Raw genomic sequence first — 57,671 nt, forward strand, 5'->3', positions numbered from 1 at the left:
AAATCTTGATCACTTTAGGCCGTTTGTCGGCCTAATACCGCTTTTGGTAGTTTCTTTATCAAGCTTTGCCTAAAATCACGCAACCCTTGGGTAAACACCACATCTAGTGGATAAAAGAATTGCTACCATGAGAAAGTATGTTGCGCTTATGGGTGGGCTATTTATGGCCCTAACCCTAAGTTCTTGTGATTTGGATGATGACGGTACCAATGTGCGCTTTACCGCCCTTAGGGTGTTGGAAGCCGATTTACCCGAGGCTTTCGAACGGAACAAGACCTATGAACTGGATATTACCTTTTTAAGGCCCAACAGTTGTACTTATTTTGAAGGTTTCGATGTAGAGAAAGAAGCCTTAACCACCCGCAAAGTGGTCGTTATAGGTTCGGAGATCATAGACTCCGACAGCAACTGTCAAGAAATTGCCACCGAGGTAACCCGTACCATGGATTTTATTGTTCTGTACGATGAAACCTATACGTTCCGCTTTTGGAACGGTAGGGACGACAATGGAGACGATATATATTTAGAATACGAAGTCCCCGTTATCGAAACCGCCTCTAAAGAGTAGAAGAACCAAAAAACTAGTACCAACCCATTCTTTTTGCAAATAGCGCAGATCATAGCCGGTTGTAAAAAAGGCCACAGGGATGCCCAAGAGGCCCTGTATCGGGCCTATGCACGGGTGTTGTTCAGTATTTGCCTAAAGTACTCACGTAATCAGGCAGAGGCTGAAGATAGCCTACACGACAGCTTTATGATCATTTACGAAAAGATCGGACAGTATAAGTCCAAAGGTTCTTTTGAAGGTTGGTTAAAGCGGGTAACCTTGAATACGGTATTACAGAAATACCGAAAGGAGACCTACCTGAATCTGGTGAATGAAGATATTCGCCAAGACTCCCCCGAAGTAGAGGATTTGGATGATACCAACCTTAACCTTGGGGTATTATTGCAACATATACAAAGTTTGCCCAATAAATACAGGGCCACCTTTAACCTATATGTGTTAGACGGCTATTCGCATAAGGAAATCGCCGAAATGATGGGTACTTCGGTAGGCACCTCCAAGTCTAACTTGGCTCGTGCCCGCATGTTGTTGAAGGAAAAATTGATTAAGGATAAAGTAAACTTTCTCAGGGCTAGCCAATGAGGGGTTTCGTAGATATAAAGAAAAATGAAGTTGAACGGATTTGGGATCGGCCGCTATTAAATAACGATTGATTCGAATGCGTTAGTGAAACGCTACATACTTGAAACAGGGTATATAGCGAATTGCCTAAAACGAACAGCAAAAATGGCAAAGAAAGATTTGGACAGATTGTTCCAGGAAAAATTTAAAGGCTTTGGCCCCGAACCCGAAGAACGGGTGTGGGAACGGGTGTCGGCCTCCTTGGAACTGCGGAAGAAAAAACGTAGGGCCCTACCTGTGTGGTGGCCCCTAGGTGGTGTTGCGGCTGCCCTAGCGGTGGTATTATGGATAAACCAACCCCAAGGCAATGAAGCCACACCACAGCTTAGTGATACCGACAAAGCCACCCCTACTGAAAAAATTGAAGGACAAAACCCCTTGCCTGAGAACCTGCCTGCTTCCGAGGCCATGGTAAACACACCCACTACCGAAAAAGAAAATCCCCGCAATAACTCCATAGCCAACACCAATAAAACCGAAACGCTTGCAGAAACCGGGAAGCCAGCTCAAGGTGCAATAGCTAACAACACCTTAAAAACAAATAACGGCAATACTAAAACAGCAGACTACAACATAAACTTGGCCGGGGAAGCTTCGGAAGGTATTGCCCTAGAAACCACGGGTACCCCTGACACAAAGACTACGGAAACATCAAATCCGTTGGCCGGGTTTTCAACACTGGTAACCCAAAACGAAAATACCGAAGCCAAAGCTTTGGCTGAAGACAACACCTCTAAAAAAACTTCCATCTTCAATGCCATTGCCGAACAAGAAGATGATGTCTTGGCGCAAAACGATGCGGACCAGAACAAATGGACTATCGGCCCTAAGGTAGCTCCTGTATACTTCGATGCCTTTGGAGGCGGCTCTCCGGTAGCGGCCAACTTGGCCGAAAACCAAAAATCGGGTGATATTAATCTCAGCTATGGTTTGGCCGTAGGCTATCAGGTGGGTAAAAAATTAAAAATTTCTACAGGAATCAATAAGGTGGATTATGGTTATACCACCGACGACATCATCTTTAAATCTACCGTAGGTACCAGCGCGCAAGCCACCAATCTCGATCTAAACCCCAATGCCAGGGGCATAATCATAGGTAGCCAAAACCAGCTGAATAGTGAAGCTTTTTCGGCCTCACAAGACCTTACTGGTAAGGTTCCCATCAAAGAAGGCGACATGTTGCAAGAGATGGGTTATATCGAAATTCCCGTTGAATTGAACTACAGCCTCATACAAGACCGATTTGGCATGGATTTAATCGGAGGTTTTTCTTCTTTGTTTTTGCTTGATAATCAGGTGTCTATAATTTCCAATGGGCAATTCATCGATTTAGGTGTTGCAAATAACCTGAATAATGTTAACTTTAGCGCGAATTTTGGCTTGGGATTCAATTATTCCCTTAGCAAAAAGTTAAAGTTGAACATGGAACCGGTATTTAAGTATCAATTGAATACCTTTGCAAATACAAATGGTTCGTTCAACCCATTTACATTAGGCATTTACAGCGGATTGAATTTCCGCTTCTAAATAAAGATGTTGGTTAGGTTGGTTATTGCGCAAAGCAGTAACACCTTGCGCCTCCGCACTCGCGGGGGCGCTTTTTTTTGCGTTGTATTGAGACATCCCAAGGCAACGGATTACGAAATCAAATACTATTGTTGTTATTAAAGTCCGCGTGAGGGATCGTAGCTGGCTACCATGTAGCGCGGAGCGCCCGGTGCCCCATGGGCACACGCCCGAAAACCATTATACCAATCCCTCTAAAATCGTATTTCGGATCCCCTCACGAAACCCCTCCAAGCCATTTTGATTGGGTTGTGGCGGATCGACAAAGCAGTGCACCTGAGCCCGAAGTTTACCCGGACCACCATGGGTCAGTTCAAAAGGCAGTCTTTTTTTAGAGTCGTAAAAGGTCATGGGCACTACGGGAATTTGATGGTCTATGGCCATTTTAAAGGCACCATCCTTAAAGCGATCCAATACAATATGGGGTTCGGGTACCCCGCCCTCAGGAAAAATACAGATTCCCAAGCCTTGATCTAAACGGCGTTGCGCCCTTTTGTACACCGCAGTGCGGCTTCGCACGCTGGAACGATCCACCATAATACAGACCCGTTTATAGAAATAGCCAAAAACCGGAATTTTTACCAACTCCTTCTTACCCACGAAGACAAAGGGGGTTTTACTTACCCGAAGCATAAGCATAATATCGAGCATTGAGGTATGGTTGGCCACCAACATATAACTTTTGCCACATTCCAGTTTTTGGGCATAACGAATTCGGGGTGGACAGCCACAGGCGTATAAAATGGGTAGGGCCCAAAGATTACGGGCACACCAATAAAACTGGGGGTATCGCTTTTCGCTAGCGGCAAAGATCAATAGAAAAGGTGCAAAAACGAAGATAGGTATGGCCACCCATAAGTAGAACCAGACCCTAAATAACAGCTGCACCGTTTTGGTTAGCAAGTTTCGCATGGGAACCAAAAATAAGGATTTTGCCCACTTCCCTACGCCGAAGCCATATAAACTTTTACCTTTGTGCCCAATTTGAAACCAAGCACTATGGCCAGAATCTTAACAGGTATACAAAGTACGGGCACCCCACATTTGGGTAATATTCTTGGGGCGATTATGCCCGCTATTGAAATGGCGCAGAATCCGCAGAACGAATCATACCTCTTTATTGCCGATATGCATTCGCTTACCCAGATAAAAGATGGGGCCCAGTTGAGACAGAACACCTATGCCACGGCCGCAACCTGGTTGGCTTTTGGCTTGGATATCGATAAAACGGTTTTCTATCGCCAATCGGACGTGCCACAGGTCACCGAACTGGCTTGGTACTTGAATTGTTTTTACCCCTATCAACGCTTGACCTTGGCCCATTCGTTTAAAGACAAGGCAGACCGTTTGGAAGATGTGAACGCCGGACTTTTTACCTACCCCATGCTTATGGCGGCCGATATACTGTTGTACGATGCCGATATTGTGCCCGTAGGTAAAGACCAATTACAGCATTTGGAAATGACCCGCGACGTGGCCTCGCGATTCCATACCCAGCTCGGGGAAACCTTTGTACTGCCCGAAGCCAAGGTACAGGAAAGCACCATGTACGTGCCGGGTACCGATGGGGTTAAGATGAGTAAGAGTAAGGGCAATACCATAGACCTGTTCTTAACCGATAAAAAGTTGCGCAAACAACTTATGGGCATTAAAACGGACAGTACCCCCATGGAAGATCCGAAAGACCCTGAAAACGATAATGTATTTGCCCTGTACCGCTTGTTGGCCACCACGGAACAAACCGAAGCCATGCGACAAAACTACTTGGGCGGTAATTACGGTTATGGCCATGCCAAACAAGCCCTTTACGATTTAATCTTGGAAAAATTCGGCCCGCAACGCGAGCGGTTCCATTACTATATGGAAAACCTACATGAAATAGACGAGGCCTTGGCCAAAGGCGCCGAAAAAGCCAAAACCGTAGCCGATAGCGTATTGGAAAGGGTACGTGAGAAGGTGGGGTATTAATAAACTATTGTTCAATTTGAAACTGGTTCTTGAATCTCTCGGCCTGTTTTACTAAATAAATACTATAACCTAAGCTCCCGATAATTATCAATTTAAAGATTATACCCCGAAATATCGATTCAGGCGAAATCGTAAAATTGATGATATAAGTAGCAACTATTAAAATCAAAGGAACAAGGGTAAAGAAAACCGGTTGCTTTTTAATGAATACCCCGCATAATAAAATGGTTACCGTTACTATTAAAGTTAACCCGAACCCAAGGACATCCATACCCCCATTAACGGCACCGATAACCATGAAAACAGTATTAACCGCGGCAACGGCAAATATTATTTTCTGACTTCTTAAAATTGAATCTTCCGCGTCGGCCACTACACCTTTGGCATCGATGAAACGAGCAATATGCACAGACCTTTCTTTGTCAGTCCCACTGAAAGGGTAATTGCAATTATCACAAAAATGATGCGCCTCCAAACTGTAGAAGCCGCATGCCGGGCAAACTTTTTTTTCCATTTGTTGGTATTGATTGGTTTATGAACCCAATATCCAAATAATCTATCTAACCACCTTACAATTTCTCGTACATTTTCCCGGGCAAAGGCCTAACTAAGCCTTGCATCTCTAAATTCAGCAATAGGGGACTCAATTTAAAAACAGGCACCCCCAAATCCAGGGCTATGGCATCTATATGTGTTTTTCCATTTTTTTTGAGGTAATCACATACTTTTTGCTCCTCAGGGGGTAGCGTAACGAACAGTTGGGTCTGTACCGGGGCCGGTTTTTCGATTTCCCAACCCAGATGGTATACCAAATCGGCCGCAGTGGTCAGTATTCGCGCCTTCTGGGCTTTAATCAAGCTATTACAGCCTAAACTCTGGCTGTCTCCTGGTCGGCCAGGCACGGCAAACACATCCCTGTCATAACTATGGGCGATATCGGCGGTGACCAGACTGCCACCTTTTGCCCCCGATTCTATAACGATGGTGGCTTCCGAAAGCCCGGCTATTATGCGGTTGCGCTGTAGAAAATGTTCCCGGTCGGGCTCGGTGTCGCTCCAAAAGTCGGTGACCAAGCCGCCGTGTTCACATATTTGCTTTGCATATTTGGCATGGGCACGCGGATAGGTTTGGTTTAGCCCATGTGCCATACAGGCTATGGTCTGTAGACCATGGGTAAGGGCCGCTTTATGGGCCGTAATATCGACCCCATAGGCCAAGCCACTAACGATTATGGGGTCTAAAGGCGCCAATTCGGCCACCAATTCCTCGCAAAACCTGCGGCCATGGGCAGTCATATCTCGGGTACCTACTATACTGATTATTCGTTGGCCCTGCCAGTTAATATTTCCTTTATGGAACAATAATATGGGACCATCTACCGCATGGCGTAACCATTCCGGGTATTCGGGATCTTTGAAATAGGTATAACCCCAATTCATTTTCTGTAATACTTCCCATTCCACTCGGGCCGCCTCCTCGAACTTTGGGTCTTTTAAATGCGTCAATGTCCGACTGCCTATACCCATGATCTTTTCCAAGGTTTGGGGTGCCGTTTCAAAAACCGCCTGGGCACTACCGCAATGGGCAATGAGTTTTTTCGCGGTAACATCGCCCACCAGCGACATGGCCTGTAATCGTAAAACCGCTAAAAGTTCTTTTTCGACCATATCAGTCATTTCTTACAAAGTAATCAAAAAATGTGATTCGACTGATTACCAGCACCTGCGGTCGATCGTGTATGGTTCTGTTAATAAAAATTGTGTAACCTTATTTTGAAATCCCGTAAATTTTCCAATATTTGTCCACTATGAAAACCGGAACCTATATCAAGGAATTGCTTTTTACCCACGATTGTGTCGTGGTTCCGGAGTTCGGTGCCTTTTTGTCGCAAAGCCAGTCGGCACGTGAAGAAGGCCATACCCTTTACCCCCCCACAAAAACCCTAAGTTTTAACGCCCAGTTGGTTTCCAACGACGGTCTTTTGGCCAAATATGCCTCGGAGGCAGAAGGTGTTCCTTATGAAGCGGCTTTAAAGCAATTGTTGGATGTTACCCGCCAGTGGAAAAAACAGATTGCCATTGGTATTCCGGTAAGCTTGGAGGGTATTGGTAAACTAACCGCCAACAAAGAGGGTAATCTGGTGTTCACCCCATTTGAAAAGGAAAACCTATTACTGACTTCCTTTGGGATGGCCCCTGTGCTGGGCAAACCTATTTTAAGGGAAAGTCTTAAGGAAGAAGTAGTGGAAATGGAAGAAAAAATCCCGTTTATCATTACCCCGGAACGTAAAGAAAAAGGCGGACTTCGTCGCAGCCTTAAATATGCCGCCGTAATCTTGTTGGCCGTGGCTAGCGGACTAACCGTTTTTACCTCTTACCAGCAAGGAAAACAGCAAGAGCAGTGGGTAGACCAACAGGTTAAGGAACAGGTCTCCAAAAACATTCAGGAAGCTACCATCTTCGATACCCAACCCATGGAACTCGATGCCCTGGATCTTACTTTCGTTGAAAAACCAAGTCAGACCGATTACCATGTTGTCGCCGGTGCCTTTCGCGTGCGTACCAATGCCGATAAAAGAATCGCCCAATTACAATCCAAAGGCTACAAGGCTACCTATTTGGGCGTAAACAAATACGGCTTGCACCAAGTGGGTTATGCCAGTTTTGAAAGTAAACGTGACGCCATTAACTACCTCTACAAGGTTCAGCGTAACGAATCTTCGGAAGCCTGGTTGTTATACCAACCGGCCCAGTAATCTCACATAAAATTTTTGATTGAAGAGTATCGCATCGTTCGATAGGCTTTGTTATGTTTTGGTTTGATAAAACCGCGACCACCAAGAAGCTAACATTCGTTTGAATAGATGAAAATCTTACTTACGCCTGCCTATTGGATTATTGATAAGGTGCAATCATTCCGTGGTAGATTTAGTGAGAACTTTGGTTTCAAATGACCGGAACTGCGAACAGCTCCCTCTCCTTTGGGGGAGAGCGGGGGTGAGGGTAAACCGAAAGCATATTTTATTGGATGGTTTTAAAATTCCTGTTAGAAAACACGTTCACTAGTTTGTTTTCGCTACCGAAACTCCGTTGAAAGTGACACTTAGGCTAGCTGCCAAACACCTCAAGAGCCTATGCCCTACCCCATTTTCAAGGTAGTTAGCGACATATAGCTAATTGTAGGCATTGCCATTACGTTTCTCCGCTCTATCTTTGCCCAAAAATGAGCATGGAACCCAAAACCCCAGCGCAGTCGCGCACTATATTGACCGATTTGGTCTTACCCAGTGAAACCAACCCTTTGAACAACCTTTTCGGGGGCGAACTATTGGCCCGTATGGATCGTGCCGCCAGTATCGCCGCCCGTAGGCATAGCCGTAGGATCGTAGTTACCGCCTCGGTAAACCACGTAGCCTTTAACCGGGCCGTGCCGGTGGGTTCGGTGGTTACCGTAGATGCCGCCGTTTCGCGCGCCTTTAGTTCTTCTATGGAAATCTTTATAGACGTTTGGATCGAAGACCGCTACTCTGGCGAGCGTACCAAGGCCAATGAGGCCATTTATACCTTTGTTGCCGTAGATGATACCGGAAAGCCTACCAAAGTTCCGGAAATACGCCCTGAGACCGATTTGGAGAAGGAACGGTATGCCGCCGCCTTAAGACGTAAACAATTGAGTTTGGTGTTGGCGGGGAAAATGGATCCTTCCCAAGCTACCGAGCTGAAGGCTTTGTTTATGGGGTAAAAATCTGGCGCTCCCTTTCACCCTGGTTGTTCTATTTACGGTCTAAAATCTTCCTTTTATTTTAAACCTCATGCTAAAGGTCATTTAAGAAAAAGTGAAGCAGCTGCATTTAGGATCCGTTACATATATCGCAGATACCTTTAACAACTACGTTGGCATTTTTTGAAACAAAACCAATGGGTACTTTTATTTCTGGAATTTTATAATCAGTTAAACAAACGGTCTCATGGCAATGATCACAATGAAAGTGTAGGTGTAAATCGGACTCCATCGCACATGTACATCCTTGCTCGCATAAAGCGTATTTGGTGATTCCGGTACCATCATCTATTTGATGTACAATATCTTTTTTTTCAAATGTTTTGATGGTTCTATATAATGTTGTCCTATCGACTTTATCGAAAGTGTTCTCTAGGTCACTTAACGTAACCGCCACCTTTTTATTCGCAAGAAACTTATAGACAAGCAATCGCATAGCTGTAATGCGAATATTTTTTGATTTTAATCGTTGTTCTATGGTTTCCATGATTAATGATGTTCTTCGTTTCCAAACGGTTTAATAATTAGTCCTACACTAAAAATGAACCCATCCGTAGGTGCATAAATCTCAGGGAAAACCGGGTTTTCGTGGGGTGGTAATACCAATGGCGAAAACCTGCTTTGTCTTCTATCGGTAAAGTTTTCGAAGTTTACAAAAACACTACCCAACTTAAAGTTACGCATTACCAACAAACCCATGGTTACAAAATCCGTGGTTTTATTCCCATTGGATAAGAACTGTTTGCCTGTGTAATAGGTTTCATAGCCAATTCGCCACGTATCGGATTCGTACATTAAAACACTGCCCGCATTGTGTTTTGCCGTTAATGGTTTTTGTGGATTTCCCGCTAAATAATTCAGCTTGGTATCGATCAAGGCATAATTTAAGAACCACCTAAAATCTTTATAAGTAAACTTAATATTGGTCTCCGCACCTTTGCTCAAGATGTTATCCGGGGCATTTTCGAATTTAAAAAACCCATTGTCCACTGAATTTAAAAGTAATGCATCATGTATTGCCGTAACATAGAATAATTGATTCATTGAAAACCCTACTTCATCGGTTATGCGGGTTTGATAGTTCACATCAAAATTTATCCCATACGAGCGTTCGGCATCTGTAGCAGATTTATCGATGGCCAATACATTTTCAAAATTTATATATTCTGCTTCCTCTGTAAACATATCAGGTATCTTATACCCTAATCCACCACCGATTCGACTCGAAAACCCACCATTGGTTTTGTAGAGCAACGAAACCCTCGGCAAAGGAAAAAAGCCGAAATCCGTATTATAATCCGCTCTCAACCCTGTTTCTAAAATCCAATGTTCAGACAGGTCGAAGATGGTGTTTGCAAACGCACCCAAGGTTATATCCCTTTGATTGCGTTGCATAGGCGAATCTTCATTCTCCACAAAACTTGAGGTGTACAGATTGGCGCCGGTTATCCAATCTGATCTATCTAATGTTCTGGCATAGGTGAGCTCAGAAAATGAATTGATTTGTTGACCTTCAAACCTTAAGTCGGGAACGATAAGGTTTCTATCAAAGAAAGAAACACTATTCTTAAACTGTAACGAACTCACAGTATCTAACTGTGTTCGATACACCAACTGACCGCTCAGCCGTTTTGAATTGTTTTCTTCGGTATATTGATGAATGCCATTCTCGCCATTCTCTATTTTATTAATATCGCCACCAATTCTGTCGTCATAAGTACCGTTTAACCCAAACCATATCGTTGTTTTGTCTGATGGATAATAAAACACTTTTGGGTTAAACGAAATAGAGGTTGTTTTTGGCAGATTACTAAACTCATCATCATCTGGGTCGTAGGCTTTTTGGTAATGGCCAGAACCATAAAGTGAAAATCCGAATTTCTTATTGCGCTGGCTATAAAAAATATTCGCCGTACTTCCCAAGGCTTGTGTCTGGGTAAGCATAATATCAAATGTAGGTTCTTCATTTGGTGTTTTGGAAACCATATTCACCAATCCAGCAATGGCCCCACCACCATAAAGAGTCGATGAACTTCCTTTTATGATTTCAAATTGTTGTAAGTCTAATGGTGGAATTTGTAAAATACTTAAACCACTTGAAAAACCTCCGTATAAAGGAAACCCATCTCGTAAAAGTTGGGTATATCTGCCGTCAAGACCTTGTATTCTAATATTAGTATTTCCACTACTTAAAGAGGTTTGTTGCATTTGAATTCCCGTACTTTCACGAAGAACCATCGAAATATTGGTTGGGTTCATAATGGCTTTTTCACCTAATTCCTCAACACCGATAAATTCTATTCTTGTTGGAATTTTCTGCACCGTCCGCGTGCTTCGTGTAGATTGCAAAACGACCTCTTCCAGTTCATGACCACCTTCTTTAAGATAAAATGCATAGTCGGTATCACTAGGTACTTTAATGGTGGTTTCCAAGGTCTCAAATCCTATAAATGAGATGGAAACCACATATTGGCCATAGGGTATTTCAGTAAAATGGGCAATGCCATCAAAATCTGAAACTGCACCTTTTTCTAGTGCCTCAAAAAATACGGTTGCGCCCATCAAAGGCTCGTTATCTGCCTCAGAAACGATTTTAATAGGTATTTCGGTGCTTTGCGCTTTTGCCAAAAAGCACAAAAAAGCGGTGAGCAAGATGCTCAGCATGTGTTTTTTCATTGAAAACAAAAATTGATTAACTAAATTTTGACCCTAAGTCTTGTATTAGCCAATCAATTGTGGCGGTTGCCAGATGTTGTAAAGAAAATCGAACCTGTAAATAGGTTGGTAGGTCGCTATTACTTGCGTAGAAATCTTTGGGTAAACTTTAAGTTCATAAGCTTCAATTGCCTGATAGGTAATTGACATTCCACAGCAGTTACATATACAAGTACTAGGGCAAGAATCGTCGTTATCTTGGCCATGGTCGTGATTTGAACTCAATTCATCAAGATGTAAATCTTCTTTATTCGTTCCATCAGAACAAGGCGTAACAGCCAAAATCAGAAACAAAACCGCTAATATGGTCGAGAAGTTTTTCATCACCGCAAAGATAACCATTAAAAGATGCAATGCCATTGCAAAACCAACTCAAGCACTGTTTCTTAACCCCGTATCGAACACGTTTTGCCCAGTGACTTTTTATCCTAAAGAAGTTTGTATCGATTCTTTCTATACCATAAACCAGCAAAAGACAGGGGTACCACCAACGCCATTCGACCGTCTTTTTACTTGCCGGAAAAATCTACCGAGCTGAAAGCTTTGTTTATGGGTTAGAGATTTAGCTTTTCACTTAATCCCAGAATCAAATTTTCCGGTTTAAAATACCCTGAAGCAATCACCCGTGCTGTTTCGTCTTCTTGCAATACCAAGGTCGGGAATCCTTGGGCCCATTTCCGGGCCTCTTGGAATTCGGTTTGGGTTTTCCCTTTATTTTCGGCCGACAACCAATCCGTTGTAAAATCACTATAAGGTAACTCAAGGGCTTCCATTAGACTTTGATAGCTTTCAGGCACATCCAATCTTTTCCCTTTTTGGAACAATAATGTTTGTATGGCAGAAGCAATATGAACCGAATGTTCGGGCCGTTGCGATTTGGCCCATACAAAGGCCGCACAGGGCTCCTGGCTACTAAAAACATAATTGGAATCCTGTACCAAATCAAAATAGGCTTGGGAGATGGTCACCCCTGTAGTCTGCTCCAGTCTTGGGGTATGTTGGGAAATAAATCCGTAGAGATCCGTTCCTCCAGCCGGGGCCTGGGGTGGCAACCACATGCCACCTACTAATACTTCAATGGGCAGGCTGTCACCGAAATGATTTTGTACTTCTTTTATACTCGCACTGTTGCCATAACACCAGCCACAATGCGGATCCATGATATAGATCAACTTCTTTTGGGTCATAAACTGTTTAAGATTTGAGATTACAGCGGATGTATCCACTGTTGAGGATTCAATTTTTTCGAATCTTGGTAGAGATAGAATTTTAGTCGGGTCTGCTGCGTATTCCGATTGGTATAAATTTCTCCCAAAGCTTCTTTGGCCGCCACTTTATCTCCCTTTTTTACATAGAGTTTGGATAGGTTGTAGTAGGTGGTAATATAGTTTCCGTGTTTTACCTGTACCCCGAGATTACCCCCTGGCACCGATAAAATCGCGATAACCTCCCCTTTAAATATGGACCGGGCCGGGGTACCAGCATCGGTAGCAATAATAACCCCATTGTTTTGGTGTTTTATCCCCGGATAAACGGCATCTTTGTACACCCCAAAGCCCTTGGATATAATGCCGCGCTCCACGGGCCAGATATGGCGCCCTTTATTGGCCGAAAAATTATCGGCGACCAACTTGGCCTCCGGGGTCAACGCGAACTTGGTACTGCTGCCCTTTTTACCCGATTTTTTGTTGCTGGCGGCAATGGCGGCACGAATAAGCTTGTCGATCTCCCTATCGATCCTACGGGCCTCTTGCTGTTTCTTTTTTAAACTTGCGGCGTATTTGCTTTCGTTCTTTTTTATACTGGCCAAAAGGGAGTTTTGGGTCTCTTTTTCGGCCATCAGGGCCTGACGCTCCTTTCTATTCGCTGCCAATAGGGCTTCTTTGGTCTTGCGCTGCTCGGCCAACTCTTGGTTCTTTTTGGTCAACACCTCTGTCTTAACCACGATCTGCTCCCCTTGTTCTTTACGATAGCTGGCGTATTGTTTTAAATACTGCAGCCGTTTATAGGCCTGTAAAAAGTTCTCGGCAGACAATAGGAACATGACCCGGTTTTGCTGGGAACGGTTTTGGTAGGACTTTTGGATCATGGCGGCATAATCTTCCCGCAAGAGCTTTAAATCGTTTTTAAGCTTGCCTACTTGGCGCACATTGGCATGGATCTGACGGTTGAGTAGATTGCTTTCCCTATTGGTCAATCGAATAAGTTGTTGTCTCTTATTGATCCGGGTATCTAAAGCCTCCATTTGGTCGAGTACCGAACCTTTTTCTTTGCGCTCGGCCGAAAGCAAACGGTTCATTTCGGCAATCTCTTTCTGTAAGCGCTTGCGCTGGGCCTCCAGTTCCTTTTGTTCTTGGGTTTGGGCCAAGGTCAGAAAAGACGCCATTAAAGCACAAAAGAGTAAAAAAAGGTATTTTGGTTTGGCCCTCATTTATTTCAGCACGATTTCTTTGTAACCTTCCGGGACCCGGTACGGAAAACGCATATTGGCATTGAGTTCCATATTTCGGAACTCAAGGTCAATGGTACTACTGTCCTTGTCCGTCATGGCCTCAATATGCACTTTATTGGGCAGGGCCTGCCCCGCTACTTCCTGGTAATCGGTATAGGCGATATGCAGCTTCCGGTTTTTGGCCGGTTGGATCAATTGCTGGTCGTCTACCCTTAGGTTACGGGGTTCGAGGCGCAACACGGATTTGAAGAATAGATCGGCTGCCTTGGGTTTTAATTCATAGGCATCGGCCAAGGTCTGCATACGGTATTTCCGTTCACGTAAATCTTCCAAAGCCTGTCCCAGCAATAGATTTTGCACTTTGTCAAAATCGAGCTCTACCCCTAATATTTCCGATAGGTATGAAAAATCACCTTCAAAAAACTCGCCCTCCAGTTTGTTATAGAAAGAAACCTTTTCGGGCGTAATCTTGGCTTTTACGATACCGAGGGTGGCCGAAATCCAGATGACCGAATCCTTTTGCATACGAAGGCTTACATTAAAACCTTGGGAATCGTCGCCATTGGTATGATCGATCTTTACCCTTCCGCTTAGTGTATTAAAGCGTAATTGATTGTCGTAATGTCCCTTGATCACCCCTTTTACCGAAGCTTTTGGGTCTACTTCGGCCCCCGCCAATACCTTTTTTGATGAACAGGCCGTCAGCAGGGTAAAACATAACAGCAGACCGAATAGGTTTATGGACTTCAACTTCGTCATTGGATTATCTTGCTAAAATAGGTATTTGCCTTGTTTTGATCGCCAAGAGCGGTATAGGCATCCCCAAGGGTTTTGTACAATTTGTTTGCCAAAGGGCCTTCTTCCAATAAAAAATCGAGGCCATCCTTTAAATAGCTTACGGCTTCTTTGGGCTTACCTGTTTGTAAAAGCGCTTGGCCTTGGGCATAATAGAGATAAGGCTGGGCCGGGAAAAGCTCCAAGGCCTCGCCCGACACTTGGGCCGCTTCCTTGAATTTTCCTTGCGCCAATAGGTTTTCCAATTGGGTGGTATAGGCCTGCATGGGATTCTCCTTTTTGGGAGTAGCCTGCACCTCAGGGGCCGTGGCTATGCCCTGGCTTGGTTTGGGTGGTGCCATTTGATCCAACTTGGCCGTATAGTCCGATTTAAAATCGCTTTGGGGTAGTTCTTGAAGCCATTTACGGGCCAAGGCCCATTGCCCGTGGGTATAGAACACCTTCACTAGGTTTTTCCCTACCTCTGGATGGGAACGGAGTTCGGCGGGCGCCATGGTTTCAAAAGGTTTTCCCTGTACCGCGAGTACCTTAATGTATACCTCCAAAAACCAAGGGTTGGCCGGCTCAAGTAACAACACATCCAATGAGGTGGTTTCGGCATTCGGATAATCCTTGAGTTGCAGATACACTTTAGAGAGTTCGTGCATTACCGCCCGGTTTTCGGGTTTAATGGACTGGGCCACCAATAAAGCATCGCGGGCACGGTCGTAATTTTCAATGCCTTTTTGGGTGAGGGCCTCGAAAAAACTTTCTTGAAAATCATCGGAATACTCCTCTAAGAACAATTCAGCACTTCCTTCTTCTTGGGCATAGGTAAACCCAATAAAAAGCAATCCGAGCAGCAATGTCTTGAAAATTCGTTCCATACGTCCACTGGGCACGTAATGCGCCACTTCAATTCGAATTTACGGGTTTGTAGGGAACTAGGACACCTAATTGATGAAATTTTATGATTAGGCTCAGCCCAATAGACCTGTCAGGTTTCTAAAACCTGACAGGTCTAGGTCTCCGCTTATTTTGTTCCGGTACTGCCAAAGCCCCCGGCGCCCCGTTCGGTCTCCGAAAGGGTTTCGACTTCAATCCACTCGGCCCGTTCGTGTTTGGCGATAACCATTTGGGCGATACGTTCGCCATTTTCCACCGTAAAGGGTTCGTTGGATAGGTTGACCAAAATCACCCCAATCTCGCCCCTATAATCGGCATCGATGGTTCCGGGTGCATTGAGCACACTAATGCCTTTTTTGGCCGCCAGACCACTCCTAGGACGTACCTGGGCCTCATAACCGATAGGCAGTTCAATAAAGAGTCCGGTTTTGATTACGGCCCGCTCCAAAGGCGCCAAGGTTATGGGTTCGCCCAATTGAGCCCTTAGGTCCATGCCGGCCGAGGCTTCGGTCTCATAATGGGGTAAGGCATGTTCGGAACGGTTGATGATCTTTATGGTCATGTTTTCTGCAATATTTTACGAATGTTCTGATGTTCGAGTTTATAAGTAAGGGCCAAAAAGGCCAGTAAAAGCGGAATACCCAGCCATACGTTTCGGTTAAAGCCATAGAAAGCGATGACGGACAATAGTACAGAAACGGACATATAGAACACGATCTTGCGATTGTTGTATGGCACCGGATAATAACGTTTTCCGATAAAGTAGGACAACAAGGCCATACTACCATAGGCGGCCAAAGTAGCCCAGGCCGAGGCCATAAATCCATATTTGGGTATAAAAACAAAGTTGATGACCAGGGTCAATGCCGCGCCCACCAATGAAATATAGGCGCCCCAACGGGTGCGGTCGGTAACCTTGTACCAAACCGATAGGTTGTGGTAAATGCCCAAACAAAAGGCGGCCAACAATAAAATCGGTACCACGTCCATGGCCTCAAAATAATCCTCGTTCCGCATTAAAATATGTTTGAGCCAATCGGAAAAAACCACCGTGGCCAATAAAATTATCGAGCCAATGACCACAAAATAGTTGGTGACCATGGCATAGGCTTTTTGCGGGTTTTTGTTATTGGCATGGCTAAAGAAAAAGGGTTCGATACCCAGGCGGAATGCCGTAGCGAAAAGCGTCATAAACACACTCATCTTATAACAAGCGCCATAAATACCTACTTGATCTTCGGCTATATCATCCGGAAGTAATTGCATTAATAAGATTTTATCGAAAACCTCATTCACGGTAAAGGCCAGACCGGCCACAAGTACGGGAAAAGCGTACTTCATCATCCGTTCGAAAAGCTCTAGATCGAAATAGTAGTGCGAGCGCAGGTAAATACCTCCCACCAAGGCCAGGGTAACCAAACTAGCGATCAAATTTGAAATGAATACGTAGTGTATTTCAAAATCCGGTTTATAAAGTCCTCCCAAAAAGCTATCGGCCATTTTGGGCAGTAGGATCAAAAAGAAAAGGTTTAATCCCAGATTAATGAGCACATTGGTGATCTTTACCCAAGCATAGCGTCCGGGTCGTCCTTTAGCCCTAAGATAAGCAAAGGGGATTACAGCCAGGGCATCGAGCACCAAAATGAAAATAAAGTAACTCAAATACTCTAACGGAATATTTATCCAGTAGGTCAGCGACGGTTTTATGCTTAGGCCCAGCACCAAAAAGAACATGGAACTGGTGAGCATACTGAGCAAGCTGGTGGCTATGACCTTGGGCTTGTTGGGCTCTTGGTTGAAAAAACGGAAAAAAGCCGTTTCCATACCATAGGAAAGGAGTACGTTAAAAATCGCGAAATAGGAAAAATAGTAAGTGACCTTTCCATAGTCGCCCGTTTCCATAACCTCTGTATACAAAGGGGTAAGGATAAACGAGAACATACGGGGCAGTACCGTAGCCAGTCCGTATATGGCCGTTTGATGGAAAAGTTTTTTAATCGCGCTCAAATCGGGAGGGAAATGCTAGGGGTAAAAGTAAGGATATTAGAATAAAGACCGTTATGCTGGAGGAAGAAAGCTCAAGGACCGCTGCGCTAAAGGAAGAAAGACCGGCTTCCTTTGCCATTATCATTTTAGTTCATGACAAAAAAAGAGATGTCATATTGAGCACCGTATCAGCTAGACAGACAGGTAGTCGAAATGCTAAAAATCATTTTTCCATTTGTCTTCGACTGCGCTCAGACTGACATTTAGGATAGAAATTAATTTTGTTATGTATTGAACAATAGCATTCAACTTTCGAACCACACGATGTAAAACAAAAAACCCCACCGAAATCGGCAGGGTTCTTATGATATATATGTAGTAAACGGGGAAGACTACATCTGTGCCCTTAGTTAGCCAAGGCTTCGGCACCACCAACAATCTCAAGGATCTCGTTGGTAATGGCAGCCTGACGGGCTTTGTTATAGGTCAATGTCAATTCGTCCCTTAGGGCACCGGCATTATCGGTTGCCTTGTGCATGGCCGTCATACGGGCGCCATGCTCTGAGGCAAAAGAATCGCGGATTCCTTTGAACAATTGCGTTTTCAACGATTTTGGGATCAATTCCATGACGATCTCGGCCTTACCTGGCTCAAAGATATAATCGGCTGAGCTGTTCTCGGCACCTTCTACTGGCAGGATTGGCAAGAACTGTTCGGTCATTACAATCTGCGTAGCGGCATTCTTGAACTTGTTGTACACCAATTCAATCTTGTCGTACTCGCCTTCGGCAAAGCGGTCCATAAGCTCTTGGGCAATGGCGGCCACATTCTCGAAGGTTAAGTCGTCGTATACCCCTGAGTGGTTGGCGATAACATTACCACCTTTAGCCAAAATATCGTCACCTTTCTTACCAATGGCCATAATATCTACCTGCTTTCCGGCATAGACCTCATTGCTCAATTGGTTTACCTTTTTGATGATATTCGAGTTAAAGGCACCACAAAGCCCCCTATTGGAGGTTATGGCCACAACCAATACCTTGTTTACCTCACGATCTTCGGAAAAGGCGCTTCCGGCCCCTTCTTCCAATGCCCCACTAAGGTTCTGTAACAACTCGGTCAATTTATCGGCATAGGGTCGCATGGCGGTAATCGCATCTTGGGCCTTTTTCAATTTGGCCGCCGATACCATCTTCATGGCAGAGGTAATCTGCATGGTCGATTTTACCGAGCTGATCCTATTCCGTATTTCCTTTAAATTAGCCATGTATCGTTAATTATGAATTCTGAATCCAGAATTCTGAATTCAAAATGCTTAAGCGTATTTAGCAGCCAAATCTTTACAAACCGAGGTTAAGGTATCGGTTACCTCGTCGGTCAGTTTACCTGATTTGATGGTATCTAAAATATTGCGGTGCTTGGCGTTCATAAACTCGATGAACTCACCTTCGAACTCTTTTACTTTCTCAACAGGAACATTCCTAAGCAAGTTCTTGGAACCAGCATAGATAATGGCCACCTGATCTTCTACCGTATACGGGTCGTTCTGGGCCTGCTTAAGAATCTCTACGTTTCTACGCCCTTTTTCAATTACATTCAGGGTTGCAGCATCCAAATCGGAACCAAACTTGGCAAAGGCTTCCAATTCACGGAACTGAGCCTGATCCAGTTTCAAGGTACCGGCTACCTTTTTCATAGACTTGATCTGGGCCGAACCTCCTACACGAGATACGGAGATACCTACGTTAATCGCCGGACGCACCCCTTGGTTGAACAAATCTTGCTCCAAGAAAATCTGACCATCGGTAATCGAAATCACATTGGTAGGGATATAGGCTGATACGTCACCCGCTTGGGTTTCGATAATAGGTAGGGCAGTTAATGAACCACCACCTTTTACCTTATCTTTCAAAGACTCCGGAAGGTCGTTCATATCCTTGGCAATGGTATCATCGGCAATAACCTTGGCGGCACGCTCCAACAAACGCGAGTGTAGGTAGAAAACATCACCAGGGTAGGCCTCACGTCCTGGAGGACGACGAAGCAACAAAGACACCTCACGGTAGGCTACCGCTTGCTTGGACAAATCATCGTAAATGATCAAAGCAGGACGACCGGTATCACGGAAGTACTCTCCGATAGCGGCACCGGCCATTGGGGCGTATACCTGCATTGGTGCAGGATCCGAAGCGTTAGCGGCTACGATTGTCGTATAGGCCAAAGCCCCTTTATCTTCCAAAGTCTTGGCAATAGCGGCCACGGTAGAAGCTTTCTGACCAATGGCTACATAGATACAGTATACAGGCTCGCCTGCATCGTAAAATTCTTTTTGGTTGATGATGGTATCGATACAAACCGTAGTCTTACCGGTCTGCTTATCACCGATTACCAACTCACGCTGACCCCTTCCGATCGGAATCATGGCATCTACCGCCTTAACCCCGGTTTGAAGTGGCTCGTTTACCGGCTGACGGAAGATTACACCTGGGGCCTTACGCTCCAAGGGCATTTCGTAAGTCTCACCGGAAATAGCACCTTTACCGTCAATAGGCTCTCCTAGGGTGTTCAATACACGACCAACAACACCTTCACCTACCTTGATCGAGGCAATGGTCTGGGTGCGCTTTACGGTATCGCCCTCTTTAACTTCTTTAGATGGACCCAAAAGTACCACACCTACGTTGTCTTCCTCGAGGTTAAGTACCATACCTTGCATTCCACTACCGAACTCTACCAACTCCCCGTACTGAACGTTGGAAAGACCGTACACACGGGCAACACCATCACCCACCTGCAATACGGTACCTACTTCGTTCAAGGATGCAGAGGCCTCAAATCCTGATAATTGCTCTTTTAAGATTGCTGATACTTCAGCGGCTTTTACTCCTGCCATTTTACTTTGTATAAAATGCAAGGCCCCCCGGCCTTGACGGTTGTTTTAATTATATGCTGTTTACAAAACTTCTTTTAACCTCGCTAAGCTTGTTCGCGATACTGGCATCGTACTGTGTATCGCCAACCCTAAGGATAAACCCACCCAATACGGCCGGATCTACCACGCTTTTGAGGCTTACTTTCTTTCCGGTCAATTCGGCTACCTTGGCCAATACCTGCTTTTCCATATCGGCAGTAAGCGGTACGGCAGTGGTAACGGTAGCGGCCTCTTCGCCACGAAGGGCCTCGCTCAAGGCGATGAATTTCTGGGCCACCTGGCCCAAAAGCCCTACCCGTTTATTGTTGACCAATAGTTTGATCAAATCCAAAGTACCTTGTTGCGACCCTTTGAAAACGGATTCCAACACCTGTTGTTTGGCACTACCGTTTATTACGGGATCGGCCAATACTTCCTGTAGTTCGGTACTATCGTTCAATGTGTCCAACACGGTACGCATATCGGCCTCCAAGGCTTCGGTAGATTTTTTCTCTACAGAAAGCTCCAACAGGGCTTTGGCGTAACGTATGGCTGCTCTAGATTCGCTCATTCGTCTTAATTATAAGGTAACGTCAGACAACATATCGGCAACCAATTTCTCTTGCTTGGCACCGTCTTTCAATTCTTCCTTCAACACTTTCTCGGCAATGTCCAATGAAAGGCTGGCCACTTGGTTTTTGATATCGGCAACCGCGGCTTTCTTTTCACTTTCAATGGTAGCCTGGGCCTGCTGGATCATTTTATCGCCTTCTAGCTGTGCGGCTTCCTTGGCATCGGCAACGATCTTGTCTTTAATCTCACGGGCCTCTTTTAACATGGCATCACGCTCTTCGCGGGCCTCTTTAAGCAAACGTTCGCTATCGGCACTGATGTTCTGCATTTCCTTTTTGGCCTCTTCAGCGGCGTCCATAGCCTTACGGATACCCTCTTCGCGCTCGTTTACGGCATCTAAAATCGGTTTCCATGCGAATTTCTTCAGCAATACCACCAATAAGATGAAGATGGTCAACATCCAAAAAAATAGGCCAAAAGAAAATTCATTCATTAATTTCTCCATGTCGAAACTATATCTTGATTCTAATAATTCAATGTAATAAAGTGCAGTTGCAACCAACCGTTACAACTGCACTCGTTTAGCCTTAGGCTGCGAATAGGGCAGCAAAACCGATACCTTCGATAAGGGCCGCAGCAATAAGCATAGCGGTTTGAATCTTACCTGAAGCTTCTGGCTGACGGGCGATGGCTTCCATAGCCTGTCCACCAATTCTACCAATACCAAGGCCAGCTCCGATTACGATCAAACCTGCACCTACGATTTCTGGAATTTGCATAATGTATCTAATTAATTATTAAACATTCAATATTAATGGTGACCTTCTTCTACCGCGGCACCAAAATACAATGCCGACAACATGGTGAAAATATAGGCCTGAAGGGCGGCAACCAACAATTCCAACAACGACAAGGCAAAGGCCAAGGCGAAGGAAAGCGGACTACCGATCCAGTTTTTAAAGATGAACATCAATCCAATGATACTCATCAATACGATATGCCCTGCCGTAATGTTCGCATACAAACGAATCATTAATGAGAAAGGCTTGATAATGGTACCCAACAATTCGATGGGTGCCAATATTATTTTCATTGGGGTAGGTACACCTGGCATCCAGAAGATATGCCCCCAGTAGTTTTTGTTTCCTGAAAAAGTGGTAATGAAATAGGTAATCAGGGCCAAAGCCAAGGTCACGGCTATATTGTTGGTTACGTTAACCCCAAGCGGTGTAAGCCCGAATAGGTTTACGATCCACACAAAGAAAAATACGGTCAACAAATACCCCATAAACCTACGGTAGTGCTTCTCTCCGATATTCGGTCTTGCGATATCGTCGCGGATGTATAGGATAATAGGCTCCAACAAACGTCCAAAGCCGGTGGGCATGGCGCTGTTTTTATAATTCTTGGCCATACGGCTAAAAATCAAGAACATGATGATACTCACCAAAAGTATAAAGAACACGTTTTTGGTGAAAGAGAAATCCAACGGCTTTTCGTTGGTCGGGTGATGGTCGGCATCGTAGTTGATGGTACCGTTGGCATCGGTCTTGTAAATCTTATTGTGATACAAAGCGTAGTGGTTGCCCCCTACCTCAGCCACGGTCTCACCGTGATGGAACTTAGATGAAGAAAACACCTTTAGACCACCATCCCAAAGAATGACAGGCAACGGAAAACCAACATATTTATGCTCGCCGGCATCATTGGTGTAAGAATACAAAGAGAAGTCGTAAGAGTCCAACAAGTGGTGAGCGATATACTCCTTGATCTCGGTTTTTAAGTCCTTCTCCCCGGCTTCTTCCCCATGTTGTTTTTCTTTGGCAAAGGCATTGACGGTCAAAAGCAAGGCCATCGCCACAACTATCTTGGAAATAAAAGAATTTCGCATATCGTTCCCTAAAATAAATTTTCGGTCTCTAAAAATCGGTGCAAATGTAGTCCATTTTACGAAAAGGTAAAAGGCATTACCCCTTTATTTTTCCGACACTTAGATCTCATCGGGTTTTGGGGCATCGGTATCCATGGATTGCAGCATTTTAGCGGTGAAAAGGGTTCCGACGGATAAACAAATGACATAGGGCGCGAAAAAACTTAGGAATTCGGCCCGTACCATGTCGCCATCGGCCTGGTAACCGGGATAAAAAATGAAGAAGAAAAGCGCGAATTTTAATAGACTGCCCGCCATATACAGAAACCCAAGTTGATGTTTTAACCGCTTTCGAAACGCGTATAAAAGGATATAGATTCCCAAGGCCATAATACCATTAAAAAGGTAGGTACCCCGGATCTGATGCGCCCATAGATCCGAATCCTGTAGCCATCTCACGCCTAAATGGATTGCGAAGCCCAACCCTAATACCAAGGGTAAGACCCAAATGAAACGTAGCGTGATTTTTTGTTGGGGATGCGCCATGGAAATAAACAAGCCTTTTTAGAGCGCACAAAATTAAGGGATTTCAATGCAATGGCATCGTTATGATCCCAAGTATCGAAAATGTTTGGAGTTCCCCTCTCCCCGAGGGAGAGGGGCTAGGGGTGAGGGCCTTTTCGCCCAAGGTAAATTGGCACGACCTACTTCTGCAACCGCTTCAACGAAGCCAACACCCTATAAATAGCTATGGCCACACCGAGTAGTGTGGCCATAGCCGTAAATATCCGTTTTTCATTTCCGTAGTGATCGTCTAACCATTTGCCCCCTTTGGCGGCCAAAAATATGGTAATGCCCATCTCTAACCCTATACCAGATAGGGCCACGGCTTTTTTATAAGGATTGTTCTTCTTAGGAGGCTTTTGCATTGGTGGTCGCGGTATGGGTCTTGATAGCCGCCCCACCTTTCATGGAACAGCTAGCGTTAAAGGTAGCTCCAGGCTCTACGGCCAATTTAGCTACGGAAACCGTTCCGTCGATTACCGCTGAAGCTTTTAAAGACAACAGATCGCTTACCATAAGCTCTCCATTGAACTTGCCCTCAATATCGGCATTAACACATTCTACCTTACCTTGGATCTTGCCTTCGCGACCGATTACCACTCGGCCTGAGGTTTTGATATTCCCCTCCAATTGGCCATCGATCCTAAAATCGGCCTGGGAAATGATATCCCCTTTGATCTGGGTGTTCTTCTCGATTCGGTTTGGCTGTCCGCCGCCCATTTCAGTCACGGGACGACCTCCTTTTTTATTGTTGTCTGAAAACATAGCAATTTATGGTTTTGGGGTTAACAGTCCTTTTCTATAATCTTCTAAATTCTTATGGATCTGGACAATAGCATAATTACCCGATAAAATTACAAAATTTCGATCCTTTATACGGTAGTCCTTATTATTTTTTATGAGTTCGGCATAACCCAAGGCCCTATCTTGACTACTAAAGCCATGTACCACTACAAATTGGGTAGTTAGATCATACAGGTCTTGGGAAACCGTATTGCGGTATTTCAAGTCTTTTATCGATTGCTCTAACCGCTCTTTTAACTTGGCGATTTTTTCGGTATCAGCTGCCGCCAAGGGGAATACCACTTTCCAATTACCGGTTCCGGTTTTTGAAAATTCCCTTTTGGCCAAATTGCTGAGTTTATTGTCCAGTATATCCTGGGCTTTCTTCCCTTCTTCGTTATTCGGATAGGTTAGGGCCACATAATTCAAACTCTCACGGTAGGCTTGAAAACCATTTAAACGCCCATTGGCATTGGCTTTGAGCATTTCCAATTTAGGTACAATGGCATCGCCGGTAAATCGACTGATAGCCTCTTCGGTACCCACCATAACCTGTAAGTATTCTTGGGCCTGGTATTTTCTGTACAACCCATTGTAGGTCGCATCGGGTCCGTTCGAATCGCCCTCCAATACCAATTCCGGGTTTTGAATGATCAATGCATAGCGGGAAGTCGGGTGGTTCTGCACGATATCTTGCCGCATTTGGTCGGCCAGCGGACTGCCTTCCTCTTGGTAGATTTTATAGAGGTTGTATTTAGAAGGAAGTATCAAACGTTTTTCAGGGGCATTGGCCAAAACGGATTCCAATTTACCAGCAGCCAATACATTCTCCTTGAATTTTTCCTTATAGATTAAACCCAATTGATAATTCGCAAAATTCTTTTCGGCTTTTAAACTATCGATAACCTTGGGGTCGTTAGGAATCTGCTCTAAATAATAATCCAATTCGTATTTACGCCCCGCTACTGCCATGGCCGCGGCTGCACCCGTGGTATCTATTTGCTGGGCAATGGCGATATCTTCTTGCTGGATGATACTCTTGTTGGCCCAACGCCAGTTGTCTTCCAACTTCCTATTGCCCCAATAGTTTTGGAACTTGGTTTTCCCATAGCCCAAACTGGTTACGTTATAGAAATAGAACTTACCTTGGTTTTCTTGTCCGCCCGGAGATTCCATAAAAGTGGCGAACCCCTGCTCCATCTTAGCTTCCTCTTCTTGGGCTTTGGCCTCTTCTTCGGCGATCATGGCATCGATATGCTCTTGGTAATAGGCGCGGCGGGCTATATCCTTCATCCCATAGACCTTAACGATACTATCGGTACGGCTGACCACCTCTTCATAGGCGATCACATCTTCGAGATTGTCCAATTTTTTACGGATCCGACGGGCTTTTAGGGTATGCTCCTGTAAATTGGTGAGGGTACTGTCGTAATAGGCCCCGGCATCTTTATAGGCATAGCGATCAAAATAATAGTCGGCCAGATCTTCGTAGTTGAGGGCATTCAATTTATCATCGCCCTGGGTGGCCCGTAACGATTTGTCGTAATAATCCAAAGCCACGGCATCTTCGCCATTGTTCATATGGTAACGGGCAAAACCGCGGTATACCTTATCGAGATACGGACGGTTTTCCCTATTCTCGGCCAGTTTGGTGAAATGTTCTAAAATGGCCTCTCGGTTTTGATCGGTTATCTCGGTATTTCTCAAAATGGCCACCTCGGCATTGATCATATAGACCCGGGGCGATTTTCTTTTGAGTTCAATGATCTTGTTATAAGCATAGTTGGCACTGTCTTTATGGCCCATACGATCGAACAATTGGCCAATGATGTAGTAGTACCTACCTTTTTCGGCCTTGCTTTTGGTATAGGTCGAAGCGATCTTAAGCTGATGGATCGCCGTATCGAGTACTTTTTGGTTGATGTAGGCCTGAGCCATTACCGCCCGTGCATCGGCATATTCTTGATCGGTAAGCTCGTCGTATTTAAAGAGTTTTTTCAGGTTTTCAATGGCCAGCTCCACATTTTCGAGCCTTAAATTGGTCTTCTCCCGCCATATACGGGCCTCGGTAAGCTTATCGGAATAGGTGTGTTTTCTAAGGATGTAGTTGAAGGCCTCTAGGGCGGGAATAAAACGCTGGTCAAAGTAACGGGCCTTGCCCAATAGCAAAAAGGCTTCATCGGTCTGCGGATTGCGCTCCCGATCTTTGATTTCCATGCCATGTTTTTGCACGGCCTTGGTCGCCTTTTCTTCAGCAATGGCAAATTTAGGGTGATTGTCTTCAGAATCGAGCTTCACTTCATCTCGTACCGCCATACGTTCTACCGGAAGTATTTCCCAATAATCGTCTACATAGGAAGCATTAAGTTCTTCCCGCCCTTCCTCAAAGGCGATATTACCATTGTACAACACATTGTACTTGGTATTTAGGGCATGCCAATTGCGGTTCATAAAGGCATCCTTGGTGGTAGAACAGGCCGAAATGACCAGCACCAACGCCAAAAGACCCCAACTGTAGCGACGATACGACTTCAAACTTATCTCTATTGTTTGGTATTCTTAACTAAAAAATGACCGCTTTAGTATATAGAAAGGCCTAATTTAAGGGTTTCATCCGCTCGCTTGCCCCACTTGACCATTTCAAGATCGCTTTTCTAGCGTTTTCCGTACATTTGGGTATAACCCTTTGTCCGATCTTCATGAGGTTTCTTGCACTTTCGTTCCTTTTCCTTTTTACCCTGCAAACGACTTTTGCCCAAAAACATTATGGCATCGATTTTTCGGCTGCCGGAGGCCCGCAATGCCATGCCTTTACCCAGGCTTTTCACAATAAGGCCAAGGAGGTCAATTTCTCCATTGCCCGCGAAGGTAATGCCCTGTTTTTCGAAACCAACGACAAAAACTGGTTCAGCCAATTGTTCCAAGGGAAAAACGACGGAATCGCCCTGGACCTTGTGCCCCGGGATCGTTATGCCTGCAACTATCAGGCCCCTCCGGCCCAGATCAAAGGCCTGCTTTTGGCCCCTGTGTATAGCAAAGCCCTAAAGCAAGGGTTACGGCCGGCCAAAGAAAACCGGTATCGGGTCAAGGTGGGTACCATACCCCAAACCCTGGCGAACGACGATCTGGAGTTCAACATTCTTTTCCTGAACGATAAAAAACTGTGCCTCTATTATGTAATCTATAACCTGCCCTCTTACCCCTGGGATTTGTTGGATATGGGCATGTACCTGGACAGCCTTACCTATAGCGACCGAAAAATTCCGGGTGCCTCGGACAGCGGTACGGTCTATAAATTCAAGAGCCTCACCTTTACCGTTCCCTTTGAAAAGAACAAGACCAACTATGCCCCGGCCGATATAAAACCGCTGTACGATTCGCTGCGACTGACCGATTTCAATATCAAAAGTATCGATATACATGCCTATGCCTCGGTAGAAGGAAGTACCGCCCGTAATGCCGAATTGCAACAGGGCCGTGCCGAGAGCATTATAGCGGCATTGCAGAGTTTTCAAAAACCGACCATAGCTACCCAGATCGAAACCTCGGAAAACTGGGTAGAGTTCTTAAAGGATATTGAGGGTACCCCACATGCCCAAATGGGCCAACTGCCAAAGTCTGAGATCAAAAAACGTTTGGTTGGCCAGACTTCAGCGGCCCTGGAACCCCTCTTAAAAAACCATAGAAAGGCCATTATTCGTCTAGAACTCGATAAAAAAGATCCCTATAAAAATGAGCGTCCCGAACAATTGGTGCAGTTGTTCAATGGGGCCGTAAAAAAGGAAGATCTCGCAGAGGCCCTGGCCATTCAGAACTCCTTGTTCGAAAAAATGCGGCAAAATATGGCCAATCCCGAATTGTTGCGACAACTGGAAGTGCCGGAACAATCGAAATTCTTACCGCTTTTACTTAAAAATGCGGTCTATAGATCTATGCTCGATGAGAAATACATCTTGATTTCTAGGAACCAGTTACGCCGACTAAAGCAATTAGATCCCAACAATGCCAAACTCGACTATAATATCGCGGCCCTGAACCTTAAAATATGGCGTTACAATGCCGAACCCGTAGATGCCCGTAAATTGAAGCAGTCCATCGAAGGTCTGGCGCAAAAAGGTATCGAACGCCCCCTGATTCAACGTATGCTGGTCAACTACCATATCATTAAGGCCGAGCAGCATATGCGGAAGCGTGAGTACGATCAAAAAGACCGCTCGGTGGCCTTTATCAATGCTACCTATAACGACTTCCCCAAATCGGATTTCGATTATTTAAGTCTGGCCCAGTTCCTGACCTATTATGCCAATAACGAAGATGCCGTGGCCCTGTTGAACGACAAGGCACAACAGCTCGATGTGAACAGCGAGCTGCTTTTCTATTACATAAATTTAACCCTGATCGACCAGCAGTTGACCGCTACCGAAGACTACCGCCGGATAATGCTGAACGCCCACGATCTGGACCCCCAACGTTTTTGTAACCTTTTTGCCTCCCCGGCCCAGGGCGGGGTAACCTTCCAACTGCTCGAAGACCCTTTTTTAAAGCAGTATTATTGCGAGAATTGTGGTAATTAACAGGTACGTTCGGGAAGTAGGCAAATTGATAAAATGCCTATATTAGAGTTCCTAAACCAACGTTATGAAAACCAACACAATCCTACAGCTATTTTTCTGTCTTTTCTTTTTTCAAATTGGAATTGGCCAAGAAATCGAAGGTATAGTCCTAGACGAATCCAATCTACCTCTTCCAGGTGCAAATGTTTTGGAAAAGGGAACCTCCAATGGCACCCAAACCGATTTTGATGGTCGATTTAAGATTACGCTTCAATCCAATAAAAAGGCACTAATTATCTCATATATAGGCTATATAACCCAAAAAATAAACCTTAAAAAGCAAAGTTCTCCTATTAAAGTGATTATGCAGCCAGACCATAGCTCCTTAGAAGAAGTGGTCGTTACCGGAATGGGAATAAAACGTGTACGAAAATCCATAGGGTATGCCGTATCCACGGTACCAGCAGAATCCTTTTTCTCGAATGAAGGTTATGCAGAAATTGAGGAAAATGGATTTCTCAAAGCAAACAAAAAACCACTTTCTACCTTTTCCGTTGATGTAGATGCAGCTTCCTATAGTAATATGAGAAGGTTCTTAAACGAAGGCCAACTTCCGCCAAAAAATGCGGTTCGAATTGAAGAGATGATTAATTACTTCAATTATGATTATCCTAACCCAAATAGTGAACTCCCATTTTCGGTAACCACTGAATTAGCCACTTGTCCTTGGAACGACAAAAACCTACTATTACATGTTGGATTGCAAGGCAAAAAATTGGCCCTGGACAAACTTCCCCCTTCCAATATTGTTTTCCTATTGGATGTATCTGGATCTATGAAAAGTTACAATAAACTACCCCTAGTCAAAAAATCACTGACCCTTTTATTGGATAGTCTCGGGCCAAAAGATAAAGTCGCCATTGTAGTTTATGCTGGTAGTTCTGGCTTGATTCTACCTTCTACTACTTGTGATGATAAAGAAAAAATCCTATCGGTCCTTGACAATCTATCCGCTGGAGGGTCTACCGCTGGCGGTCAAGGCCTAAAATTAGCCTACAAAATTGCAGAAGAAAATTTCATTGAAAAAGGAAATAATAGGATCATAATGGCCACTGATGGGGATTTCAATGTTGGCCTAAGTAGTAATTCAGAAATGGAGACCTTGATTACCAAGCAAAGGGATAAAGGAATCTTCATTTCGGTATTAGGATTTGGTATGGGCAACTACCAAGATGATAAAATGGAGATTATCGCAGATAAAGGCAACGGTAACTACGCCTATATCGATAACCTATTGGAGGCAAAAAAAGTCTTGGTCAGTGAATTCGGCGGAACTTTCCATACCATTGCCAAAGACGTAAAGTTCCAACTCGAATTCAACCCCTATTTGGTATCGGAATACAGACTAGTTGGATATGAAAATCGATTACTGGAAGATGAGGATTTTGACAATGACCAAAAAGATGCCGGCGATATTGGTTCAGGACATTCCGTAACCGCATTATACGAAATCATCCCTAACAAAAAAAAGGTCAAAAAATCTAAAAATCTGAAATACCAGGAATCGGTTTTGACTGCCGAAGCCTTGACTGGAAATGATATAGTATGGCTTAAGTTAAGGTACAAATCGCCAAAGAAAAATCGAAGTGAATTTATAGAACTAAGTGTCGAAAATTCAAGAATTGAATTAAAAAATACCAGCGAAAACTTTCGGTTTTCTGCAGCCGTTGCCCAATTTGGAATGTTACTTAGGAATTCAAAATACCTTGGAAAAACTACTTGGCAATCTACTATCTCCCTAGCAAAACAATCCAAAGGGATAGACAAGAATGGTTATCGGAGCGAAATGATCCGACTTGTAGAATCTGCCGAATTGATAGAGAAAACCAGCAAATCGAAAAGCAGGTAATCCTACCACCCCAAGCATATGTACCACATTAAAACGAGAACATTAATCTTGTTGTTTTATTTCCTTGGGCTTACTACGGTTTTTACACAACCAAAAGCCATAGAGATCGAATACAAACGAAACGATGATAATTCGGTCGATTTCACCTATATCAAACATAAGCCAGGAAGTTTTCAAGTCGTTATGACCTTTAGCCAACTCAGTAATTGTAGGCAGGGTAAATATAGTGCCATCATTAAGGCTAAAACGGGCCGCTTGTTGCGCCTAAAACCCATAGACCCGGAACAACCCATCAATTTCGCTTATAGCACCCGAACGGGTCGGGGAACCCCCAATCCGAAAATTGACCCTGAACTGAAGTACCTCTTGCCTTTTGCCACAGGTAAAACGGTTTCGGTAGATGAAAGTACCCAGCTCAGGGCCCAGTATTTTAAAGCCAAAGCCAATGCGAGCTGGAAAGCCTTTCATTTTAACCTTCCTGAAGCCGAAACCGTATATGCCATACGAAAAGGCATTGTGGTAGAAATAAAAGATGGCCAAAAACATGAGGTATCGAACAACATTTCCTATACCAGTAAATTAAACGAAGTACTTATAGAACATAAAGATGGCACTTATGGAAGGTATTCGGGCTTTGCCAGAGGATCTATAACGGTCAAACTAGGCCAAATGGTTTATCCCCGGACCCAACTAGGCAAATTGACCCAGTTTAATGAACGGGATTACCGACTGTATCTTATGGTGTACTACCTGACGCAAAATATTGAAGATTACAAAAAACAAAGCCTACAATCCGAGGACACCCATGGGTATGTAGATCCATGGTTCGTAACCGAGAAAGGGGTAGTTAAGCTTCAAGATGACCATCAATATACGGTTCAATTGAACGAGGAAGTCATTTTACAAGAGTTTAGCCGGAGAGAGAAAAAACGGTATAAGAAAGATCCCGTTAGTTTTCAATAATAAGGGAATCGTATAACCGTCTTGTTCCAAAATGGCAATACTATTATTTATTCCATTCAGAATTTTCGTACCTTTTTGCTGTTATTAAAATTCATTAAACAAAAAACCTATGAACACACAAGAAGTCGCCAACAAGCTGGTCGGGTATTGCCGAAACATGCAATTCGAAAACGCCATGAACGAATTGTATAGCCATGATATCGTAAGTATCGAACCCAAGGGATCACCAGCCGAAGAAGTTCGGGGCATTGAAGCGGTACGGCAAAAAGGGGAACAGTTCGAACAAATGGTTGAAGCCATGCATGGCGTGGAAGTCTCCGAACCCCTAGTGGCCGACAACTTCTTTAGCTGTACCATGAAAATGGATGTTACCTTTAAAGGCGCCCCAAGGAGTACCATGGAAGAAGTATGTATCTACCAAGTAGCCGACGGTAAGATCGTTAGCGAACAATTTTTCTTTACGCCTATGCCGCAGGGATAAACTGAATAATATAAGCAGATTAGGACCAAGGAATGGCACTGTCAGTTCCTTGGTTTTTTGATTTGTATACTACTCCACTAGAATCATAACCCCATCCTTACCCCCATGATGTGTGTTGCCCTGAAAAGAGGTTTGAACCTCGCCAACCAAAATCAATTTGCCCGTAGCATCTTGAATGGCATCAAAGCCAAAATCAAGCGCGTTGCCACCAAAGCTTTTTTGCCACAGTATTTTTCCTGCTTCGTTGGTTTTTAGCAACCAGAGGTCATTCTCCCCATGGTTTTCGGTTAAATCGCCATCGGTGCTTTTGGAGTTGCCCGCCAAAATAATCTCGCCCTGATTATTTACGAAAACACTGGCCCCGGCATCAAAACCGGATCCGCCCAAGGTTTTTTCCCAGAGCAATTCGCCTTGATCACTGACCTTGATCAACCAAAGATCGGATTCGCCCCGGTTTTTGGAAATATCGCTATCGGTACTAAAGGTATGTCCGGTGACCACATAGGCCCCATCGGGTGTCTTGGCAATATCTTGGGCAATTTCTATACCGCTGCCCCCAAACGACCTTTCCCAAACCATTTGACCCGTGGCCGAAATTTTGACCACCCAAAAATCGTAGCTACCTTGGGTATCGGAAACATCGAAATCGTCACTTTCGGAAAATCCGGCCATAACAATACCGCCATCGTCGGCCTGTACCACACTATGGGCCCGATCGTTGTTCGTGCCCCCGAAATAACGACGCCATTGTAAATTACCGAACTTATCGAGTTTGGTGGCCCAGAACTCCCCAACCCCGTGCCTTACCAGACCTGAGGTATTCTTTTTTCCAAAATTACCCTGGCCATTGGCCGCGGTTACATCTAAAAACCCAACAAATAGGAAGCCCTCGTCAGCCGTTTCTACCAAATCATAGGCATGATCGTGACCAGAAAACCCAAAACTATATTGCCAAGCAATAGCCCCGGAAGCATCGAGTTTCAATATCCAATTGTCATGAAAACCTTCATTATTGCTACCATCGCCATCGTCGCTCATGGCATAACCCACTAGGGCATACCCCCCATCTTGGGTCTGTACCAAACTTTGTCCGCGATCGTCTTTGCTGCCCCCGTAGGTCTTGACCCATTCCGTTTCGCCTTGGGCATCGATTTTCAATAACCAATAATCGTTTACGGCCGTATTTTTACCTTGCAAATCGCCATCGGTACTATTGCTATAGCCCAGGAGGGCGTAGCCGCCATCGTTTGTGGCAATGATTTCTTGAAAGGTATCGTCACCCGACCCTCCGAATTGTTTGGCCCATACCATTTCCCCTTTAAAAACTATGGGGTCGGCTAGGGCCCCGACATCATCATCGGATACACAAGAGACGCATAATAAAACAAGGCAAAACAAAAGAAAGTACCTCATGGCCAGGGCATTTTAGGTGGTTTAGCTGCGGAAGAATTCTTAATTCGATTCTCTTAATACGAATAATCCCGAGTTGATATCACTCACAATAATCTTGCCACTTTCAAAATACGGATAGACACTCCACACCCCTTTGAACTCAGGGGCATCGTGATTTGGATAGGTGTCGAAATGGGCTCTTTCGGTCAATTGCCCATTGGAAATATCCATGATACGGATTCCGGCCGTATAGTTAGCCAAATAAAACGCATTGCCCTTTACATAACCATTATGATCAATGGCCGAGGTTTTACCCAAATAGGTGTTATCTAAAACCGGTTTGTCCAAATCGCTAAAATCGAACACCAAAGTTCGGGACGATAGGCCAAAATTAACCTCATCCAGCTCATCGCCTAAAATAAAGTAGCGCTGGTCTTCGGTAAACCAGCCCTGATGGGTATAGGCGATATTATCGTATTGTATACTTGCGATCTGCTCAGGATTCGATTTATCGGTCACATCGACCAAAACCACCCTATTTTCATTGGCACCGATAAAGATTTCCTTGCCCTGATAATCGGTATCCGGCCCTTGATAGCTTACCACTTGGGCATCGTGGGTATAGGCACTGCCCCCATAGCCTCCGGCGGCAGTCGGATTTTTAGGGTCGTTCACATCTATAAAATGAACCCCGCCCTTATATTGATCTTGACGATCGGTACCCACCACATAGGCATAACCCGTGGCCTCATTTATCATAAGGTTATGGGCATTTCCGAAGCCAGCGAAAGTTGCATCGGCAGTAAGGGTCTCGGGGGCGTTGTTTATCGCGGCCAGCCGGCCAAGATCAAATACCTGCAAACCGTGTCCGGCGGCTTCAGACACCACAAAGGCGTGGTTTTTAAATACTTTGACATCGCGCCATGAACTGTTTACGGTAGCCGTAGGCATTTTCCCTAAATATACCGGATTTAGGTCATCGCTGATATCTACGAAGGCCGTACCATTGTCCAATCCGATTATGGCGTATTCCTTGCCGGAGCCTGGATCTTTCCATCCCCAGATATCATTGGCAGAAGCCGCCGAAAAATCGGATAAGGCTATTTGCGACCGCAGATCTATTCCGTTACAAGGGAAATTTCCGGCCATACCATTTTCGCAAGGCGTGCCTTCGGTTGGGGTGCCGTTACCTGTATCTGAATCATCATCGCTGGAACAACCCAAAACACCTAGGTAAAGACAAGCTAATAAGACCAGTTGTTTACGCATACTTAAAAGTTTTATAAACCTCAAGGCTTTTTAATAAGAACAATCCAGCAGCTGTTTTCCCTACTCCAAGTCTTATAAGCCACTAATGTAATTGCCATACAGATCCTTGAACTGTAGGCCTTGTTCAAAACGCTGCTTGCTCAATTTGTCGTGGGCCACCAAGCCCCATAACAAAAACTCTTTTAAAAAGGGCCTATCGTTTTCGGGCACTTCTTGGGCATATTGGACCATGATTTCATTTAAAGGTGGAATACCGTTCAAGAAATTTTTATAATCGTCATCGGTACTATCGTCCCAAATTTCAAAACCTCCTTCTTCGAAAAACCAGTGCAATAGTTCGTCGTAAGGGGTTTCGGCATCACGCTTTTCCAGCTTCTTGATTTCGGGAAAATAAGCCGGAAACAAACTTTTAACCCCCGATTCCAACAACCGTTGCGCTACAATGTCGGCCCCTTCCTGTTCGCCTTCGTAAACGAGCTCAATCTTTCCGGTTATGGCCGGAATAATGCCCAAAAAATCGCCCATACGAATGGTGGTTCCCTTTTCGCCACTCCTCAGTATCCGTCTTTCGGCCGTACTTAGCAGATTTTCGTAGGCGGTAATGGCCATACGGGCACTCACCCCACTTTTTATATCTACATACTCACTTTCGCGCGCTTCAAAACCAATCTGTTCTAAAAGATCTTTGGCCAGTTCGGGTACATGGATCTTACCGTTCAGATATTCGGTATCGGCTTCTTGGGCCGTAATTTTTTTAGCAGTGGTAAGGTCTTTCGGATAATGGGTCAGTATCTGTGAACCTATCCGGTCTTTTAAGGGGGTTACGATGCTGCCCCGATTGGTATAGTCTTCGGGATTGGCAGTAAACACGAATTGAATATCCAGTGGCAAACGGAGTTTAAACCCGCGTATTTGGATATCACCTTCTTGTAAAATATTGAACAGAGCCACCTGGATTCGGGCCTGAAGATCGGGCAGTTCATTGATCACGAAAATACAGCGGTTGGCCCTGGGGATCATTCCAAAATGAATGACCCGATCATCGGCATAACTCAGTTTTAAATTGGCCGCTTTTATAGGATCTACATCGCCAATGAGATCGGCTACCGTAACATCGGGGGTAGCTAATTTTTCGGAGAAGCGTTCGCTTCTATGTAGCCAAGCGATAGGGGTATCGTCGCCTTTTTCATCAATACGTTCGCGTGCATATCGCGAGAGGGGCGCCAATGGATCGTCGTGTATCTCGGAGCCCGCTACATAGGGAATATACTCGTCCAAAAGGTTTACCATCAGTCGGGCCAAGCGGGTTTTGGCCTGACCGCGCAACCCCAATAGGTTGATGTTGTGTTTAGATAATATGGCGCGCTCCAGTTCGGGGATTACCGTTTGTTCGTACCCCCAGATTCCTTCAAAGACCGATTTGCCTTTTTGGATATGATCGATAAGGTTCCCGCGTAATTCTTCTTTGATGGAACGCGGCTTATAGCCCGACTCTTTTAAGGCTCCTAAGGTTTTTATCTGGGATATATCTTTGTTGTTCATAGGTTTTAAAACTGATTTCTTAACGTTTCTTTCTTTTCTAGTGCCGATTCCCCCGTTTTAAAATAATGTGATATCTCCCGTAGGTCGATATGACAGGGTATTACATTTGGCGGCCTATATTATTTGATGCGTTTTTTTCTATTGTTCTCGTAATCTTCAAAAATCATTTCGCCAAGGCCTTTGAGACCGGTATACAAGGCCTTGCCCCTATTGGTAGCGGTAAACTCCCTAACGAACTGCATTAAATAGGGGTCTTGGGCAATCATAAAAGTGGTAATGGGTATATGCAACTTACGGGCTTGGGCCGCCATATTGTAGCATTTCTCTACGATATATTCATCGAGGCCCACACTGTTCTTATAGTATTCGCCATTGGGCAAGCGCAGACAGCTTGGCTTACCATCGGTAATCATAAATATCTGTTTGTTGGTATTCCGCTTTCTACGCAGCATATCCATCGCCAATTGCAGTCCGGCTACGGTATTGGTGTGGTAGGGGCCCACTTTTAAATAGGGTAGCTCTTTTATGGGAATGGGCCAAGCATCGTTACCGAACACCAAAATATCCAAAGTGTCTTTCGGGTAGCGGGTGGTAATCAATTCGGCCAGTGCCATGGCCACTTTTTTGGCTGGGGTTATCCGATCTTCGCCATAGAGGATCATGCTATGGCTAATATCTATCATAAGCACCGTACTCATCTGGGCCTTATGTTCGGTGTCTTCGACCACCAGATCGTTCTCGTTTAAATTAAAATTTCCGATTCCGTGGTTTATCTGGGCGTTTTTTAGACTTTCGGTCATAGAGATACGCTCCAAGGCATCGCCATAACGGTATTCGCGATATTCACCCGTATGCTCGTCACCCTGACCCAACTTACCGGTCTTATGGTGGCCCGAGCCCGAGCGTTTGATCTTGCCAAATATCTGGTCCATGGCCCTTTGGCGTAATAAGCGCTCCAATTTGGCCGTAATCCCAATTTTTCCGGGTCCACGATTGCCTTCGGCACCTTCTTGTCCCCCTTGGGTAGGGTCGTCTTTAAATTCTTCCCGAATGTAGCCCTTCCGTTTTAGTTCTTCGATAAAATCTTCAATGGTATAGTCGTCGTCGGTAAGCTGGTATTCGGTATCCAATTGCCGTAACCAAGCTATGGCCTCATCAAAATCGCCCGAAGTATGGGTAATGAGTTCCTGGAAAATATCGAACAAGCGCTCAAAAGGCGATTTCTCTTTAGCATTGAAAGTAGTAAACAGAAATCCGGTACGTTGGGCATCCTCCATATCCTAAAAATACGATATTATGGATGGAAGTAGGTCGTATTTATAAAACCTTAACGGTATGTACCCTTAAAAGAAAGTCGACAGAATTCGAACCTTTATAATTAATAATCTTACGAAAATATGGCAACCTTAGATTTAATACAGCCTGTTCTGGTTTATATCGAAAAAGCCGACGATCGGCTTTAACGTTTTGTACAAGCCATGGCAGACAACTATCTAGAAGAAGATGAAAGCGTGGTCTATTCCGTGGATGGAATACCCTTAATACGAGAAAAAGACCCACAAGGGGCAGCAAACGTAGTTCAAGACCTGATAGAAGTTAGCCGGGGTATTCACTATTTCGGAGCCATTTTTGGGTGTAGTTATATTTTACTCAGACTTTTCAAAAATTCATCAGCTGTCATTACTGGCAAAAGAGATTTCTTAAAGTCCTTTCCGTTCCTTGTTATTATTATTTCACAATCGGATTCCGTCGCACTAAAATATTGAAGTGCATCTTCAAAATCCTTTATCGAGGAATTAAGTCCTTTTTCAATGGTTTGTTCATCCAACGAGCATATTTCACTTATTATCTTGAACTTCCTCAGTTTTTCTTTGGCAATTTCAGCGGTTTCAAATTTTGCAATAAAATAGTTTACCGTTGCAAATGATATTGGTGATACGACCATTGTCAGTTTTTCCTTTTCCGCCAGTGTTGCAATTTTCGCAATGGGTTCATAAAATGGTTTTCGTTCTCCCAAAAAATCCAACATTATATTGGTGTCTATAAAAACCCTTTTGCTCATTTATATTTTTCCATTAAATGGTCAGAGTAATGTTTTTTATAATCCAAATCAGAAGGAATTTCAACGCCTGTCGCTATACTTTTTATAAAAGGGGAAATCTCAAATTCTGGATTTTCATCTTCCGAGGTCAATGTTTGCAAATAAGCTTCTATTATTCGGGAAAGACTCATTTTCTTATTAGAAGCATACGCTTTTGCCTTTTCAATGACACCTTTATTTAGTTTTAATGTCAGTTTTGCGTCCATAATGTTTATGTTGTACGTATAAATATACAAAAACAATCCGTACTGCTAAATTTTGTTGGTTTTGGATTAATTACACTCAACAACCGGATAACATTAACCCGAATTACCGACGCAGAGTAATCCCTATTGTTTACCAGTTCAAAATACAGCTCTACTTCAAAACGACCCTTCTCAAAACCTACAGAAAGGGAGTCTCTCTACTTCCTTTACCTATTCCACGCTAAACCCTTGTTCTGCTTTGGTCTTCCCTTTTTGAAGCACTACCCTGTATTTGCCTTTTGGCAGATAGGTCTTCCCGTTTTTGGCGGCCTTAGGGGCTTCTTTTTTATGTTTCTTTTTATAGGATTGTAAACCATTGGCATCATAGGCGACATCGTATGACAAAATATTCAGGCCTTTGTCGGCTTCCGTACTTACCTCACTCACTACCACCCCTTTTTCGTCTAGGACCTGGGTGGTTACCGTTCCGGCCTCGGCAGCCGTAAAATAGAGTTCTTGCCCGGGAGTATCGGCCTTGGCCCAAACGCTATCGTTACCCCAATTGCCTTTGTGTTTCAGGTTTTCTAGTTTAAAAAAGTGTAGGGGTTTGGCCAACACCTCGGTCGAAATCTGTTGTAATTGATCTATATCGGCCTTGTAAATACTTCTACCATGGGTACCTACCAACAAATGTTTGGCCTTGGGCTGTACGATTAAATCATGTACCGCCACGGCAGGCAACCCTTGGTTGGTATGCTGCCAGCTAGTACCACGATCCAGCGAAATATAGACCCCGTTGTCGGTACCTATATACAGAATATTGGCATTTTCAGGGTCTTCGGTAATTACGTTAACCGGACTCTTGGGTAGATTGGCCGCAATGGAAGTCCAGGTAGCCCCGTAATCTTCACTTACATACACATAGGGGGTGAAATCGTCCCAACGGTAGCCGTTCAAGCTTACATACACCCTTTCTTTTTGGTGCTCGGAGGCCCTTACCCTACTCACCCAAAGATCTTTGGGCAATCCGGCGGACCGGTCTTTCCATTGACCGTCTTGGTAAAGGTGTACCAAACCATCGTCGGAACCGGTGTAAAGCAAGCCAAATTGTGAAGGTGACTCCGAAAGGGCGGTAAGGGTACCATAGGCCACATTGCCTTTTTTGCCCCCTTGGGTAAGGTCTTCGGAAATGGTTTCCCAAGTATTGCCTTGATCTAAGGATCGGTGCAGTCGGTTACTGCCCAGATACAGAATATCTTGGTTGTGTTCCGAGAGTAAAATGGGGGTTTGCCAGTTAAAACGGAACGGACTATCGCCCAATTCGTGTTTGGGCTGTATGTAGGTAAAACCATCGTTCTCTAGATCCAAGCGGTAATAATTTCCGAATTGGTAGCCGGTGTACACGATATTACTATTACGGTTATCTACTTGTACCTGCATTCCATCCCCTCCCATAATGGTTTTCCAGGGGTATTGGCCTTCTTGTTCCCAAGTACGATCTTCCTTGGCCGTATGGGCGCCTTTCCAGACCCCGTTATCCTGAAGGCCACCATAAACGTTGTAGGGTTCTTCGTTATCTACGGTTATGTAGTAAAACTGGCCTACCGCAGGAGAATTGTTCTTGGTCCAGTGGGCACCATCGTCATAGGTGATATTGATGCCCCCGTCGTTTCCGTTAATGATATGTCCGGCTCTTTTCGGGTTCAACCAAATGGCATGGTGATCGGCATGTACGTTCTCTTTTTGAATATTGGCAAAGGTTTTACCGCCATCTTCCGATTTAAAAAGAAGTACCCCACCAAGGTATACCTGGTCTTTGTCTTGGGGTGCCACACAGATCTGGGCAAAATAATAGCCATAACTGAAAAACAGCCCTTCGATATCGGCTTCGTTACGTTTGGTCCAGCTTTTACCCCCATCGTCGGACCTATACAATTCACCACCGATTACCGGAGTATCGAACAATAATGAATTGGCATCTTCGAGATAGGTGGCCAAATCGGCAGGTTTTACGGTTCCCGAACGCACCAACTGCTTTACGTTCTCAGCCCTATATTTTTCCTGAAACCCGTTGGTCTTTAAAAAGTTGTTGAGCTTTTTGTCTTCCAAGGCTAAAAAAGTAGCATTATCCATGGTCTTGAAATCATCCTTGTCTAGGCCTTCTTTTTTCTTTTCCCCGGGTTTCTTCTCTTGCCTGAACTGACTATCGTGAACGGCATAAATCGTTGTGCCATCAAAAGCGGCCAAACCGATCCTACCCACACCCTTTCCAGTGGGGAAACCACTTTCAGGGCCACTGACCAAGGTCCAACTTTGCCCAGCATCGGTACTTTTGTAAATGCCCGAACCGCTACCGCTGCCTTCAAAATGCCACGCCTTACGATCTTTTTGCCAAGCCGAAGCGAAAAGGGTATTGAAATCGCCCGGTACGGCTATTAAATCGATGATTCCAGTCTCGGTATCTACGAATAGGGTCTGGTTCCACGTTTTTCCGCCATCGGTGGTTTTGTAAATACCCCTTTCGGCATTGGGCGAATACAAATGACCGGTAACACCGACCACGACCTCATCGGGATCGTTCGGATTGATCAAAATCCTACCGATATGATGGCTATCGGCCAAGCCCACATGATGCCAGGTTTTGCCTTTATCGGTGCTTTTTAAGATCCCGATGCCCGCATAGGAAGATCGAGAGGCATTGTTCTCGCCCGTACCGGCCCATAGGGTCCCATTTTTCCAATCTACGGCAATGTCGCCCAGGTTTTGGGTAGGGCTTTCATCCATGACCGGGCTAAAGGAAGTACCATTGTTGGCAGTATACCATAAACCGCCCGAGGCGTAGGCCACATAAAACTCGATCGGATTGTCGGGATTCACGTCTACATCTACCACCCGGCCACTCATAATAGTGGGACCAATATTGGTATAGGGTAGGTTTTTAAGCCATGAATTTTGGGCCATATCCATTTTTTGGGCAATGGCCTGTTTTTGATCTGACTTTGAGGTGGCTTGCGGTTGGGCTTGAACATTGTATACCCAAAGCGCTAGCAGTAGGGGGAGTACTTTTTTCATGATCTTTAGTTAAAGCCGTAAAATACGGAAATGATTCGGCAATAGTATTCCATTTTGGTCGACATCTAAACCTTGAAGGCATACCATAAAACGAATCTTATTTGATTTTTTGTAAGGTTTTTCGTTACTTGAATTCGTTAATAACCTTAAAACCATTCTTTTATGGAAGAGTATTTACCGCTGATTATTCAGCTATTGTCGGGTGCCCTAGGGGGTAACCTGGCCGGAAAACTCATGAAAAACCTTTCCTTGGGAACCTTAGGGAATTCTTTGGTCGGTATTTTGGGCGGTGGCCTGGGCGGTTCGCTTTTGGGCATGATCGGACTCGGTACCGACGGAGGTATGGACATATCCGGAATCCTGGGCTCAGTGGCCGGAGGTGGTGTTGGTGGTGGTGTACTTATGGCCATCATCGGGCTCATCAAAAAAGCCTTGGCCAAATAGCCAGATCCACATAATTAGCAAAGGGACTCGTATGGGTCCCTTTTTTTGTCTATAAAACGATGCCAACTTATTAAAATCGAAACCCTTTATTAAATTGCCTAACAAACCATTATTGCCCCTTTAATATCTGAAATAACTTTTGTGGATCTTGCCTATTATCCCAAAATGCGGTTATCAAAATTTCGCTATCGGTAACCTTATAGAATATGCTGAAATTTCCTAGGGAAGCCACCCTAGTATTCGGGAATTCTGCCTTTTTACAAACAAAGGGTGCCTCGGCCAATTTATTCGTTCGTGCGGTAACAAGCTTAACCAGTTTTTTAGAATAGGTAGCCGATTTATTCCGTTCAACCCAATATTCAAGAATCCCGACAAACTGTATATCCGCAGTACGCGTCCATCTTACAGTCCGTTTAACCATTCTAGGTTTCGTTTATCCATGGCTTCTTGGGAAATCAAACGACCATTTTTGATATCCTCATCACTCATTTCCAACATCTGTTTCTGTTCACTGCTGAGTTCTACCATGTCATTTGTGGTCGCACTTGAAGAAATCAGTTTATCGAGTGCAACTAAAAACTCCTTGTTTTTAATGCTCAAAATTTTATCGATCAGTCCACTGCGAATTTCATTTACCGTTGCCATAAGGATTCTATTTAATTTACAATTTCCGAAATTAAAGTGAGGTTTCATAATATGGGGCAGCGGCGGATTCATTCTCTAAACATGATTCATTGCTTAAAACAATCCCTCTCTTGAATTACTGGATGTTTGGGGTTTTCATGGTAGGAAATTTACATCGCTACTGCTTCATTTTGTACCTTTATACCAAATTCTCAATACATGAAATACCTCCCTATAGCATCTGATTTGTTCGTAAAAAACCGTAGCAAATTCATGGGCCGGATGAAACCCAAAAGTTTGGCCGTGTTCAACTCTAACGATATTTATCCGATCAGTGCCGATAGCACTATGCCCTTTCAACAGCATCGCGATATTTTTTACCTCAGCGGGGTAGATCAAGAAGAGAGTATTTTGGTACTTTTTCCCGATGCCCTCAACGCTAAGCATAAAGAGATTTTATTCGTGCGCGAGACCAACGAACATATTGCCATCTGGGAAGGCGCCAAACTGACCAAGGCCCAGGCCACCGAAACCTCGGGCATTAAAACCGTGTACTGGCTCAGCGATTTCGACAAGATCTTTTTCGACCTGATGACCGAGGCCGAGACCGTATATTTCAACACCAATGAACATTACCGCCAAGCGGTAGAGACCCAAACCCGAGAAGATCGTTTTATCGCGAAATGCAAACAAGATTTCCCTGCCCATAGCTGGGCCAAGAGCAATCCGATCTTGCAACAGATCCGTGGGGTAAAGGAAACTGCCGAGATCTACTTAATCCAACAGGCCTGCCGAATTACCGAAAAAGGTTTTAAACGCATATTGCAGTTCGTAAAACCCGGGGTCATGGAATACGAGATCGAGGCCGAATATATGCACGAGTTCCTGCGTAACCGATCCAATGGCTTTGCCTATACGCCCATTATTGCCAGTGGTTTTAATGCCAATGTGCTGCACTATATCGAAAACAACAAGGTGTGTAACGATGGCGATATGCTACTGATGGACGTGGGGGCCGAGTATGCGAATTATGCCAGCGATATGACCCGTACCATACCGGTAAACGGTCGGTTTACCGAGCGCCAAAAAGCGGTATATAATGCCGTACTAAGGGTAAAGAACGAAGCCACAAAGATGTTGGTACCCGGTACGCTTTGGGCCGAGTACCATAAAGAGGTGGGCAAGATCATGACGGCCGAACTTCTAGGTTTGGGGTTATTGGACAAAGCCGATATACAAAATGAAGACCCCAACTGGCCGGCCTATAAAAAGTACTTTATGCATGGTACCAGCCACCATATGGGCCTCGACACCCACGACTATGGTGCCCTTAAAACCCCTATGGTAGCGAATATGGTGTTCACGGTGGAGCCGGGTATCTATATCCCTGAGGAAAATATGGGAATCCGTTTAGAGGATGATGTGGTAATCCAAGAAAACGGAGCGCCTTTGAACCTTATGGCCGATATTCCTATTGAAGTGGAAGATATAGAAGCCTGGATGCATAAAAAGTAATACGTACTGCGTTTTTATTACACAGTTTTAGGGATTGTTAGTATCTTGAGGGCAAATCGCTAATTATGCCTTTTCGAATCCTTATTCTGTTTCTGGTCTTTTCTGCCCCGCTTTTGGCTCAAAACGAGCGCCCTAATATCTTATTCTGCATCGCCGACGATTGGGGCTGGCCCCATGCCGGAAGTTATGGCGATACTGTGGTGCAGACCCCAACCTTCGATGGGTTGGCCCAGCAAGGTATTTTATTCGAAAACGCTTTTGTATCGAGTCCGTCCTGTACCCCGAGTAGGGGTGCCGTACTTACCGGTCAGCATTTTTGGCGACTGGGCGAAGGCGCCAACCTATGGTCTACCTTAGATGTCGCACATCCGGTATATCCGTTGTTGTTGGAACAGGCGGGCTACTTCGTAGGCTCTTGGCGAAAGGCTTGGGGGCCCGGAGATCTAAAAGCTGGGGGATATACTGACCATAACCCCGCTGGGAAGGTGTACAAAGGTGGATTAGAACAGTTTTTGGCCGAAAAGCCCCAAGAGAAACCTTTTTGTTTTTGGTTGGGGGCTTCCGACCCGCATCGACCCTATGAAAAAGGGAGCGGAGCAACCTCGGGTATAGATTTGAATGCCATTGAACTGCCTCCCTATTATCCAGATTCAAAAGAAATTCGAAGCGACATTGCCGACTATTATTATGAGGTACAACGTTTTGATAAGGATGTAGCCCAAGCCCTGGCCTTGCTTCAAGAAAAAGGCGAACTCGAAAACACCCTGATCGTCGTAACCGGCGACCATGGCATGCCTTTTCCAAGGGCCAAGGGCAACCTGTACGATATGGGTGCCCGTGTACCCTTGGTCATCTCATGGCCCCGAAAAATCAAATCGCCAAAACGAATCCAAAGCCCGGTTTCCCTTACCGACCTGGCGCCAACGTTTCTAGAAGCTGCCCGGGTTGCCATTCCCGAAGCCATGACCGGAAAGGCCCTGAATGGATACTTTAATCCTTCGAGTACCTCCAAAAATGAATCTGATTTTGTACTACTTGGCCGCGAAAGGCATACCCCGGCGCAAAAGGCGCCCTCTTTAAACGGTTACCCCAGTCGGGCCATTCGCACCAACGATTACCTCTACATTTGTAATTATGCCCCCGACAGATGGCCCGCCGGTGTGCCCGAAGGGGCCACCCACCCAAAGAATAGTTTTACCGATTCCGATTCCGGGCCTACTAAAACGATTATCCTTGCCCAAAAAGATCAAGCCGGTTATTCTAAATACTACGACTGGTGTTTTGGCCCCAGACCGGCCGAAGAATTGTATGCCATTGCCCAAGATCGCTATCAAACCAACAACCTAGCTCAGCAGCCGGAATATGCGGAAATCAAGAAAAGCCTCGCCCAGCAACTGGAGGCCGAATTGATCGTAGCCAAAGACCCGAGGGTACTGGAACAAAAACCAGCCTTTGACAGTTATCCGTATCGGGCTAGGTATAAACTTAAGGGGCAATAACAGCTATAGCTATAAGTCACATATCCCTTATTTACCATAAAGGTTATATTTTTGGTTTTCATTCGTGATGTCGCCTATGCTGTTGAACCAACTCGAAATAATTACACTGCTTACTACCTATTGCCCTGATATTTCTGCTGAAGAGGGGGAACTATTCCTCTCTATTTGTAAGTACAAAAAGGTAAAGAGTAAAACCCATTTGTTAAAAGCTGGTCGTACCGATAAAAAAGTGATTCTAATACTAAAAGGAGCAGCCCGTGCCTATTGTATTAGTGAAGGGGGCCAAGAGCTAAACAACTACATCCGCCAAGAAGGGAAACTTGTGGGCGATGCCCGCGTCTTTGGAAACGATTCCCAAATATTGGATGTGGAATCGATTGGGGAGACCCACTATCTTGAATTCGATATCATGCTTTTGGAAGAGCTAGGCTTCGAAAACCGTGGTTTGATGAAATTCTATTTAAGCTTTCTCAAAGAAATAGCGATAACCCTTTCGCATCGGGTAAATACTTTTGTTACCATGAACGCCGAAGAACGCTACGAAGATCTCGTAAAATGGAATCCAAGTTACCTTAAATCGACTTACGATAAACATCTGGCCAGCTTTTTGGGCATCAAGCCGCTTACCCTGTATAGGGTTAAAAACAAAAAGTAAGGTTTCTGAATGTACTTTAGAGGAAGGTGCCTTGAAATGGTACCAATCCGTATCATTTAGCACCCATTAGACGCCCAGATTGCCACGTACGATTTATTAATCCCTTTTATCTGGAAAAACCAATCATTTGATGTTTTTTTAGTCTTGGGCCCACCCTAGCTTTACCGAAAATTTCACGAAACAGTTATGGGAATACAAAGTAGAGGAGGCTGGGTATCCACTCTCCAGACGGGCTTTTTGTTGCTTTTACTTATTGGGTGTAACTCCAAGGGTAAAACAGACACAAAGGCCGAACCAACTTCAGATTTTCAAGGCAAAATAGCTTTGGACGTGCGCGATTCGGAAGCCGATTGGGCTCCATATACCCCAAAAGCCGCTCCAAAAGATGCCCCAAACATCCTTTTTGTGCTTTATGATGATACCGGGTTAGCTGCTTGGTCACCTTATGGAGGTGCCATTAATATGCCTACCATGGATAAATTGGCAGCAAACGGACTCACCTATACCCAATGGCATACCACGGCCTTGTGCGCCCCTACACGTTCAACCATTATGACCGGAAGGAACCATCATTTGAACGGTATGGCATCCATAACCGAAACCGCCGACGGATTTCCCGGGGCCAACGGAAGGATATCAGAAGAGGTCGCCCCACTCTCCAAAATTCTACAAGACAACGGTTGGAGTACTTTTTGGGTGGGTAAGAACCACAATGTTCCGGAACAAGATGTGGCGGCCGGTGCGACCAAAAAACAATGGCCCCTGCAAATGGGATGGGATCGTTTTTATGGATTCTTAGGTGGTGAGACCAATAACTGGTACCCAGATTTAGTCGAAGACAACCACTTTGTTGAAGCAGAATATGGCCCTGAAGACGGTTATCATTTGTCCAAAGACTTGGCCGACCATGCCTTGGAAATGATCCGGGATCAACAGGCTACCAATCCTTCAAGACCTTGGTATATGTGGTTCAACCCTGGGGCCAACCATGCCCCTCACCATGCCCCAATGGAGTACATTGCCAAATATAAAGGTAAATTCGATTCGGGTTATGATGCCTATCGGGAGTGGGTGACCGCGCGAATGGTTGAGAAAGGAATATTACCCGAAGGCACCAAAAACACCCCAATCAACCCTATGCGCGAAGATATGGCAGCACATATCGACGATGTACGCCCATGGGATAGCCTAAGCGCCGATGAAAAAATCCTATTTGCACGAATGGCTGAAGTATATGCTGGTTTTTCTGAATATACCGATGCCCAAATCGGAAGAATAATAGATTATTTGGAAGAAACGGGGCAATTAGAGAATACCATAGTGCTTTATGCTGCCGATAACGGCGCCTCCGGAGAAGGATCGCCCAATGGCTCGGTAAACGAAAACAAGCTGTTCAACGGTTATCCCGATGAACTGTCGGAAAACCTAAAATATCTTGAAGTATTAGGCGGACCGGAAACCTATAACCACTTCCCTACCGGATGGGCTTCTGCTTTTTCGGCACCTTTTAAAATGTTTAAGCGCTATGCCCAATATGCTGGGGGCACCAACGATCCTTTGGTTATTTCATGGCCTAAGGGTATTAAAGCCCGCGGTGAAATTCGCCATCAGTACCACCACTCTGTAGATATCGTTCCTACTTTATTGGAAGTCTGCGGACTCGAAATGCCCAAAGTTTATAAAGGCGTGGAACAACTGCCGCTTTCCGGGGTGTCTATGGCCTACACCTTCAATGCCCAACCCAACGACCCCACCCAAAAGAAGATCCAGTATTACTCCATGTTAGGTTCTAGGGGCATCTGGAAAGAAGGTTGGAAAGCCGCTGCCATTCACGCCCCATTATCCGGAAAAGGCAATTTTGACAAAGACGATTGGGAACTTTACCATGTAGACGAAGACCGATCCGAATCGACCGACTTGGCCGAGACACATCCTGAAAAACTGGAAGAATTAATAGCGGCATGGTACGATGAGGCCGAAAAGAATAATGTACTGCCTTTAGACGACCGAAGCGCGGTTGAAGTCCTTGGTATTAAAAGACCTTCGAGCGAACCCGCCCGAGATCGTTATGTCTACTACCCAAATACCGCCCAAGTTCCTGAAGGGGTGGCCGTGAATATAAGGGGGCGTTCGTACAAAATCCTCGCCAATGTAGAACTCACCAATGCTTCGGAAGGGGTTTTATTCGCACATGGTTCCCGTTTCGGCGGACATAGTTTATTCATTAAAGAGGGTAAACTGTTCTACAGCTATAATTTCTTAGGTATTCAACCCGAGCAAGTCATGGCATCAAAACCCCTTAGCCCTGGTAAGTATACCCTGGGCATGGAGTTCATTAAAGAAAGTCAAGGGGAAAATGGCGAAACCTGGGGTACGGCCAAGTTATATGTAAACGAGCGGGAAGTTGCCCAAAGTAAGATTCGCACCCAACCAGGCAAATTCACCCTTTCAGGAGATGGCCTTTGTGTAGGTTATGACAGTGGCGATGCGGTTAGTAACCTATATCCCTCACCCAGTAAGTTTAGAAACGGAAAACTAGATTTTGTTGCGGTTACCGTAGAGGGCACCCCTTATATCGATTTGGAAGCCGAGGCGAAAAGGGTTATGATGAGCCAATAGACTATTAAAATTTAATTCCAAACAAATTGAAAGCCACCTGAATTTTATTTAGGTGGTTTTTTATTATTAAACCCTATCGAGAATATTAACGATATTAAAGCCGGAAGCACCCACCCCATACCATATTCGGCCAAGGGCAACCATGCTAACCAAGGAGCCTCCTTTTCTAGGAGCCCAAGACTTATCAACAGATCGGGCAGACTAAACAATAACGTAGTGACTACCACAGCCCTAAAGACGGTGGCACTGGCCCATCGCGATGGTAAAAGATTCAACAGAATCAGCACTATGGTTACCGGATAGATCAGCATTAAGGCAGGCATTGCCACGGCAATAATATAGGCCACATTGAATTGCCCCATGAGTACGCCAAGTATACAACCGATTAAAGCGGTAATTCGGAAAGCCATTTGTGAATCTTTAAAATACCATTTAAAAAAGTCGGCCGTACCCGTAACTATACCCACCGCCGTAGTAAAACAAGCTAGGGAAACCAATACCGACAAAAACAACTGTGCCGTTCTGCCCAGGGTTTGTTCGGACAATCCGTTCAAAAGATCGGCCCGACTGATATCGGCCGGGAAAAGTCCTTCCATAAGGGCACCACTGTACAATAAACCGGCATAGATTATCAAAAGACCCATACCTGCAATCCAACCGGCCCTACCGATGATCTTTTTGTTAACCCCATGGTCAGTGTTTCCGTCCAGTTGCAAGGAAACTATAATTACTCCACCCACAACCACCGAGCCTATGGCATCGAAGGTGTGGTAGCCTTCCAGTACCCCGTCGAAAAAGGGTGCCGCCATGGCCGGATCTTGGGTCAAAGGGCCAAAATCTAGCAAGGCCACACCAAAAATGGCCAATAGGATCAATACGATAATGGGGGTCAACCATTTTCCGATCAGCTCCAACAATCGCGAGCGATTGACCACAAAAATATAGACCAAGATAAAATATACGATGGCCGTGATCCATGGGGAAACACCTGTCCAAGGCCCCAAGGCGATCTCGTGGGTTACCGAAGCCGTTCGGGGTGCCGGTAAACTTATAGAGATGGCATAGACCAAAAAACAATAGCCCAAGGCAAAGGTTTTGTTCACCTTTTTACCAAAATCGAACATGGTACCCTGCAAACGGGCATGGGCTTGTATCCCTAAAATGGGAATGATAACGGCAGAAAGGGCAAAGCCCAAAAGGATTAAAGGCCAGGCTTTGCCTCCCTGAAACCCCAAAAGCGGCGGTAATATAAGGTTACCGGCCCCAAAGAAAAGGGAAAATAGGGCCAAGCCGGTTACCCAGGTTTTTGTATTGGTTTTCATGGGTTTGAAGATAGGGTAAAATTAATCTAATGTCCAATGCCAAAAGTCTAATGTCCTATCGGTGATTATCAAAAATCCATCCCGTGGGGCTTTTTAGCAACTCGCCTAGGAACACGATCCCTAAATCATGTGATAGTCCGTTGAGCTACTAAAGGCAAACCTTCGACCTGAAAGTTTTACCCTCTCTTTCCCCTATAAAATGACCTCGGATCGCATTTGGTCGAAAAAACAAAAAAAAGAGTGTGTAGGTTTCAATAAAATCGTAGATGGTACCGTTGTCTCATTAAAGTAGTTCCCCCAACTGCCTTAAACACTGCCAAATCTTAATTGTGAACCTAATGCCTACTTAAACATGAAGAAGATGCACACAGGCTATGGCGCCAAGTTCAAGGCCTTTTATTGCGGTTTGTTCGGACACCATTATTCCGTAACCAAAAAAATCACCAATCACATCAAGGAATACGAATGCATACATTGCGGCAAACAGGTTTCTACCGATGTTAAGGGGAATCTATCAAAGCTCACGCCACAACGGCGCGACATCAACAGAACACTCGAAAATTTATATAGTAAGAGACACCGGGCCACCGCTCATCAGCAGGTGGCCTGACTATTTATGCTTTGGCAAAAGAATTCCAACCTTGCGCTGTTAATGGAATTTTAGCATTATTTCTTGAAATCAAATGGGCGCCTTCGGCCTGTTCCGCGATGTGCCCCACCACGGTAAGGTTAGGGTTGCCTTTGATTTTAGGATAGTCTTCTTGAGCGATAGTGAAAAGTAGTTCATAATCTTCTCCCCCACTCAAGGCGACCATGGTACTGTCTAGCTTAAACTCTTCACAAGTACTTATTACCGTAGGATCTAAAGGAATCTTATCTTCAAACAGGTTACAGCCTACCCCACTTTGCTTACACAAATGCAATATTTCGGAAGAAAGTCCGTCGCTGATATCGATCATGGCCGTAGGTTTTACTTCCAACTTCTCCAAAATATCGACAATATCTTTTCGGGCTTCAGGTTTTAACTGCCGTTCTACGATATAGGAATATGGGTCGAGATCGGGTTGGTTCTGCGGATTAACCTTAAACACCTCTTTTTCGCGGTTCAATACTTGATAGCCCAAATAGGCCCCGCCTAAATCGCCTGATACCACCAAAAGATCGTTGGGTTTGGCCCCATTGCGGTAACATAGCTTTTCTTCTTGGGCAACCCCCAAGGCCGTTACACTGATCAGCATACCTTTGGTAGAAGAAGTGGTATCTCCCCCGACCACATCTACCTTATAGATTTTGGCCGCCATAGCCACCCCGGCATAAAACTCCTCTAAAGCCTCTAAGGGAAAACGGTTGGACACGGCAATGGATACGGTAACCTGTGTCGCCCGTGCATTCATGGCATAGATGTCTGAAAGGTTTACGATGACCGACTTGTACCCCAAATGTTTTAAAGGCATATAGGCCAGATCAAAATGCACCCCTTCTACCAATAGATCGGTAGAGACCACGGTTTTTTGTCCGCTATGGTCCAATACCGCGGCATCGTCGCCAATGCCCACTATAGTACTCTCCAATTGGGGTTTTAAAAACTGGGTTAGGTGCTCGATCAGTCCGAACTCGCCCATTTGGGTAAGGTCGGTCTTGTTTTGGTCTTTGTTTTCGATCATGCCGCAAAGGTAGGATAAGCAGACGAAATGTTATACATGAGCAAACCGCCATCCGAAAACTGAAGGCTTCAGATGAAAAGAGCACAGAATAAGAATGGAGTTTATGCGTTGGATCGTTCTTTGATCAATTCGCGGATTTCTTTTAAGGCCTCGCCCAGTTCGTCATAAACGGCCTTGGCCTTTAACCTAACCACTTTAAACCCCCATTGTTCCAAACAAGCGGTCTTTTCCATCTGACGGATGGTATCGGCAAAATTGGAGTAGTTGTTCTTTTCGAGTTCGATGACCAATTTTTTGGAGGGACAGCAAAAATCGACCACATAATCGCCGATATTATGCCGCTTACGGATGTCGGAAGCCCAGTGTTCTTCCTTTAAACGGTTCCATAGGTTACTCACGGCCCAACTCTTGTGATTGACCAATTTTTGCCTCCGTTTTTCCCAGAAAGGGTATTGTTTTTTTCCATCCTGCTCCATGTGTCCAATATAGCAAAAAAGAGAAACCGGCAAGGGTAATTAACGTTAAAAAGCGATCAAATTCCCATTAACGACATTACAAAATTACTTTCCTTTTTAGGAAACAAAAATGTTGACCTAGTGGGGTTTACCCAAATGGAAAAGGGCATCGCCTTGGTTTACCACCGCCTGGTGGTTGAGGCATATCAAATACCCATCGAAAGGTGCCCTTATTTTCTTTATCCGCTTCGAATTGGTGTCGGTTACCAACCCGACCACAGCATCCTTCTTTACGAATGCCCCATTTGTAAAATGTGGTAGAAACATGCCGGCCATGGGTGCCCGAAGCCATTTTCTTTCCGTTAGGGCCACCGATTTTTGTTCCGCCGGCGTTCCCTCGGTCTTCAATCCATAGGCATACATAACCCGTTCAATACCGGCCATGCCGAATTGTATGACTTTTTCATCGAAACGCATACTTTCGCCTCCCTCGAAAACGATTGTGGCTATATTTTTCGCATAGGCGGTTTTACGAAAAGACCTCGGAATCAAGGTAGAGGCAAAATAAAAAGGTGCACCAAAGGCTTCTGCCAGGGCCATACTTTGGGGATCGGCCTCGGTATAACGGATCTGCGGATAATTATGGCGTTGGGCACCCCCCGTATGTAAATCGACGGCCATTTGGGCCAAGGGCAATAGTTCTTTGTTTACCGAACGGGCCACCCGAGAGGCCAAAGAGCCATTTTTACTGCCCGGAAAACTGCGGTTTATGTCCTTACCATCGGGCATATCACGTGAAAAATGGATAAAGCCGTACACATTTACGGTCGGTACCACCAGTACGGTGCCCCCCGAAATTTGAAATCTCTTTTCATAGATCATACGGCGTAAAATCTCTACCCCATTGATCTCGTCACCATGTAAACCGGCCTGGATCAACAGAACAGGGCCTTTCCGTTTTCCATTGAAAACATATACCGGCATATCGATCAAGGTTCCGGTAGGTAATCTACCGATATTGATCTTAACCATGCCATTGGTTTCTGGGGCAAATATTTCGCCCCCAACGGTTATACTAGCTTGTTTCGACATGCTTTTCTATCCATTTGATTATGGCCGCCGCAACATCCATTCCCGTTGCATGCTCTATACCTTGTAGGCCCGGGGAGGCATTCACCTCTAGCAGTAAAGGACCGCGTTTCGATCGGATTAGGTCTACCCCGGCCACATCGAGCCCCAAACGTTTGGCGGCGGTTAGGGCAATATCCATTTCAGCCTCGGTAGCCTTTACGGCCGTAACTTGACCGCCCCGGTGGAAATTGGCCCTAAACTCATCGCCACCACTTTGGCGTTTCATACTGGCTACCACCTTATCGCCCACCACGAACATGCGAATATCGGTACCCTTGGACTCGGCAATGAACTCTTGCACCATAATGGGGGTATCTAGTTTACATAAGGCATCTATGGTCGAATGGGCCGCCGCCTGGCTTTCGGCCAAAATAACCCCTATGCCCTGGGTACCTTCCTGGACTTTGATAATATAAGGTGGCTTGCCCAACAGTGGCAGCTGTGAACGCAGCCCATAGGCGTTCATGGCGAACAAGGTCTTGGGCATGGGTATTTTTCGCTGGGCCAAAAACTGTAAGGCCGTAACCTTATTGCGGGCCCTTAATATGCCTTTGGAATGGGCGGTACTATAACAACCGTCGTCTTCGAACTGCTTTACGATGGCTGCCCCATGACGGGTAACATTGGCCCCAATGCGTGGAATTATCGCATGGAACTGCCCCGATAGGTCTTCATTTTCAAAAAGTAATTGCGGATGCGTTCCCCCTAGGGCCACAAGGGTACGGGTATGATCTATGGCTTCTACATAGTGCCCCAATTTAACCCCGGCCTCGGCAATACGCCGCGAAGAATACGATTGGATCTGAGTGGTGAACAAGGCAATGTCCATGGCTACTGTTGGTTTTCTGAAAAACCAATATCGCAAATTCATAGAAAAATGCCTAACCTAATTTTTTAGTAATTTTAGTACACAACACTATTCCGCTTGCCAACACTAATTAAAAATACCTGCCAACCTTTTCGCACCCGTATCTTATGGGTACTCCTTGCCATTTTCTCGTATGGACTATGCCTAAGCCAAGACCCCATTTCCTTTAAAAATCTATCGGTTAGGGATGGTTTATCACAAAACAGTGTAGTCGATGTGGTACAGGATAGCTTGGGCTATTTATGGCTGGCTACCCAAGACGGATTGAACCGATACGACGGTCATGAGTTTAAACAATATCCGTTTCAGTATGTAGATGTTACCCGACCCAACTTCAGTGCCTTGGGTAAATTATACCTTGATCGCCAGGGTCATTTATGGACCATACCCCAAGATGGGGGCCTATATAAACTCGAAAAAGGAAAAGAGGAATTCGTAAAAAACCCTGAGGTAAAAGGGGCCTATACGGTGTTTCAAGACACCAATAAGCACGTATGGGTAGGCACGGACCAGGGCCAGGTATTGTTTAAAGCCGAGGGCTCGACTTCATTTATACCCCTACTTTCGAAACCTCATGACCAAGGTGGCGTACGCCAAATCGAAGCATTGGGTAACGACCAAGTTTTGGTACAGCTACTACATGGCCTTTATCAAATAAACGCCCAAGGCCAAGCCCAACCGATCGCCCCCCCGCTTCAGCAAATGGCATTTAGCGCGTTGATTCCGCAGACGGCCCATAGTTTTTGGGTAGCCACCCATGGCCATGGCCTCTGGAAACTGGAATATTCCGAAAAAAAATGGCAGTGGAGCCAGGTAGCCTGGCAAAACCTTCCGCAAGACCTCAATATTTTAGACCTTTACCAAGACCGGCGCAACAGACTTTGGTTGGGCACCTATGGCAATGGCCTATATTTATTTGAACCCCAATTGGAAAAGCTAAGCCACTTTATGCCGAACAAAGGCGAAAAAGGGTCGCTTCATTATAAAGACATCCTATCGATTTACGAAGACTATCTAGGCGTACTTTGGTTCGGTACCGATGGGGCCGGAGTATCATTTTACGATCAAAACCTAGGTAAATTCAAATCCATAACCAACGATCGCTCGCCAAAAGATATCGAGGTCGATGTGGTCAGGGCCATAACCACCGACACTTTGGGGCATATTTGGATCGGTACCTCGGGCAAAGGATTGACCCGATACCATCCGATCCAGAAAAGCTTCCGATCGTTTAGTACCTCCAACTCCGCTTTGGGTTCCGATCGGATCATGAGCCTTTTTTCCGATCCCTCAGATCAAAACCTATGGATAGGCACCCAGGGTGCAGGTTTATACAAAATGGATCCCCAAGGAAAAATCGCCCCCATCGACATCCCTGCGAAAACCATTTGGGCCCTTTATCAAGATCGCGAAAACGGATTATGGGTAGGAAGTCGAAACCAAGGCTTGCTTTTGCTGGACTCAGGAGGTGCCCTGGTCAAACAGTACCAAAAAAACCAAGAATCCCATATATGGCCCGATAACAATATTAGGGCCATTGCAAAAGATGCGGATGGTAACCTGTGGTTGGGCACCGATGCCCAAGGGATTATAAGGTTGAACGATGCCGATGTAGAACATCTGACCACTGAAAACTCTAACTTGACTTCCAATGGCATTAAAACCTTATGGTTCGAAGAAGCTTCCGGTTTGCTCTGGATCGGCACCAATGGTTCTGGTTTGCAAGCCTATGATACTGCTACTAAAACCTTTTATCGGTACACCCAAAAAAATGGCTTGGCCAACGATGTTATCTACGGCATTTTACCCGATAAGGAAGGTTCCCTTTGGTTAAGCTCGAACAAAGGCGTGAGCAAATTCGATACTAGTAAGGGTTTGGCCAAGCCCGCTATCATAAATTATACGAATTACGATGGCTTGGCCACCGAATTCAATACCGGGGCCTATCATCGCAGCGAAAACGGTCAATTGTACTTTGGTGCCCTAGATGGCTGCTACTGGTTCGACCCCTCGGAGGTTAATCCCAATACCGATGCCCCTCTTACCAATATTACAGACTTTGCGATTTGGGACCAAAATCGGCCCATGACCCCCAATGCCCAGTTCCCCCATAACGAAAACACCTTGTCGTTCCGGTTTTCGAGTATGCAATTCTCTTTACCCAGTCGAAATCAATTTCAATATAGGTTGTTGCCCTTTGAACAAAACTGGACCCAGGCCCAAAACCAAACTTTTGCCCGTTACCCTAATTTGCCCCCCAACGCCTATGTTTTTCAAGTAAAATCTACCAATTACGATGGTATCTGGAGCCCCAACATGGCCGAGTACGCTTTTAGTATAGCTCCGCCTTGGTATTGGAACCTCTATAGTAAAAGTACCTACGCCCTGTTCATTCTAATTTTACTCTGGACCTTTTATCGTTATTTGAAATGGCGTTGGCAAATGCGTTTAAACCTCCAATTAAAAGAAAAGGAAACGCAGCGCCTTAAGGATTTGAACACTTTCAAGTCAAAATTGTATGCCAACATTGCCCATGAATTCAAGACCCCTTTGAGTTTGATTGGGGATCCCTTGCGTAACTACTTGAAAGGAAACAAGTCAGAAAACAAGCAACATCTAGAACTAGTCCAAAGAAACGTGGAACGGCTAGATGATCTCGTAGACCAATTACTGCAATTATCGCGATTGGAGGAGGGCCGTTACCAAAAAAAGCCCATTCATAGCGACATTTACCTATATACGCAAAGCCTTTGGGCTTCCTATGCCTATCCGGTGAAGGAAAGGGGGTATACCTTAGAGACCCAGCTACAAGCCATGCCCTGGGTTTGGTACGACGAAGATATGCTGCAAAAGATCTGGAACAATCTGTTAAGCAACGCCCTGAAGTATAGTACGCCTAATGCCACCATACATGTAGGGGCTTTTGTCGAAAATGGCCATTACCGTTTATGGGTTGCCAACCCGGTTACCCATGCCGTTGATCTAGACAAGCTTTTCGATCGCTATTACCAAGCCCGAACCGAGGACGAAGGTATGGGCATAGGTCTGGCCTTGGTACGGGAGCTCTTGGATCTATTCGGGGGTTCGGTACGGGCCAGTCAGCAAAACCACCAATTACGATTCGATATTGACTTACCCGTATCCAAGACCGCCTTTACCCCAAAGGAATTGGATTGGAAAGGGGGAAACCAGGCCAACACCACAAGCACCACCGGTAAGGCCCCGGATAAAGAAGCCCCTTGCCTGCTCATCGTTGAAGACGATTGGGACACCCAACAATATATGGCCCGATTCTTAAGCGAACATTTCCAAGTATTGACGGCCAAACACGGACAAGAAGGTTTCGAAAAAACAGTGGCCAAACTGCCCGA

General features: G+C 45.0%; 54 protein-coding genes (2 of these 54 only partly in view). 18 read left to right on the plus strand and 36 right to left on the minus strand.

All coding sequences use genetic code 11. The features are described 5' to 3' along the window. From recA to B7P33_RS10390, 4 genes are all read left to right on the plus strand, one after another. A protein-coding gene (gene recA / locus B7P33_RS10375; protein ID WP_097441894.1) for a recombinase RecA crosses the window boundary here: on the plus strand, positions 1-9 show its final stretch. 999 nt of this gene lie to the left of the window's left edge; the window shows 9 of its 1,008 coding nt (coding positions 1,000-1,008); the start codon falls outside the window, past its left edge; the stop codon is at positions 7-9. A gap of 118 nt (positions 10-127) precedes the next feature. Continuing rightward, positions 128-568 carry a BRCT domain-containing protein gene (locus B7P33_RS10380; RefSeq protein WP_097441895.1) on the plus strand — a complete coding sequence of 147 codons (441 nt, stop codon included), beginning with the start codon at positions 128-130 and terminating at the stop codon, positions 566-568. A 33-nt stretch (positions 569-601) separates the two neighbouring features. Next, entirely contained in the window at positions 602-1,150 is a 549-nt protein-coding gene (locus B7P33_RS10385) for an RNA polymerase sigma factor (protein WP_097441896.1), read from the plus strand. A gap of 144 nt (positions 1,151-1,294) precedes the next feature. Continuing rightward, positions 1,295-2,716 (plus strand): outer membrane beta-barrel protein, encoded by a 1,422-nt coding sequence (locus B7P33_RS10390; protein ID WP_097441897.1) that lies wholly within the window; start codon positions 1,295-1,297, stop codon positions 2,714-2,716. 219 nt (positions 2,717-2,935) lie between these two features. On the opposite strand, the gene B7P33_RS10395 is transcribed toward B7P33_RS10390, so the two are convergent. Beyond that, a complete protein-coding gene (locus B7P33_RS10395; protein ID WP_097441898.1) occupies positions 2,936-3,667 on the minus strand; it encodes a lysophospholipid acyltransferase family protein in 732 nt (243 codons plus the stop codon). An 87-nt stretch (positions 3,668-3,754) separates the two neighbouring features. On the opposite strand from B7P33_RS10395, the gene trpS reads away from it, so the two are divergent. Continuing rightward, positions 3,755-4,723: a tryptophan--tRNA ligase gene (trpS, locus tag B7P33_RS10400; RefSeq protein ID WP_097441899.1), complete on the plus strand. Its 969-nt coding sequence runs from the start codon at positions 3,755-3,757 to the stop codon at positions 4,721-4,723. 4 nt (positions 4,724-4,727) lie between these two features. On the opposite strand, the gene B7P33_RS10405 is transcribed toward trpS, so the two are convergent. Together B7P33_RS10405 and dprA are read right to left on the minus strand one after the other, a co-directional pair. Then, entirely contained in the window at positions 4,728-5,237 is a 510-nt protein-coding gene (locus B7P33_RS10405) for a hypothetical protein (RefSeq protein WP_097441900.1), read from the minus strand. A gap of 55 nt (positions 5,238-5,292) precedes the next feature. Then, positions 5,293-6,390, minus strand: a complete 1,098-nt coding sequence (gene dprA / locus B7P33_RS10410) for a DNA-processing protein DprA (RefSeq protein ID WP_097442310.1) — start codon at positions 6,388-6,390, stop codon at positions 5,293-5,295. Between the two features lie 140 nt (positions 6,391-6,530). Between dprA and B7P33_RS10415 the strand changes: the two genes are divergently transcribed. Further along, the gene (locus B7P33_RS10415) at positions 6,531-7,478 is read left to right on the plus strand and encodes an HU domain-containing protein (RefSeq protein ID WP_097441901.1); all 948 of its coding nucleotides are present in this window, start codon (positions 6,531-6,533) and stop codon (positions 7,476-7,478) included. A 473-nt stretch (positions 7,479-7,951) separates the two neighbouring features. After that, positions 7,952-8,464, plus strand: coding sequence for an acyl-CoA thioesterase (locus tag B7P33_RS10420; protein WP_097441902.1), 513 nt, complete (start codon positions 7,952-7,954; stop codon positions 8,462-8,464). 109 nt (positions 8,465-8,573) lie between these two features. Here B7P33_RS10420 and B7P33_RS10425 read toward each other — a convergent pair whose 3' ends face one another. From B7P33_RS10425 to porW, 19 genes are all read right to left on the minus strand, one after another. Beyond that, a complete protein-coding gene (locus tag B7P33_RS10425) occupies positions 8,574-8,990 on the minus strand; it encodes a Fur family transcriptional regulator (protein WP_097441903.1) in 417 nt (138 codons plus the stop codon). 2 nt (positions 8,991-8,992) lie between these two features. Continuing rightward, positions 8,993-11,179, minus strand: a complete 2,187-nt coding sequence (locus B7P33_RS10430) for a TonB-dependent receptor (RefSeq protein ID WP_097441904.1) — start codon at positions 11,177-11,179, stop codon at positions 8,993-8,995. Positions 11,180-11,224: 45 nt separating this feature from the next. Continuing rightward, complete coding sequence (locus B7P33_RS19770) at positions 11,225-11,578, minus strand: DUF6660 family protein (RefSeq protein WP_317042828.1); 354 nt, start codon at positions 11,576-11,578, stop codon at positions 11,225-11,227. Between the two features lie 194 nt (positions 11,579-11,772). Then, the gene (locus tag B7P33_RS10440; RefSeq protein ID WP_097441905.1) at positions 11,773-12,405 is read right to left on the minus strand and encodes a DsbA family protein; all 633 of its coding nucleotides are present in this window, start codon (positions 12,403-12,405) and stop codon (positions 11,773-11,775) included. A gap of 20 nt (positions 12,406-12,425) precedes the next feature. Further along, positions 12,426-13,604 (minus strand): murein hydrolase activator EnvC family protein, encoded by a 1,179-nt coding sequence (locus tag B7P33_RS10445; protein ID WP_245871748.1) that lies wholly within the window; start codon positions 13,602-13,604, stop codon positions 12,426-12,428. A 45-nt stretch (positions 13,605-13,649) separates the two neighbouring features. Further along, positions 13,650-14,429, minus strand: coding sequence for a lipoprotein insertase outer membrane protein LolB1 (locus B7P33_RS10450; RefSeq protein ID WP_097441907.1), 780 nt, complete (start codon positions 14,427-14,429; stop codon positions 13,650-13,652). Further along, on the minus strand, positions 14,426-15,358 hold the full coding sequence (locus B7P33_RS10455; protein ID WP_216359379.1) for a tetratricopeptide repeat protein: 933 nt from the start codon (positions 15,356-15,358) through the stop codon (positions 14,426-14,428). Before B7P33_RS10455 ends, B7P33_RS10450 begins: the two co-directional genes overlap by 4 nt. A gap of 119 nt (positions 15,359-15,477) precedes the next feature. Continuing rightward, positions 15,478-15,912 carry a dUTP diphosphatase gene (gene dut, locus B7P33_RS10460; protein ID WP_097441909.1) on the minus strand — a complete coding sequence of 145 codons (435 nt, stop codon included), beginning with the start codon at positions 15,910-15,912 and terminating at the stop codon, positions 15,478-15,480. Beyond that, positions 15,909-17,357, minus strand: coding sequence for a lipopolysaccharide biosynthesis protein (locus B7P33_RS10465; RefSeq protein WP_097441910.1), 1,449 nt, complete (start codon positions 17,355-17,357; stop codon positions 15,909-15,911). The genes dut and B7P33_RS10465 overlap by 4 nt, the downstream gene beginning before the upstream one ends. Positions 17,358-17,742: 385 nt before the next feature. After that, entirely contained in the window at positions 17,743-18,603 is an 861-nt protein-coding gene (gene atpG, locus B7P33_RS10470) for an ATP synthase F1 subunit gamma (protein WP_097441911.1), read from the minus strand. 48 nt (positions 18,604-18,651) lie between these two features. After that, entirely contained in the window at positions 18,652-20,229 is a 1,578-nt protein-coding gene (gene atpA, locus B7P33_RS10475; protein ID WP_097441912.1) for a F0F1 ATP synthase subunit alpha, read from the minus strand. 49 nt (positions 20,230-20,278) lie between these two features. Next, a complete protein-coding gene (gene atpH / locus B7P33_RS10480; protein WP_097441913.1) occupies positions 20,279-20,818 on the minus strand; it encodes an ATP synthase F1 subunit delta in 540 nt (179 codons plus the stop codon). Between the two features lie 9 nt (positions 20,819-20,827). Beyond that, entirely contained in the window at positions 20,828-21,325 is a 498-nt protein-coding gene (locus B7P33_RS10485) for a F0F1 ATP synthase subunit B (RefSeq protein ID WP_097441914.1), read from the minus strand. Positions 21,326-21,407: 82 nt separating this feature from the next. Then, on the minus strand, positions 21,408-21,599 hold the full coding sequence (atpE, locus tag B7P33_RS10490; protein ID WP_172435920.1) for an ATP synthase F0 subunit C: 192 nt from the start codon (positions 21,597-21,599) through the stop codon (positions 21,408-21,410). A gap of 32 nt (positions 21,600-21,631) precedes the next feature. Continuing rightward, the gene (gene atpB, locus B7P33_RS10495; protein WP_097441916.1) at positions 21,632-22,711 is read right to left on the minus strand and encodes a F0F1 ATP synthase subunit A; all 1,080 of its coding nucleotides are present in this window, start codon (positions 22,709-22,711) and stop codon (positions 21,632-21,634) included. Between the two features lie 99 nt (positions 22,712-22,810). Further along, positions 22,811-23,236, minus strand: a complete 426-nt coding sequence (locus tag B7P33_RS10500) for a DUF6168 family protein (protein WP_097441917.1) — start codon at positions 23,234-23,236, stop codon at positions 22,811-22,813. A gap of 158 nt (positions 23,237-23,394) precedes the next feature. Next, the gene (locus B7P33_RS10505) at positions 23,395-23,619 is read right to left on the minus strand and encodes an AtpZ/AtpI family protein (RefSeq protein ID WP_097441918.1); all 225 of its coding nucleotides are present in this window, start codon (positions 23,617-23,619) and stop codon (positions 23,395-23,397) included. Continuing rightward, positions 23,603-24,019, minus strand: a complete 417-nt coding sequence (locus B7P33_RS10510) for a bactofilin family protein (protein ID WP_097441919.1) — start codon at positions 24,017-24,019, stop codon at positions 23,603-23,605. Before B7P33_RS10510 ends, B7P33_RS10505 begins: the two co-directional genes overlap by 17 nt. A 6-nt stretch (positions 24,020-24,025) precedes the next feature. Then, positions 24,026-26,572, minus strand: a complete 2,547-nt coding sequence (porW, locus tag B7P33_RS10515) for a type IX secretion system periplasmic lipoprotein PorW/SprE (RefSeq protein ID WP_097441920.1) — start codon at positions 26,570-26,572, stop codon at positions 24,026-24,028. 164 nt (positions 26,573-26,736) lie between these two features. Between porW and B7P33_RS10520 the strand changes: the two genes are divergently transcribed. From B7P33_RS10520 to B7P33_RS10535, 4 genes are all read left to right on the plus strand, one after another. Next, on the plus strand, positions 26,737-28,611 hold the full coding sequence (locus B7P33_RS10520) for a hypothetical protein (protein WP_245871750.1): 1,875 nt from the start codon (positions 26,737-26,739) through the stop codon (positions 28,609-28,611). Positions 28,612-28,675: 64 nt separating this feature from the next. Continuing rightward, positions 28,676-30,499: a vWA domain-containing protein gene (locus B7P33_RS10525; RefSeq protein WP_097441921.1), complete on the plus strand. Its 1,824-nt coding sequence runs from the start codon at positions 28,676-28,678 to the stop codon at positions 30,497-30,499. An 18-nt stretch (positions 30,500-30,517) separates the two neighbouring features. Beyond that, positions 30,518-31,462, plus strand: a complete 945-nt coding sequence (locus B7P33_RS10530) for a M23 family metallopeptidase (protein WP_141402447.1) — start codon at positions 30,518-30,520, stop codon at positions 31,460-31,462. 109 nt (positions 31,463-31,571) lie between these two features. Continuing rightward, a complete protein-coding gene (locus B7P33_RS10535) occupies positions 31,572-31,943 on the plus strand; it encodes a nuclear transport factor 2 family protein (RefSeq protein ID WP_097441923.1) in 372 nt (123 codons plus the stop codon). A gap of 69 nt (positions 31,944-32,012) precedes the next feature. Here the strand turns inward: B7P33_RS10535 and B7P33_RS10540 are convergent, their stop codons facing one another. The 7 genes from B7P33_RS10540 to B7P33_RS10570 all read right to left on the minus strand — a co-directional run bounded on the left by B7P33_RS10540 (position 32,013) and on the right by B7P33_RS10570 (position 41,504). Next, the gene (locus tag B7P33_RS10540) at positions 32,013-33,356 is read right to left on the minus strand and encodes a hypothetical protein (RefSeq protein WP_141402448.1); all 1,344 of its coding nucleotides are present in this window, start codon (positions 33,354-33,356) and stop codon (positions 32,013-32,015) included. Between the two features lie 39 nt (positions 33,357-33,395). Beyond that, a complete protein-coding gene (locus B7P33_RS10545; RefSeq protein WP_097441925.1) occupies positions 33,396-34,604 on the minus strand; it encodes a choice-of-anchor B family protein in 1,209 nt (402 codons plus the stop codon). 72 nt (positions 34,605-34,676) lie between these two features. Continuing rightward, a complete protein-coding gene (locus tag B7P33_RS10550) occupies positions 34,677-36,146 on the minus strand; it encodes a magnesium chelatase (protein ID WP_097441926.1) in 1,470 nt (489 codons plus the stop codon). Positions 36,147-36,265: 119 nt separating this feature from the next. Continuing rightward, positions 36,266-37,423 carry a vWA domain-containing protein gene (locus B7P33_RS10555; protein ID WP_097441927.1) on the minus strand — a complete coding sequence of 386 codons (1,158 nt, stop codon included), beginning with the start codon at positions 37,421-37,423 and terminating at the stop codon, positions 36,266-36,268. A 362-nt stretch (positions 37,424-37,785) separates the two neighbouring features. Further along, on the minus strand, positions 37,786-38,208 hold the full coding sequence (locus B7P33_RS10560) for a type II toxin-antitoxin system VapC family toxin (RefSeq protein WP_097441928.1): 423 nt from the start codon (positions 38,206-38,208) through the stop codon (positions 37,786-37,788). Continuing rightward, positions 38,205-38,453, minus strand: a complete 249-nt coding sequence (locus tag B7P33_RS10565) for a DUF6364 family protein (RefSeq protein WP_097441929.1) — start codon at positions 38,451-38,453, stop codon at positions 38,205-38,207. The genes B7P33_RS10560 and B7P33_RS10565 overlap by 4 nt, the downstream gene beginning before the upstream one ends. A 210-nt stretch (positions 38,454-38,663) precedes the next feature. Further along, a complete protein-coding gene (locus B7P33_RS10570) occupies positions 38,664-41,504 on the minus strand; it encodes a VPS10 domain-containing protein (protein ID WP_097441930.1) in 2,841 nt (946 codons plus the stop codon). A 162-nt stretch (positions 41,505-41,666) separates the two neighbouring features. On the opposite strand from B7P33_RS10570, the gene B7P33_RS10575 reads away from it, so the two are divergent. Beyond that, positions 41,667-41,948, plus strand: coding sequence for a hypothetical protein (locus tag B7P33_RS10575; RefSeq protein ID WP_097441931.1), 282 nt, complete (start codon positions 41,667-41,669; stop codon positions 41,946-41,948). A gap of 109 nt (positions 41,949-42,057) precedes the next feature. Here B7P33_RS10575 and B7P33_RS10580 read toward each other — a convergent pair whose 3' ends face one another. After that, positions 42,058-42,369: a type II toxin-antitoxin system RelE/ParE family toxin gene (locus B7P33_RS10580; RefSeq protein WP_097441932.1), complete on the minus strand. Its 312-nt coding sequence runs from the start codon at positions 42,367-42,369 to the stop codon at positions 42,058-42,060. After that, positions 42,351-42,593 (minus strand): hypothetical protein, encoded by a 243-nt coding sequence (locus tag B7P33_RS10585; RefSeq protein ID WP_097442313.1) that lies wholly within the window; start codon positions 42,591-42,593, stop codon positions 42,351-42,353. Before B7P33_RS10585 ends, B7P33_RS10580 begins: the two co-directional genes overlap by 19 nt. 198 nt (positions 42,594-42,791) lie before the next feature. Here B7P33_RS10585 and B7P33_RS10590 point away from each other — a divergent pair, with 198 nt between their 5' ends. From B7P33_RS10590 to B7P33_RS10605, 4 genes are all read left to right on the plus strand, one after another. Continuing rightward, positions 42,792-44,087, plus strand: coding sequence for an aminopeptidase P family protein (locus B7P33_RS10590; RefSeq protein WP_097441933.1), 1,296 nt, complete (start codon positions 42,792-42,794; stop codon positions 44,085-44,087). A 65-nt stretch (positions 44,088-44,152) separates the two neighbouring features. Then, entirely contained in the window at positions 44,153-45,586 is a 1,434-nt protein-coding gene (locus B7P33_RS10595) for a sulfatase family protein (RefSeq protein ID WP_097441934.1), read from the plus strand. 76 nt (positions 45,587-45,662) lie between these two features. After that, positions 45,663-46,241 carry a Crp/Fnr family transcriptional regulator gene (locus B7P33_RS10600; RefSeq protein WP_097441935.1) on the plus strand — a complete coding sequence of 193 codons (579 nt, stop codon included), beginning with the start codon at positions 45,663-45,665 and terminating at the stop codon, positions 46,239-46,241. Positions 46,242-46,427: 186 nt separating this feature from the next. Continuing rightward, positions 46,428-48,860, plus strand: coding sequence for an arylsulfatase (locus B7P33_RS10605; RefSeq protein WP_097441936.1), 2,433 nt, complete (start codon positions 46,428-46,430; stop codon positions 48,858-48,860). A 44-nt stretch (positions 48,861-48,904) separates the two neighbouring features. Here the strand turns inward: B7P33_RS10605 and brnQ are convergent, their stop codons facing one another. Continuing rightward, positions 48,905-50,182: a branched-chain amino acid transport system II carrier protein gene (gene brnQ / locus B7P33_RS10610; RefSeq protein ID WP_097441937.1), complete on the minus strand. Its 1,278-nt coding sequence runs from the start codon at positions 50,180-50,182 to the stop codon at positions 48,905-48,907. A 352-nt stretch (positions 50,183-50,534) separates the two neighbouring features. On the opposite strand from brnQ, the gene B7P33_RS10615 reads away from it, so the two are divergent. Continuing rightward, positions 50,535-50,792 (plus strand): hypothetical protein, encoded by a 258-nt coding sequence (locus B7P33_RS10615; RefSeq protein ID WP_097441938.1) that lies wholly within the window; start codon positions 50,535-50,537, stop codon positions 50,790-50,792. 4 nt (positions 50,793-50,796) lie between these two features. Here the strand turns inward: B7P33_RS10615 and thiL are convergent, their stop codons facing one another. The 4 genes from thiL to B7P33_RS10635 all read right to left on the minus strand — a co-directional run bounded on the left by thiL (position 50,797) and on the right by B7P33_RS10635 (position 54,261). Then, a complete protein-coding gene (gene thiL, locus B7P33_RS10620) occupies positions 50,797-51,846 on the minus strand; it encodes a thiamine-phosphate kinase (RefSeq protein WP_097441939.1) in 1,050 nt (349 codons plus the stop codon). Positions 51,847-51,947: 101 nt separating this feature from the next. Beyond that, positions 51,948-52,322, minus strand: a complete 375-nt coding sequence (locus tag B7P33_RS10625) for an endonuclease domain-containing protein (protein ID WP_097441940.1) — start codon at positions 52,320-52,322, stop codon at positions 51,948-51,950. A gap of 117 nt (positions 52,323-52,439) precedes the next feature. Next, entirely contained in the window at positions 52,440-53,393 is a 954-nt protein-coding gene (locus B7P33_RS10630) for a succinylglutamate desuccinylase/aspartoacylase family protein (protein ID WP_097441941.1), read from the minus strand. Further along, the gene (locus B7P33_RS10635) at positions 53,377-54,261 is read right to left on the minus strand and encodes an ATP-grasp domain-containing protein (protein ID WP_097441942.1); all 885 of its coding nucleotides are present in this window, start codon (positions 54,259-54,261) and stop codon (positions 53,377-53,379) included. The genes B7P33_RS10630 and B7P33_RS10635 overlap by 17 nt, the downstream gene beginning before the upstream one ends. A 96-nt stretch (positions 54,262-54,357) precedes the next feature. Between B7P33_RS10635 and B7P33_RS10640 the strand changes: the two genes are divergently transcribed. Then, positions 54,358-57,671: the 5' portion of a hybrid sensor histidine kinase/response regulator transcription factor gene (locus B7P33_RS10640; protein ID WP_097441943.1), read on the plus strand. 622 nt of this gene lie beyond the right edge of the window; the window shows 3,314 of its 3,936 coding nt (coding positions 1-3,314); it begins with the start codon at positions 54,358-54,360; the stop codon falls past the right edge of the window.

Origin of the sequence: Sediminicola luteus (genome assembly GCF_002514735.1) — a bacterium.
Classification (GTDB): Bacteria; Bacteroidota; Bacteroidia; order Flavobacteriales; family Flavobacteriaceae; genus HQA918.

Coding starts and splice junctions, on each gene's coding strand:
- B7P33_RS10380 (WP_097441895.1), top strand. CDS start 128: ATGAGAAAGTATGTTGCGCTTATGGGTGGGCTATTTATGGCCCTAACC.
- B7P33_RS10390 (WP_097441897.1), top strand. CDS start 1,295: ATGGCAAAGAAAGATTTGGACAGATTGTTCCAGGAAAAATTTAAAGGC.
- B7P33_RS10395 (WP_097441898.1), bottom strand. CDS start 3,667: ATGCGAAACTTGCTAACCAAAACGGTGCAGCTGTTATTTAGGGTCTGG.
- trpS (WP_097441899.1), top strand. CDS start 3,755: ATGGCCAGAATCTTAACAGGTATACAAAGTACGGGCACCCCACATTTG.
- B7P33_RS10405 (WP_097441900.1), bottom strand. CDS start 5,237: ATGGAAAAAAAAGTTTGCCCGGCATGCGGCTTCTACAGTTTGGAGGCG.
- dprA (WP_097442310.1), bottom strand. CDS start 6,390: ATGGTCGAAAAAGAACTTTTAGCGGTTTTACGATTACAGGCCATGTCG.
- B7P33_RS10415 (WP_097441901.1), top strand. CDS start 6,531: ATGAAAACCGGAACCTATATCAAGGAATTGCTTTTTACCCACGATTGT.
- B7P33_RS10420 (WP_097441902.1), top strand. CDS start 7,952: ATGGAACCCAAAACCCCAGCGCAGTCGCGCACTATATTGACCGATTTG.
- B7P33_RS10425 (WP_097441903.1), bottom strand. CDS start 8,990: ATGGAAACCATAGAACAACGATTAAAATCAAAAAATATTCGCATTACA.
- B7P33_RS10430 (WP_097441904.1), bottom strand. CDS start 11,179: ATGAAAAAACACATGCTGAGCATCTTGCTCACCGCTTTTTTGTGCTTT.
- B7P33_RS19770 (WP_317042828.1), bottom strand. CDS start 11,578: ATGGCATTGCATCTTTTAATGGTTATCTTTGCGGTGATGAAAAACTTC.
- B7P33_RS10440 (WP_097441905.1), bottom strand. CDS start 12,405: ATGACCCAAAAGAAGTTGATCTATATCATGGATCCGCATTGTGGCTGG.
- B7P33_RS10445 (WP_245871748.1), bottom strand. CDS start 13,604: ATGGCGTCTTTTCTGACCTTGGCCCAAACCCAAGAACAAAAGGAACTG.
- B7P33_RS10450 (WP_097441907.1), bottom strand. CDS start 14,429: ATGACGAAGTTGAAGTCCATAAACCTATTCGGTCTGCTGTTATGTTTT.
- dut (WP_097441909.1), bottom strand. CDS start 15,912: ATGACCATAAAGATCATCAACCGTTCCGAACATGCCTTACCCCATTAT.
- atpG (WP_097441911.1), bottom strand. CDS start 18,603: ATGGCTAATTTAAAGGAAATACGGAATAGGATCAGCTCGGTAAAATCG.
- atpA (WP_097441912.1), bottom strand. CDS start 20,229: ATGGCAGGAGTAAAAGCCGCTGAAGTATCAGCAATCTTAAAAGAGCAA.
- atpH (WP_097441913.1), bottom strand. CDS start 20,818: ATGAGCGAATCTAGAGCAGCCATACGTTACGCCAAAGCCCTGTTGGAG.
- B7P33_RS10485 (WP_097441914.1), bottom strand. CDS start 21,325: ATGGAGAAATTAATGAATGAATTTTCTTTTGGCCTATTTTTTTGGATG.
- atpE (WP_172435920.1), bottom strand. CDS start 21,599: ATGCAAATTCCAGAAATCGTAGGTGCAGGTTTGATCGTAATCGGAGCT.
- atpB (WP_097441916.1), bottom strand. CDS start 22,711: ATGCGAAATTCTTTTATTTCCAAGATAGTTGTGGCGATGGCCTTGCTT.
- B7P33_RS10500 (WP_097441917.1), bottom strand. CDS start 23,236: ATGGCGCATCCCCAACAAAAAATCACGCTACGTTTCATTTGGGTCTTA.
- B7P33_RS10505 (WP_097441918.1), bottom strand. CDS start 23,619: ATGCAAAAGCCTCCTAAGAAGAACAATCCTTATAAAAAAGCCGTGGCC.
- B7P33_RS10510 (WP_097441919.1), bottom strand. CDS start 24,019: ATGTTTTCAGACAACAATAAAAAAGGAGGTCGTCCCGTGACTGAAATG.
- B7P33_RS10520 (WP_245871750.1), top strand. CDS start 26,737: ATGAGGTTTCTTGCACTTTCGTTCCTTTTCCTTTTTACCCTGCAAACG.
- B7P33_RS10525 (WP_097441921.1), top strand. CDS start 28,676: ATGAAAACCAACACAATCCTACAGCTATTTTTCTGTCTTTTCTTTTTT.
- B7P33_RS10530 (WP_141402447.1), top strand. CDS start 30,518: ATGTACCACATTAAAACGAGAACATTAATCTTGTTGTTTTATTTCCTT.
- B7P33_RS10535 (WP_097441923.1), top strand. CDS start 31,572: ATGAACACACAAGAAGTCGCCAACAAGCTGGTCGGGTATTGCCGAAAC.
- B7P33_RS10540 (WP_141402448.1), bottom strand. CDS start 33,356: ATGAGGTACTTTCTTTTGTTTTGCCTTGTTTTATTATGCGTCTCTTGT.
- B7P33_RS10545 (WP_097441925.1), bottom strand. CDS start 34,604: ATGCGTAAACAACTGGTCTTATTAGCTTGTCTTTACCTAGGTGTTTTG.
- B7P33_RS10550 (WP_097441926.1), bottom strand. CDS start 36,146: ATGAACAACAAAGATATATCCCAGATAAAAACCTTAGGAGCCTTAAAA.
- B7P33_RS10555 (WP_097441927.1), bottom strand. CDS start 37,423: ATGGAGGATGCCCAACGTACCGGATTTCTGTTTACTACTTTCAATGCT.
- B7P33_RS10560 (WP_097441928.1), bottom strand. CDS start 38,208: ATGAGCAAAAGGGTTTTTATAGACACCAATATAATGTTGGATTTTTTG.
- B7P33_RS10565 (WP_097441929.1), bottom strand. CDS start 38,453: ATGGACGCAAAACTGACATTAAAACTAAATAAAGGTGTCATTGAAAAG.
- B7P33_RS10570 (WP_097441930.1), bottom strand. CDS start 41,504: ATGAAAAAAGTACTCCCCCTACTGCTAGCGCTTTGGGTATACAATGTT.
- B7P33_RS10575 (WP_097441931.1), top strand. CDS start 41,667: ATGGAAGAGTATTTACCGCTGATTATTCAGCTATTGTCGGGTGCCCTA.
- B7P33_RS10580 (WP_097441932.1), bottom strand. CDS start 42,369: ATGGTTAAACGGACTGTAAGATGGACGCGTACTGCGGATATACAGTTT.
- B7P33_RS10585 (WP_097442313.1), bottom strand. CDS start 42,593: ATGGCAACGGTAAATGAAATTCGCAGTGGACTGATCGATAAAATTTTG.
- B7P33_RS10590 (WP_097441933.1), top strand. CDS start 42,792: ATGAAATACCTCCCTATAGCATCTGATTTGTTCGTAAAAAACCGTAGC.
- B7P33_RS10595 (WP_097441934.1), top strand. CDS start 44,153: ATGCCTTTTCGAATCCTTATTCTGTTTCTGGTCTTTTCTGCCCCGCTT.
- B7P33_RS10600 (WP_097441935.1), top strand. CDS start 45,663: ATGCTGTTGAACCAACTCGAAATAATTACACTGCTTACTACCTATTGC.
- B7P33_RS10605 (WP_097441936.1), top strand. CDS start 46,428: ATGGGAATACAAAGTAGAGGAGGCTGGGTATCCACTCTCCAGACGGGC.
- brnQ (WP_097441937.1), bottom strand. CDS start 50,182: ATGAAAACCAATACAAAAACCTGGGTAACCGGCTTGGCCCTATTTTCC.
- B7P33_RS10615 (WP_097441938.1), top strand. CDS start 50,535: ATGAAGAAGATGCACACAGGCTATGGCGCCAAGTTCAAGGCCTTTTAT.
- thiL (WP_097441939.1), bottom strand. CDS start 51,846: ATGATCGAAAACAAAGACCAAAACAAGACCGACCTTACCCAAATGGGC.
- B7P33_RS10625 (WP_097441940.1), bottom strand. CDS start 52,322: ATGGAGCAGGATGGAAAAAAACAATACCCTTTCTGGGAAAAACGGAGG.
- B7P33_RS10630 (WP_097441941.1), bottom strand. CDS start 53,393: ATGTCGAAACAAGCTAGTATAACCGTTGGGGGCGAAATATTTGCCCCA.
- B7P33_RS10635 (WP_097441942.1), bottom strand. CDS start 54,261: ATGGACATTGCCTTGTTCACCACTCAGATCCAATCGTATTCTTCGCGG.